The following is a 56,401-nucleotide window of genomic DNA, read 5'->3' on the forward strand; positions in this document are numbered from 1 at the left end:
GGTGGCGGCAATCCGGCCACGGATTGCCGCCACCGCCCCGCCCACAGCTCACGACGGAGGTGTCAGAGGCCGGGGAACCAGAGGGCGATCTCGCGGGCCGCGGACTCCGGGGAGTCCGAGCCGTGCACGAGGTTCTGCTGGACCCGCAGGCCCCAGTCGCGGCCGAGGTCACCACGGATCGTGCCGGGGGCGGCGGACGTGGGGTTGGTCGCGCCGGCCAACGACCGGAAACCCTCGATGACGCCCTGGCCCTCGGCGACGACGCCGAGCACCGGCCCCGAGAGCATGAAGTCGACGAGCGGGTCGTAGAAGGGCTTGCCCTCGTGCTCGGCGTAGTGCGCGGCGAGCAGCTCGGGGGTCGCGTCCATGAGCCGGACGGCGGCCAGGGTGTAGCCCTTGGCCTCCACGCGGCGCAGGATCTCGCCCGACAGGCCCCGGCGCACGCCGTCGGGCTTGACGACGATGAGGGTTCGTTCGATGGTCTCTTCGAGTGCGGGTGCTACGACGTCGGTCATGGCGCGCACTCTACCGGCACGAGCCTCGGCCCTCCCCGGACGCCCGGCGTCTCAGCCCACGTTCGGCGCGGTCTCCGGGTGCGAGCGGTCGTACTCCGCGCGCTCCCGGTCGATGCGGCCCCCGAGCCGGAGCGAGACGATCCACAGGACGACGAAGAGCCCACCGACGACGAACATCATCGGGACGACGATCCCGCTCGCCAGCACCGGCACCTGCACGATCGACCCGGCCAGGTAGCCGCCCGGGGCCGACACGGCGCGACTGAGCACGACCAGCACCAGCGCGAGCGTTCCGCCCGCGACCCAGATCGCGGTCGTCGACGGCACCCCGGCCCACCCGGCCCAGGCGTCCCGCGTTCCCGGGACCTGCCGCAGGCCGTACGCCACCAGCGTGGCGAAGAGGACGACGAACGCCTCGAGCAGCAGGGTGGTGGAGGCGAAGAGTGCCTTGGCCGGCTTCTTCCGCCTGATCCGCGGCGCGCGAGGACCGTCAGGCACGGCGGACGGGTCGGTCGTGGAGCTCACCGCTTCAGGATACCGGCGCTCCCTGGTCCTCGGAGTCGGCCAGCGCCTCGCCGCGCGCGACCATCCCGGCCTCGTTCGACAGCTTGACCTCCCGCAGGAACAGGGCGAGGACGAAGCCGACGACCACGAGCGGGACCAGGTACCAGAACGCGGGCGCCAGGGCATCGGCGAAGGCGTCGACGACGCCGGTGCGCAGCGGCTCGGGCAGCGCGTCCACGAGGGCGGGGGTCAGGCTCGTCGCCTCGGCACCGCCCGAGGCGCCCGCGCCCGGCGGCAGGACCTGCGAGAGGTTGTCCGTGAGCCTGCTGGTGAAGATCGTGCTGAACATCGCGACGCCGACCGCGGCGCCGATCTCGCGGAAGAAGTTGTTCGCGCTGGTGGCGGTCCCGATCTCGTGCGGGTCGACAGCGTTCTGCACCGCGAGCACGACCGTCTGCATGACCAGGCCCATGCCGGCACCGAGGACGAAGATCATCGTGCCGAACAGCACGAGAGACATCCCGCCGGTGATGGTCGTCAGCCAGACCAGGCCGCCGGCCGTGAGCGCGAGGCCGACCACGGGGAAGACCTTGTACCGGCCCGTCCTCGTGATCGCGATCCCCGAGCCGATCGCGGTGAGCATGACGCCGGCCATCATCGGCAGCAGCAGGAAGCCGGACTCCGTGACCCCCGCGCCGGTCGACATCTGCAGGAACGTGGGCAGGAACGCGAGCGCGGAGAACATCCCCATCCCGAGCACGAGCCCGATGAGCGTCGCGATCGTGAACGTCCGGTTCTTGAACAGCCGCAGCGGCAGCAGCGGCTCCTCGGCGCGGTTCTCGACGACGACGAACGCGGCGACCGACCCGACGGTCGCCAGGACGAGCGTGAGGAGCAGGGGGTCGGACCAGTCGTAGCCCTCACCGGGACGCAGCGACTCCCAGCTCGTCACGAGCACGATCCCGGAGGTCGCGAGGACCATGAAGAAGATCCCGGCGACGTCGACCTTGCGGTCCGAGCGCCGGCTGGGGAGCTTGAGCGTCTTCCAGGCGACCACGACGGCCGCGATCCCGATGGGGATGTTGATCCAGAACGCCCAGCGCCAGCCCGGGCCCTCGGTGAACCAGCCGCCGAGCAGCGGGCCGACGACGGCCGCGATCCCGAAGAGCGCGCCCATCGGGCCCATGTACTTGCCGCGCTCCCGCGCGGGCACGATGTCGGCGATGATCGCCTGCGACAGGATCATCAGGCCGCCGCCGCCCAGGCCCTGCACGAACCGCCACGCCACGAGCTCGCCGAAGGTCCCGGCGAAGCCCGCGCCGGCCGACGCCACCGTGAACAGCACGATCGCGACGAGGAACGGCCAGCGCCGGCCCCACATGTCGCCGAACTTGCCGTACAGCGGCATGACGATCGCGATCGCGAGGATGTACGCCGTGACGATCCAGCCCTGGTGGGCGACGCCGTCGAGCTCACCGACGATGGTCGGCATCGCGGTGCCCACGATCGACTGGTCGAGCGACGACAGGAACATCGAGGCCATGAGGGCGCCGAAGATCAGCCACACCGTCCGCTTCGTCAGGACGACGAGCGGCTGGTCGGCGGGCAGGGGTGGAGAGCCTGGAGGCAGAGCGGTGGTGGGCACGGGAGTCCTTCGATCAGGGCGAGGGGCGCCGCGTCGATGGGCGCGACGGTTCCGGGTGGTCGGGACGGAGGGAGGGGTCAGGACGAGCGACGGGCGATCGGCGTCACGGTGAGTGACCGGGCGGGGTGGCCAGCGCCCGGAGCTGCTGCACGACCGACGGGAGGTGGTCGACCGGCGAACCGACGTGGCCCGCGCGCTCCCACTCGTGGGCCGCGCCGCGCACGAGGGTCATGACCACGAACCCGAGCAGCTCGGCGGTCGGCTCGAACGGGTGCGCGGCCCGACGCGCGGCGAACAGCGCCTCGAGGTCGGCCCGGTGCCCTTCGATCCAGGACAGGTGCCGCACGAGCAGCCGCGGTTCGGCGTGCACCAGCTCAAGGGTCGCCGCCATGCGTTCGGGTGTCATGAACGGGCCGGACAGGAAGTGCGCGACGAGCACCTCGACGTCGGCGAGGAGGTCACCGCTCGGGCCGCCCGCGAGGAACGTCGCGGTGATCTCGGGGTCCACGTCGACCGGGCTGAGGCCGAGCACCGCGTCGTCCTTGGAGGCGAAGTAGTTGAAGAACGTCCGGGGAGACACCCCGACGCTCGCGCACACGTCCTCGACGGTCACCGCGTCCAGCCCGCGCTCCCGGACGAGCCGCTGGGCCTCGTCGACCAGCGCCTCCCGGCGCTCGCGCTTCTTGCGCTCGCGCAGCCCGGAGGCGGGCGGGGGCGACGGAGGCACGGTCGGGTCGGCGGGCGGCACATCAACTATTGTTGCACTGCCCGCAATATTTCATCTACTGCAAAGTTGTGTGTCGCGCCTCACGTGCCGCGCCTCACCCTCAGACCTCGCCGAAACCGCCGTCGATCGCCTCGACGACGGCGGCCAGCGCCTCGGACCCCTGCGGACCCTGCGCGGCGACGGTGAGCTCCTGACCGCCGGTGGCACCGAGCTTCATGAGCTCCAGGACGCTCGCCCCGTTGACGCCGTCGATCGTCACGGAGGCGTCGAAGCCGGCGATCATCCGGGCGAGCAGCGCCGCCGGGCGGGCGTGCAGCCCGAGCGGGTTGCGCAGCACGACCGTCCGCGACAGGTCTCCCGGCTCCGGCGCGAGGGCATCGCGCTCTTGCCCCGCCTGCTCGACCGCCGCGTCCAACGACGCGAACGTCCCCCCGGCATGCTCTGCGGACATCAGGACCTCCTCCAGCGAACCGCCACCGTGCGCCGTCACCGCTGCCGCGACCGCCCCCTCGACGAACGGGGCGTCGGCGAGGCGGACCCTGCCGTCCAGCTCGTCGTCGAGCTCGATCACCGACTCGACCGTCATCACCGCCGAACCGAGGTCGGCGATCACCACCACACCGTCGGCGTCGGCCGCAGCCTCGCCCACCGCGGCCGAGACGCGGTCGTAGCTCGTCCCCAGACCACCGTCGTCCCGCCCGCCGGCCGCGAGCAGCACGACCCCGGGCGCCATCTGGGCGGCGAGCTCGACAGCACCCTGCGCGAGACGCTCGGAGTGCGAGACGAGCACGAGCGCGATCCTGGCCCGCGCGCCCTGCCCGGCGGTGCCCGCCGGCCTGTGCACGGTGGCCTGCGACGACTCACTCATCGGGCGTCGCGGCGACCGGGTCGGCGGTCTCCACCGCGGCGAGCGCGGCTGCGAGGATCAACGCCGTGGACGTGGCGCCGGGGTCCTGGTGACCTGCGCTGCGCTCGCCCAGGTAGGACGCCCGGCCCTTGGTCGCGACGAGCGGGATCGTCGCTTCCGCCCCCTCCCGCGCTGCCGCGACGGCCGCGGCCAGGACCTGCGTGGTGCCCGCTCCCTGGCCGGCCGCGGCCTCCGCGGCGTCGACGGCGGGATGCCAGGCGTCCACCATCGTCTTCTCCCCCGGCGACGCCTTGCCGCGCGCGGTGATGCCCTCGAGCGCGCCCTCGAGCAGCGCGACCACACCGTGCGGGTCGAGCTCAGCGAGGCCCGTGACCTTCGCCGCGCGCAGGTACGCCGTCCCGTAGAGCGGCCCCGCCGCACCACCGACGGAGGACATGAGCGTCGTGGCGACCAGCTTGAGGACGTCGCCGATCTGCTCCGGCGGGTCGACGGTGTCGAGCTTCGCGAGCACGGCCTGGAACCCTCGGTTGAGGTTCTCGCCGTGGTCGCCGTCACCGATCTGACGGTCCAGCTCGGTCAGCTCAGCCTTGGACCGTGCGATCTCCTGCGCCGTCAAGCGCGTCCATCGCAGTGCCCACGCCACGTCCAACGTCATACCCCACCCTCTCCTCGCGCGGTGGACCCACCCTGGTCGGGCAGGTCGCCACGCACGGCCGACCGGCCGTCGGTCGGCCGGCCACGGACGTCACCATCGCAGAGCAGCGGTGTGCACCGGCGCGTCCCAGAGGGTCTCGAGCTCGTCGTCCAACCGCAGCACGGTGATCGACGCGCCCTGCATCTCCAGGGACGTCACGTAGTTGCCCACGAGCGACCGCGACACGACGACGCCGCGCTCCTCGAGGAGCGTCCTCGCTCGACGATAGACGACGTACAGCTCCGAGGAGGGCGTACCGCCCATTCCGTTAACGAACAGCAACACACGTTCGCCGGTCCCCAGGGAGAGGTCCTCGGCCACCGGGTCGAGGAGCATCTGGGTGATCTCGTCCGCGGTCGCGAGCGGGGCACGGTGGCGGCCGGGCTCCCCGTGGATGCCGATCCCGATCTCCACCTCGTCGTCCCCGAGGTCGAAGCTGGACTTGCCGACGTGCGGGACCGTGCAGGCCGTCAGCGCGACGCCCATGCTGCGGACGTTCGCCACGACCTTCCCGGCGATCTCGGTGACAGCACCCAGGTCGTCGCCGCGCTCGGCGGCCGCCCCGGCGATCTTCTCGACGGCGACCGTCCCCGCCACACCACGACGTCCGGCCGTGTAGAGGGAGTCCTCCACGGCGACGTCGTCGTTGACGAGGATGCTCGTGGCCTGCGACCCCTCGGCCTCGACGAGCTCGAGCGCGGTCTCGAAGTTCAGCACGTCGCCCGTGTAGTTCTTGACGATCGCGAGGACGCCGGCCCCCGAGTCGGCCGCCAGCAGCGCCGGCGCGATCTGGTCGGGCGTGGGTGAGGTGAACACCGCACCCGGCACCGCGGCGTCGAGCATCCCGACGCCGACGAAACCGGCGTGCAGGGGCTCGTGCCCGGATCCGCCGCCCGAGACCAGGCCGACCTTCCCGGGCACGGCGCCGCCGACGCGCGAGACGTAGTGCGGGGAGAGGTGGACCTGGACGAGGTCGGCGTGCGCGAGCCCGAAGCCCTCGAGGGTCTCGGTGACCGCGTCCTGCGGGTCGTTCAGCAGCTTCTTCACAGCGCATCCCTTCGTCGGACTGCCGCGCGCTCGTTCGCCCGGCCGGCGGCGTCCTCGGTGGCGCACCGGCGGGCACGGAACGCTGATGCCTCCATCAAACACCCCTGGCGGCGCGCGCGCACCGGTTCGCTCACACGTAGTAGGCGGCGAGCGGTGCGCCCGCGACGTCGTGCACCGCGATGTCCATGTCGTAGACCGCGTGGAGGGCCTCGGGCGTCATGATCTGCGCGGGCGTCCCCTGCACCACCACGGCACCGTCCCGCATCGCGACGACCCGGTCGGAGTACGCGGCGGCGAAGTTGATGTCGTGCAGGACGACCACGACGGTGCGCCCCAGCTCGTCGGCCGCCCGGCGCATCATCCGCATCATCTGGCGCGCGTGCTTCATGTCCAGGTTGTTGAGCGGCTCGTCGAGGAGGACGTACTCGGTGTCCTGGGCGAGGACCATCGCCACGTGGGCGCGCTGACGCTGACCGCCGGAGAGCTGGTCGAGGAACCTCCCGGCGAGGTCGGTGAGGCCGAGGTGCTCCAGCGCGGCGTCGACGTGCGCCTCGTCGGTGGTCGTCAGCCGCCCCCGCGAGTGCGGGTAGCGCCCGAACGCCACGAGGTCGCGCACCGTGAGCCGGACCGTGAGGTGGTTCTCCTGGCGCAGCACCGCGAGCCGGCGGGCGAGCACGTCACCGGGGGTGCTCGCCACGTCGTGGCCGTCCACGAGCACGCTGCCCGCGTCGGCCGGCAGGAGGCGCGCGACGATCGACAGGAGCGTCGACTTCCCGGCGCCGTTGGGCCCGATGATCGAGACGAGACCACCCGCCGGCAGGGTGAGCTCGACGTCGTCGACCACGACCGTGCGCCCGTAGCGCTTGGTGACGGACCGGACCTCGATCATCGGCCACGACCTCCGGCCACGAGCAGGGCGATGAACACGATGCCTCCCAGGAACTCGACGACGACGCTGAGGACGGTCCCCGCGTCGAGCAGGTGCTCGAGGACCGCCTGGCCACCCACCAGGACCACGACGGCCAGGAGCACGGCGACCGGCAGGGTCACCGCGTGCCGGTGGGAACCGGCCACCAGGTAGGCGAGGTTCGCCACGAGCAGGCCGAAGAAGGTGATGGGCCCCACCAGGGCCGTGGACACCGAGACGAGCAGCCCGACCGCGAGCAGGAGCGACAGGACCGCCCGCCGGTGGTCGACACCCAGCGCGACGGCGTGCGCGCGCCCCAGCAGCAGGACGTCCAGCTCGCGGCGCCTGCTCCACAACCAGGCGCACGTGACGGCCACGACGACGGCCGAGATCGCCAGGAGCTGCGGGTCGACCGCGCCGAAGCTCGCGAACAGTCGCGACTGGAGCACCGCGAACTCGTTCGGGTCGATGAGCCGCTGCACGAGGGCGGACAAGCTGCGGAAGAGCACGCCGAAGACCACACCGACCAGGACCAGCAGGTGCAGGCTGCGCCGTGCGCCCCCGAAGAGCCAGAAGAACAGGGCGGTGGACGCCCCGAGCATCACGACCACCTCGACACCGAACTGCAGCGGGACGGGGACCTGGTTCAGGGCGATCGAGCCGAGGCCGAGCACCGCGAGCGACTGGATGAGGACGAACAGGGCGTCGAAGCCCATGATCGACGGCGTGAGGATGCGGTTCTCCGTGAGGGTCTGGAAGACCACGGTGGAGACCGCCACGGCTGCGCCCACGACCGCCAGCGCCGCGAGGCGCCTCCCCCGGAAGGGCAGGACGAAGTCCCAGCTGCCGCGGGCCTCCAGCACGAGGTAGGCGGCGCACGCGCCGAGCGCGAGCAGCACGAGGCCGACGAGGACGAGCGTCGTGCGGCGCGACGGGGCGGCGCCGGTGCGGGCCTGTGGCGCGGCGGACGTCGCGGCGGTCGAGGTGAGCCCACGCACCGACGGGTCAGCCGACATCCGTGGACCTCCGCAGGAGCAGGTAGAGGAAGGCCGCGGCTCCGACGACCCCCATGACGACGCCGATGGGGACCTCGTACGGGTAGCGGACGACGCGCCCGACGACGTCGCACACGAGCACCAGGCCCGCGCCGAGGAGCGCGACCCACGGCAGCGAACGGCGCAGGTTGTCCCCCGCGAGCAGGCTGACGACGTTGGGCACGACGAGCCCGAGGAACGGCAGGGCGCCGACGACCACCACGACGATCGCGCTGGCCACCGACACGATCCCGAGGCCGAGGGCCATGACGGTCCGGTAGCTCAGCCCGAGGCCGGTCGCGACGTCGCGACCCATGCCGACCACGGTGAACCGGTCGGCGGTGACGTACACGACGAGCGTGAGCACGGCGACGGCCCACAGCAGCTCGTACCGGCCGGCCACGATGCCCGAGAAGTCGCCGGTCATCCAGCTCGACAGCGTCTGCAGGAGGTCGGCGCGGTAGGCGATGAAGGTGGACACCGCGCCGATGACGCCGGAGAGCATGAGCCCCAGCAGGGGGACGGTGACGACCGAGCGCACGGGGACCGACCGCAGCACGCCGAGGAACAGCAGGGTGCCGGCGAGCGCGGCGACGGCAGCGACGGCCAGCTTGCCGGGCAGCGCCATGCCCGGCGCGAGGAGGGTCACGACGAGCAGGCCGAGGCCGGCGGACTCGGTCGTGCCGATGGTCGAGGGCTCGACGAAGCGGTTCCGCACGAGCATCTGGATGACGACGCCGGTCACGGCCATGGTCGACCCCGCGAGGAGGATCGCGGCGGTGCGGGGCAGCCGCGAGAGCAGCAGGACGTCGCGCGCGGTGCCCTCGTCGGCGAGCAGCGAGCCGAGCCGGACGTCGCTGACGCCGACGAAGGTGCTGAGGACGGCGAGGACCGCGAGCAGGACGCACGTGGCGGTCAGCCAGAGGCGTCGTCGCCCGGCGCGCGGCGCCCGCGCAGGGGTCTGCGCGGGCGCCACGTCCTGCGTGGCGAGCGGTGGTGCGGTCGTCACGGTCGGCGAGGGGTGGGGTGCACGGGGGACGTGTGCCGGACGGCGGTCAGGAGGTCCCGAGCGCGCCGGCGACCTCGTCGGTCATCTGCTGCAGCGTCGGCAGCCCGCCGTTGACGATGTACCAGCTCACCGGGTCGACGTAGACGACCTGGCCGGACTCCCAGGCGGAGGTGCGGTGGATGATCTCGTTGTCGAGCACGGCCTCGGCGCTCTGCGTGCCCTCCCCCGTGGCGGCGTCGCGGTCGACGACGAACAGCCAGTCGGGGTCGACGTCCAGGACGAACTCGAACGAGACGGCCTCGCCGTGGGTGGCCTCCTCGACGTCCTCGACGGCCGGCGTGACGCCGAGGTCGTCGTGCAGGAACCCGAACCGGGAGCCGGGTCCGTAGGCGGTGATCTCGCCCGCCGAGGTCAGCAGGATGAGCGCGTTCCCTGCGTCCGGAGCCGCCGCGGCGACCTCCTCGATCGACGTGTCGAGCGTCGCGACCATGTCCGCGATCTCATCCTCCTTGTCGAAGATCTCCCCGAGGGTGCTCGCGCCCTCGACGACGCTCGTGCGGAAGTCGGTCCAGTCGTTGGAGAGGTCGATCGTCGGCGCGATCCGGCTCAGCTCGGGCAGGGCCTCGGACGAGCGCCCGGCGACGATGATGAGGTCCGGCTCGGCCGCGTTGACGACCTCGTAGTCGGGCTCGAAGAGGGTGCCGATGTCGAGGACGTCGTCGGCCGCGTAGTGGGCGTACTGCTCGGGCAGGTTGGACTTGGGCACACCCGCGACCTCGACGCCGAACGCGTCGAGCACCGTGAGCGACGCGATGTCGAACGTCAGCACCGTCTGGGGCTCGAGCGGCACCTCGGTGCTGCCCTGTGCGTGCTCGACCGTGATGGTCCGTGCGGCGGGCTGCTCGTCCGTCGTGCTCTCGGCGGACGACCCGCCGTCGGTCGCGCTGCCGCACGCGCCGGCGATCAGCGCGACGACGGCGATCGTCGTCGCGGTACGAAGGGTTCGTGCGGTGCTGGTCACGGAGGTCTCCCAGGTCCGGTCGACCCGAGATCGGTCGACTCGCGAATAAGCCTCCCCTAACCTAGGGAAGCCTTACCTTCCTCGCAAACCTCAGACCCCGAATGTGACGCGAACCTCACCCGCCGGGGCGCAGCAGCGCGCGGGCGTCGGCCGCCGTGATGACCGACCCCGTCACGAGGACCCCCGTGCCGGTGCCCACACCCACCGCGTCGTCCCGCTCGGCGAGGTCGACCGCGATCGCGAGCGCCTCGTCGAGCCGCTCCGCGCTGCGCACCCGGTCCTCGCCGAAGACCTCCGACGCGAGCTCGGCCAGGTCCGTGACGTCGGCGGAGCGCTCGGCGCTGTTGCGCGTGACGACGATCTCCGCGAGCACCGGCTCGAGCACCGTCAGCAGGTGCTCGGCGTCCTTGTCCGCCATAATCGCCACCACCCCGACGAGGCGGTGGAAGTCGAAGGCCTCGTCGAGCGCCGCGACGAGCGCGTGCGCCCCGGCGGGGTTGTGCGCCGCGTCGACCAGGACCGTCGGGCTGGAGCGCACCACCTCGAGACGACCGGGCGACGTCGCGTCCCCGAACGCCGCCTCGACGATCGGGCCCGCGAGCGCGCCGCCGCCGGTCAGGAGCGCCTCGGTCGCGGCGAGCGCGAGCAGCGCGTTGTGCGCCTGGTGCGCGCCGTGCAGCGGCAGGAAGATCTCCGTGTAGAGCCCGCCGGGGGTCCGCAGGTCGACCAGCTGTCCGCCGACCGCCACGCGCCGGGCGGCCACGGCGAGCTCCAGGCCCTCCCGCAGGACGCGGGCGCCCCGCGCGGCGCTGCGCTCGAGCACCACGGACTCGACCTCGGGCTCCTGCTCGGCGAGCACGACCGTCGCGCCGTCCTTGACGATCCCCGCCTTGACGGTCGCGATCTCGCCCAGCGTGTGGCCCAGCCAGCGCTCGTGGTCCATCGCCACCGGCGTGACGACCGCGACCTCGCCGTCCACGACGTTGGTGGAGTCCCACTCCCCGCCGAGGCCGACCTCGATGATCGCCACGTCGATCGGCGCGTCAGCGAACGTCGCGAACGCGAGGACCGTCAGCACCTCGAAGAAGCTCAGGCGGGACTGGCCGTCGGCGACGAGCTCGTCGTCGACGATCTGGACGTAGGGGTAGACGTCCTCCCACATCTCGAGGAACCGGCGGGCGCTGATCGGCTCGCCGTCGATCGCGATGCGCTCCGTGACGCTCTTCAGGTGCGGGCTCGTGAACAGGCCCGTGCGCAGACCGTGCTCGCGCACGAGCCGCTCGGTCATCCGCGCCGTGCTCGTCTTGCCGTTGGTCCCGGTGATGTGGATCGAGCGGAACGCGTGCTGCGGGTCGCCGAGGATGTCGACGACGCGGCGCACCCTGTCGAGCGTGGGCTCGATGTCGTGCTCGGGTGCGCGCGCCATGATGTGCGCGTACACGCGGGCGAGGTCCTCGGTGGCCTGCTCGTCCTCGGCGCGCTCGCGTGCGGACCGCTGCGGGTTCCCCGACGGGCTCATGCGCCGGCCCCGGTCGGCTCGGCCTGGGTGCGGTCGGTCACCGTGGACCGCTCGACGGACCGCTCGACCCGCACCGACCGCGCGTCGGTGGGCGACGTGTCGACCTCGACGTCCACCGCGAGCGTCTCGCGGGCGATGAGCTCGCGATGGGCCTCGACCGCCGCCGTCCACGGCGCCGGCACCGACAGCGACAGCGTGATGCGGTCCGAGACGTCCAGCCCGGCCGCCTTGCGCGCGTCCTGGACGTCGCGCACGACGTCGCGCGCGTAGCCCTCCGCGAGGAGCGCGTCCGTCAGGGCGAGGTCCAGCACGACGAACCCGCCCGTGGGCAGGACCGCCGCGGCGACGTCCTCGCCCCCGGCCCCGGCGCCGCCGTCGACCACCGTGGCGAGCTCGTACTCGCTGCCCAGCAGCGGCACGTCGCCGTCCGCGGTGCGCACCACGACGAACCCGTCCTCACCGGTGCGCCACGCGCCGGCCTTGGCGGCCTGGATGACCGCCTGCACACCGCGCCCGAGCCGTGGACCGGCCGCGCGCGCGTTCACGGTCAGTCGCTGCGCGACGCCGAACTCCTCCGCCGCGCCGGAGTCGAGGCCGACGACCTGGACCTCCTTGACGTTGAGCTCGCGCGCGAGCAGGTCCGTGTACGGGCCGAGCCCGTCGGGCTCGGCCACGACGACGGTCAGGCGCGCCAGCGGCTGGCGCACCCGCAGCGAACGGGCCTTGCGCAGGCCGTGCGCGAGCGAGCTCACCGTCCGCACCTGGTCCATCGCGGCGACCAGCGCGTCGTCGGCCACGAGGTAGGCACCCTCGGGACCCGCGACGTCCGGGAAGTCCTCGAGGTGCACCGAGCGACCGCCCGTCAGACCGCGCCACACCTCTTCCGTGAGCAGCGGGGCGAGGGGCGCCATGACCCGCGTCAGCACCTCGAGCGCGGTCCAGAGCGTGTTGAACGCGTCGGCGTCCTCGGCCCAGAAGCGGTCGCGCTGCGTGCGCACGTACCAGTTGGTGAGGATGTCGAGGTGCTCGCGCACGGCCTCGCACGCGCCCGGGACGTCGTACGCGTCGAGCTGGGCGGTGACCGTCACGACGAGGTCGTGCGTGCGCGCCAGCAGGTAGCGGTCGAGCGCCGGCAGCCCGGCGACCTCGTCGGCCGCCACGCGTCGCGCGGTGTACCCCGCGCCGTCGCCCACCGCACCCGCGTACAGCGTGAAGAAGTAGTACGTGCTCCACAGCGGCAGCAGCACCTGGCGGACCGCGTCGCGGATGCCGTCCTCGGTGACGACGAGGTTCCCGCCGCGCAGGATCGGCGAGCTCATGAGGAACCAGCGCATCGCGTCGGACCCGTCGCGGTCGAGGACCTCGTTGACGTCCGGGTAGTTGCGCAGCGACTTGCTCATCTTGCGCCCGTCGGAGCCGAGCACGATCCCGTGCGAGACCGCGCTGCGGAACGCGGGGCGGTCGAAGATCGCGGTGGCGAGGACGTGCAGCGTGTAGAACCACCCGCGCGTCTGGCCGATGTACTCGACGATGAAGTCGCCGGGGTGGTGCTGGGCGAACCAGTCGGCGTTCTCGAACGGGTAGTGCACCTGGGCGAACGGCATCGACCCCGAGTCGAACCACACGTCGAGGACGTCCGGGATGCGGCGCATGGTCGCCCGGCCCGTCGGGTCGTCCGGGTTGGGCCGCGTCAGCTCGTCGATGTACGGGCGGTGCAGGTCGGTCACCGGCACGCCGAAGTCGGCCTCGAGCTCGGCGATCGAGCCGTAGACGTCGGTGCGCGGGTAGGCGGGGTCGTCGCTCACCCACACCGGGATGGGCGTGCCCCAGTAGCGGTTGCGGGAGATCGACCAGTCACGGGCGCCGGCCAGCCACTTGCCGAACTGGCCCTGCTGGATGTGGTCCGGCGTCCACGCGATCTGCTCGTTGAGCTCGACCATGCGGTCGCGGAACTCGGTCACGCGCACGAACCAGCTCGAGACGGCCTTGTAGATGAGCGGGTTGCGGCACCGCCAGCAGTGCGGGTAGGAGTGCTGGTAGGTCTCGTGGCGCACCACCTGCGTGCGCAGGCGCTCGTCGACGCGCGCGAGCGGACCGGTCCCGCCCTTGAGGTCGCGGATGATGTGCGGGTTCGCGTCGAAGACCTGCTGACCGGCGTAGTCGCCGACCTCGACCGTGAAGCGACCGCGGGCGTCCACCGGCACGACGGGGACGATGCCCGCGGCGTCGCACACCGCCATGTCGTCCTCACCGAAGGCGGGTGCCAGGTGGACGACGCCCGTGCCGTCCTCGGTCGTGACGAAGTCCCCGGCGAGGACGACGTGCGCGTTCTCGCGACCGGCGAAGTAGTCGAACGGCGGTGTGTAGGTCAGGCCGACGAGGTCCGACCCGGCGAGCGTCGCCACGACGGTGGCGTCCTCCCCCAGCTCCTTCGCGTAGGCGCCCAGGCGCGCCGCGCCGAGCACGACCCGCTCGCCCGCGAGCGCCGACCCCGGCCCGGGCTGCACGACGACGTAGTCCACGTCCGGCCCGACGGCGACCGCCAGGTTCGACGGCAGCGTCCAGGGGGTGGTGGTCCACACGAGCAGGAGCGCCCCCGCGGCGGGCGAGCCCGCGCCGTCCGGCCCCTCGCCCGCAGGCCCGTCGCCGGCGAGGCGCAGGCCGACCGTGAGGGCGGGGTCCTGACGGGAGGCGTAGACGTCGTCGTCCATGCGCAGCTCGTGGTTGGACAGCGGCGTCTCGTCGCGCCAGCAGTAGGGCAGGACGCGGTAGCCCTCGTACGCCAGGCCCTTGTCGTACAGCTGCTTGAACGCCCAGACGACCGACTCCATGAAGGACACGTCGAGCGTCTTGTAGTCGTGCTCGAAGTCGACCCAGCGTGCCTGGCGGGTGACGTACTCGCGCCACTCGTCGGTGTAGCGCAGCACGGACTCGCGGCACGCCTTGTTGAACTCGGCGATCCCCATCGCCTCGATCTGCGACTTGTCGGTGATGCCGAGGATGCGCTCGGCCTCGAGCTCGGCCGGCAGCCCGTGCGTGTCCCACCCGAACCGGCGCTCGACGCGCTTGCCCCGCATCGTCATGTAGCGCGGGACGACGTCCTTGACGTAGCCGGTGAGCAGGTGGCCGTAGTGGGGCAGACCGTTGGCGAACGGCGGGCCGTCGTAGAAGACGAACTCGTTGCTGCCGTCCTCGCCCGCGGGTCGGGCCGCGACCGACGCGGCGAAGGTGTCGTCCTGCGCCCAGTAGGCGAGGACGTCGCGCTCCATCGCGGGCAGGTCCGGCGAGGCGGGGATCGCGGACGTGGTGCGGTCCGTGGGCGCGGTGGGGTCGGCGGAGGCACCCTGGGGTGCTCGGTGCAGCGGGTAAGCCATGGGTCGAGGCTCCATCGGTGTGGTGGTTCCGGTCCTGCGCATGCTGTGCGAGGACGACCACCTCCGGCCGGGCCGACGGTGAGCCGCGGTACCACCCCGCTTGCCGGTGCGTGCACCGACCGCTCGACACGGCTGTGACGGGCCTACCCGTCCGGTTCTACTGAGGCCGCGTGCGCGGACCCGTTCTTCCGGAGGCTCGCCGGTGATGGCCGGGTCGATGCCTGTGCCCCCATCGTAGCCGGAACGTCCGGCTGCCGACGAGCGCTTTCGTCGAGCGGCACGCAGGTCGCCGCCGTCGGCCGCGTCGGGGCGGGGCTAGCGGCGCCGGCGGGAGTAGGCGTCGATGTCCCGGGCGACGAGCCACTCGATCGTCAGGGGCGGGTTCGCCGCGCCCGCGACCCGGGCAGCGCCGGGTGCCGCAGGTGGGGCCGCGAGCCGGCGCGCGGGCTGCGCGGCGCCGGTGACGGAAGGCGCGCCGGCGGGGGTGGCGGGGGTCGCGGCCCGGGAGGAGCCGCGCACGAGGTGCGGGGTGAGCAATGCGGTCATGTCGTGTCCTGGTGTCGGTCGAGCTGCTGACGAGGGTTCCAGGGGTGCAGACCGGTCACGACGGGAGAAGTGATCGGTGACCTCCGCGCCCCCTACTGACGAGGGAGGGACGCGATGCTGCTCGCTGACACCAGGTCTCGCGCTGCGTGCGCGTCAGCGAGCCCTCAACAACAGCTGACGACGGCGCGGGCCGCGACGGTGCGGCGGAGCGCCGGGGGCACGACGGCAGACGAGCGCTCGCTCGCTGCGGGTGCTGCCCAGGACGTCACCCGCATACTGTGGCAGCGCGGGACGGCGCGACGCAAGCCGGCGACCCGCTCCCGTGGCGCTCGTCGGCCGCGTCAGGCGTGCGCCTGCGCCGGCAGCGCGTCGGCGAGGGAACGCCCCCAGGCCCGCGCGCGCTCCACCTCGCCCGGGGCCAGCGGGCCCTCGACGTCCGTGACGAAGAACGACGTGGGCCGGTCCACGAGGGTGCAGCCCCGGTGCCGCAGTGCCCGCGCCGCGGCCCGGGCGGCCGACCCGGGGACCCGGCGCACCACGGTCGCGCGGGTGTCGAACGTCGCGACCCGCTGCCCGTCGGGCAGCTCGGCCGACTCCACCCACTCCCGCAGACCGGTCGAGGGCGGTTCGGTGCCGGCCCGGGCGGCGGCGTCCGCCCGCGTCGACGGCCGGCTCATGCCGAACGCGTGTGTCGGCCCGCCCACGACCAGCAGGTCGGCCGGGCCCTCGCCCGGGGGCGCCCCGTCACTGAACGGTGCGCACCGCACGTCCAGGACCTCACCGATCCCGTCGGCGACGGACCGCGCGATCACGGCGGTGTTGCCGAAGGCGGACTCGTACAGCACGACGACGTCCATGATGGCCCCGCTCTCCTCACCCCCAGCACACCACGTCCCGCAGGCCGGCGGTAGGGCGGATGGTCCCGAGGGTCACACGCCCGTGCGGGCCACCTTGGTGTTGTGCGCCTGGGCGCGAGGCCGCACGACCATGAGGTCGACGTTGACGTGGGCCGGCCGGCTCAGCGTCCACCAGATCGCGTCGGCCACGTCCTCGGCCACCAGCGGCTGGTACCCGTCGTAGACCGCCGCCGCGCGGTCGGCGTCCCCGCCGAAGCGCACGAGGGAGAACTCCTCGGTCGCGACGTTGCCCGGCGAGATCTCGATGACCCGCACGGGCTCGCCCACGATCTCCCACCGCAGGGTCGTGGTGAGCATCCGCTCGGCGTGCTTGACGCCCGTGTACCCCGCGCCGCCCTCGTAGGCGCCGTGCGCGGCGGTCGACGTCACGTTGAGCACGTCTCCCCCGCCGGCCTCGCGCAGCAACGGCAGGACACCCTGCGTGACCCGGAGCGTGCCGAGGACGTTGAGCTCGTACATGTGCCGCCACCCGTCGACGTCCGCGGCCTCGACCGTGTCCAGGCCGAGCGCCCCGCCGGCGTTGTTGACGACCGCGTCCAGGCCGCCGGTCGCGCGCAGGTGCTCCACCAGGTGCTCGACCGCCGCGTCGTCGGTCACGTCGAGCGCGAACGCCTCGGCGCCGGTCTCCTCGGCGAGCGCCTCGAGACGGTCCTTGCGCCGCGCGGCGGCGACGACCCGCCACCCCTCGGCACGCAGCCGCCGCACCGTCGCCGCACCGATGCCCGACGACGCCCCCGTGACGAGCACCCGACGCGCAGCCGAGGACATGGCCGGGGACGTGACCGGCGAGGTGGCCGGTGAGGTGGCCGGTGACGTGGCCGGGCTCTGCGGTCCGGACTGCGGGCTGGTGCTCTGCGGCTCGGTCATGGGTGCGGTTCTCCTCGACGGTGCGGTGCTGGTGGGGGTGCTGGCGGGGGTGCTGGCGGCGGTGCGGGGACGGGCAGCATTCAGCCCGGGGACGCCGGGTGCGAGGCGACGTCGTGCAGCACGCCCGTGAGGATATCGAGACCTTCCTGCGCCTCGGCGGCCGTGACCACGCACGGAGGCACGACGTGGACCCGGTTCTCGGCGACGAACGGCAGCAGGCCGCGCTCGATACACAACCGCCGCACGCGCGCCATCTCCTCCGCCGGCAGCGGTGTCCGTGCGGCGGCGTCGGCGACGAGCTCGACCGCCCAGAACACCCCGGTCCCCCGCACCTCTCCCACGAGCGGGTTCGTCGCGGCGAGCGCGGCGAGCGCGGGGCCGATGACGTCGGCGCCCACGCGCGCGGCGTTCTCGACGACGCCCTCGGCAGCCATCGTGTCGAGCGTCGCCACGATCGCCGCCATGGCCAGGGGGTGGCCCGAGTACGTCAGCCCGCCGGGGAAGACGCGCTCGTCGAACGTCGCGGCGATCTCCGCCCGCACGAGCACTCCCCCGGCCGGCACGTACCCCGAGTTGACGCCCTTGGCGAAGGTCACGAGGTCGGGGACGACGTCGTGCTGGTCGAACGCGAACCACGAGCCGGTCCGGCCGAAGCCCGCCATCACCTCGTCGAGGACGAGGACGATCCCGTACCGGTCGGCGATCTCCCGCACCCCCGCGAGGTAACCGGGCGGCGGGACGAGCACCCCGGCAGTGCCGGGCACGGTCTCCAGGAGGATCGCCGCGATCGTCGCCGGCCCCTCGCACTGCACGACGCGCTCGAGGTGCGCCAGCGCCCGCTTGCACTCCTCGGCCGGGCTGGTGGCCCAGAACTCCGAGCGGTACAGGTACGGGCCGAACACGTGCACGTGCCCGCGGGCGTACTCGTTCGGCAGGCGCCGCCAGTCGCCGGTCGCGACCACCGCCGAGCCGGTGTTGCCGTGGTAGGACCGGTAGGCGGAGATCACCTTGTCGCGACCGGTGTGCAGCCGTGCCATCCGCAACGCGTTCTCGTTCGCCTCCGCGCCGGCGTTCGTGAAGAAGACCTTCGAGAACACCTCGGGCGCTCGGGCGAGGATGCGCTCGGCAGCCCGCGCGCGGGTCGCGTTGGCGGTCGAGGGCGCGATCGTCGTGAGGATCCCCGCCTGTTCCCGGATCGCGGCGACCACGGCGGGGTGCTGGTGGCCGATGTTCGTGTTGACGAGCTGGCTGGAGAAGTCGAGCCAGCTCGTCCCGGCGTGGTCCCACACCCGGCACCCCTGCGCGCCGGCGACGACGAACGACGGCAGGTGCGCCTGCGCCGACCACGAGTGCATGACCCGTGCGTGGTCGGCCGCGAGGACGGCGGCGTCGAGCGCCGCGCCGGTCGGCTCAGGGATGTCGGGCATGGTCGGTCCTTCCGTCGGGACGAGCGGTGGCGTCGGAGGTGGTCAGGCGCCGCCCTCGTTGAGGGTGACCTCGATCGGTGCGAAGTCCGTGCCGAGGACGTCGACGCCCTCGTCCTCGAGCTCGGCGATGGCCTGCTCGACGTAGTCGTTGCTGTAGGCGGTGGTAGGCGGCTCGGTCGTGATGATGGTGGCGCCCGTCTCGTTCGCGGTGCTCATGGCGATGTCGACGGTCTGCTCCCACTGGTCGGCGTTGATCGTGCCGATCCCGCTCGTCGACGGCCAGACGAGCTTGTTCACCTCGTTCGTCTGCCACAGCTGGTGGCTGGTGCCGAGCGTGGAGCCCGAGGCGGTGACGACGTCCGCGGCCTCCTGCGCGTTGTCGCGGGCGTACACCCATCCCTTGAGGGACGCCTTGACGAACCGCACGGTCGTCTCGGCGTACTCCTCGTCGTCGGCGAGGCGCGCCGCGTCGGCCCACACGGCGTCCTGCAGCATGGCGGTCCCGACGTCGTTCCAGTCGATGACCGTGAGGTCCTCGGGCTGGTACAGCTCACCCGTGTCCGGGTTCACCGTCTCGAGCACCTGCGCGTACTCGTTGTACGTCATGGCCTGCGCCGCGTCGATGTCGCCGGCGAGGAAGCCGTTCATGTCGAACGCCTGCTGGACGAGCGAGACGTCGCCCGTGGGGTCGACGCCGGCGGACTGCATGCCCGCGAACAGCTCCCACTCGTTGCCGTAGCCCCAGCTGCCGACGTTCTTCCCGGCCAGGTCCTCGGGTCCGTCGATGCCGGCGTCGGCGAACGCGATCTGCAGGGTGCCCGACCGCTCGAAGATCTGCGCGACGTTCGTCACCTCGGTGCCCTGCTCGATCGAGCCCAGGACCTTCGGGACCCAGGAGATCGCGTAGTCGGCCTCCCCCGCGGCGAGGACGTCGATCGGGACGGTGTCCGTCCCGGCCTCCTGGATCGTGACGTCCAGCCCTTCCTCCTCGTAGTACCCCTGGTCCAGGGCCGCGTAGTAGCCGGCGAACTGCGCCTGCGCCACCCACTGGAGCTGGAGCGTGACGGGCGTCAGGTCGCCGTCCGCGCCGTCTGTGCCGGTCGACGGGTCCTCGCTCCCGCACGCGCTGAGGACGAGCGCGGCGGTCGTGGCCAGCACCGCGACGGTCGCGGGGCGGGTGTGCCTCGTGTGCTTCATGGTCGGTTCCTCTCGGTGGTCGTGCCGGTGGTCGTGCCGATGATCTGCCGGTGGTGCGGTGGAGCGGTCTAGGGGCGGCGGCCCAGCACTCCGCGCTCGAGCGCGGACGTCGCGCAGTAGAAGACGAGACCGGTGAGGACGGACCCCACGACGTACGCCCAGGCGAGGGCGTAGCTGCTGGAGGACACCGCCGAGGTGATGGCCTTGCCCAGCCCGTCGACGGGCCCGCCGAAGTACTCGGCGACGAGCGCCGAGATCACCGCGAGCGAGGACGCCACGCGCAGCCCGGTGAAGAAGAAGGGCAGCGCCCCGGGCAGGGTCACCGCGACGACGGCCTGTCGGCGGGTCGCCGCGTAGACGTGCAGGAGGTCCCGGTGGACGGGTGCGACGGTCCGCAGCCCGCGCAGCGTGTTCACGTAGACCGGCACGAACGCGACGATCGCGGCCACGATGACGCGGGCCGTCTGCGCCCCGGCGCCGAACATCGTGTAGAGCACCGGGGCGAGGGCCACGATCGGCACGACGGCGGCGGCGGTGACGAGCGGCGCGCTCGCCTCGTCGATCAGGCGCGCACCCGAGGAGAGCGCCGCGCCGGCGACCGCGACCAGGACGCCGACGACCAGCCCGACGAACGCGTTGCGCGCGGTGGCCAGGCTCGCCGTCGCGATGAGGTCGGCGTGCTCGACGAGCTCCCCCGCGATGGCCGTGGGGCTGGGCACCACGAACGGCCGCAGCTCGAGGACCACGACGGCGGCCTGCCACGCGGCGAGCGCGAGCAGCCCGAGGAGGACCGGCGCGAGGAGGATCCGGGCGCGGTCGACGGACCTCATCGGGCGTCCGCTCCCCGACCCGCGCCCGTCGCAGCACCCGTGCTCGTCCCCGTGCCGGCGCCCGTGCCGTTGCCCGTGCCGTTGCCCGTGCCGTGCAACGACTCGCGCACGGCGCGGACGCGGTCGAAGAACGCCACGTCCTCGCGCAGGTCCTCGGACCGGTCCGCCGCGTCGCCGAGGGCGACGGAGACGATCTCCCGCACACGACCGGGGCGCGCGGACATCACGACGACGCGGTCCGAGAGGTACACGGCCTCGGGGATGGAGTGCGTCACGAAGACCACGGCGGCTCCCGTCTCGGCCCGCAGGCGCAGCAGCTCGGTCTGCATGTGCTCGCGCGTCATCTCGTCGAGAGCTCCGAAGGGCTCGTCCATGAGGAGCAGGCTCGGGCTCTCGGCCAGCGCGCGGGCGATCGCCACCCGCTGCTGCATCCCGCCCGAGAGCTGGTGCGGGTGGTGCTCCGCGAACTCCGCGAGACCGACCAGGTCGAGCAGCTCGCGCGCCCGGGCGCCGCGCGCCGCGCGGCCGGTCCCGTGCAGCTCGAGCGGGAGCTCGACGTTGGCCCGGACCGTCCGCCACGGCAGCAGGCCCGCCTGCTGGAAGGCGATGCCGTAGTCCTGGTTCTGACGCGCCGCGCGCGGGGTGCGCCCGAAGACCGTCAGCTCGCCCGCCGTCGGCTGGTCGAGGTCGGCGATCAGGCGCAGGAGCGTCGACTTGCCGCACCCGGACGGACCGATGAGGGCGACGAACTCCCCGGCGCGGACGGTCAGGTCGACTCCGGTGAGCGCGACGACCTCGCCGGAGCGCGAGTCGAACGTGCGGCTGACGCCGCGGGCCTCGACGGCCGGGGCCGCCGAGGCGCCCGGGCCGGTCGGTGGGTGGGTGGTGCTCATGAGACCTCCGAGACGCGGTAGCGGGCCAGGGCGAGGCCCACGAGGGCGCAGGCGCCGGCCGCGACGAGGCCGACGAGGACGGCGCCGGCGATGGGCGACCACTGCTTGGCGGGGTCGGCGCTCGCGCTCGCGCCGAACTCGACGATCATGCGGCCGACGCCGCCGCGCAGGCCGATGGAGACCTCGGCGACGACGGTGCCGACGACGGCGTTCGCGGCCGCCAGGCGCAGCGCGGGCAGCAGGTACGGCACGGCGGCGGGGGCCCGCAGCCGCCCGAAGGTGCGCCACCAGCCCACGCCGTAGGAGCGCATGAGGTCGAGGTGCACCGCGTCGGGCGACGAGAACCCGCGCAGCGCACCGACCGAGACCGGGAAGAACGCGAGGTAGGAGGCGATCACGGCGACCGACATCCAGTCCTGCCAGTCGAGCGCGCCGGTCTCCAGCTGCGACCCCCAGCGCCGCACGAGGGGTGCGAGGGCGATGAGCGGGACGGTCTGGCTGAGGACCACCCAGGGAAGGAGGGCCGAGGCGGCCGTGCGGAACCGTTGCATGACGGTCGCGACGAGCAGACCCACGACGACACCGACGACCCACCCGACGGCGGCCACGCCCAGCGTGAACGCCGAGGCCTGCAGGACGGCGAGCCACAGCGGCGGCGCACCGGTCGCCGAGCTCACCGGTTCGAACGCCCGCGCGACCATGTCCCACAGGTGCGGCATCGCGACGTCGTTCGCGCGGGGCAGCACCGTGACGTCGCCGACGACCACGCCGTCGTCGGGCGCGAGCAGCTTGTAGCCCTCCCACAGGAGGGCGAGCGCGAGCACCCCCGCGGCGCCCACGACGGCTCGTCTCATGCGCTCGCCACCACCGGGGCCCGCATCGCAGGGATGACCCGCTCGCCGTAGGTGCGCAGCGTGCCCTCCTTGTTGTCGTGCTGGAGGTAGGCGGCGAACTGGGTGACGCCGAGCTCGCGCAGCGCCTCGAGCTTGGCGACGTGCTCGCGCGGGGACCCGAGCACGCAGAACCGCTCGACGATCTCGTCGGGCACGAAGGCGGTGTGGGAGTTCCCGGCCCGGCCGTGCTCGTTGTAGTCGTAGCCCTCGCGGCCCGCGACGTAGTCGGTCAGCGCCTTGGGGATCGCGGAGTCCGAGCCGTAGCGCGCCACGATGTCCGCGACGTGGTTGCCGACCATGCCCCCGAACCAGCGGCACTGCTCGCGCATGTGCGCGCGCTCGGCCGGGGAGTCGCCGTCGCCCGTGTAGGCGGGCGCCGCCACGCAGAACGAGATGGCGTCCGGGTCCCTGCCGGCCTGCTCGGCGGAGTCCCGCACGGCCCGGATCATCCACGCGGCGATGTCCGGGTCGGCGAGCTGGAGGATGAACCCGTCCCCGACCTCGCCGGTCAGCGCGAGCGCCCGCGGACCGTACGCCGCGACCCACACCTCGAGGGCCGAGCCCACGCTCCACGGGAACTGCACCGTGCGGTCGTTGACCTCCACCGACCGGGAGTTCGCCAGCTCACGGATGACGTGCACCGCGTCGCGCAGCGTCGCGAGGTTCGACGGACGCCCGTTGAGGGTGCGCACCGCCGAGTCCCCCCGCCCGATCCCGCAGACCGTGCGGTTGCCGAACATCTCGTTGAGCGTCGCGAACAACGACGCGAGGACGGTCCAGTCGCGCGTGGCCGGGTTGGTCACCATCGGGCCCACGACGATCTTGCGGGTCGCCGCCAGCATGGCGGAGTAGACGACGAACGGCTCCTCCCACAGCAGGTGGGAGTCGAACGTCCAGGCGTAGTCGAAGCCGTGGTTCTCGGCCTGCCGGGCGAGGTCGACGACGCGGGAGGCGGGCGGGTCGGTCTGCAGGACGACGCCGAAGTCCATGGGTGCTCCTTGAGGCGGGCGGACGAGGTACCGGGGTCAGACGAGGTACTGGGTCAGGTCGCGCTTGACGTAGCGCCCGTGGCCGACCCTGCCGACGAACTCGCCGCCGGTGACGAGGACGGTCCCGCGCGAGAGCACCGTGTCGACGTGCCCGTCGATCTCGAAGCCCTCCCAGGCGGAGTAGTCCATGTTCATGTGGTGGGTCTTGCCGAGGCCGATGCTCGTGTGCCCGGCCGGGTCGTAGATCACGATGTCGGCGTCGGCCCCCGGGGCGACGACCCCCTTGCGGCCGTACATGCCGAACATCCGGGCGGGCGTGACGGAGCAGATCTCGACCCAGCGCTCGAGACTGATCCGACCGCTGACGACGCCCTGGTACATGAGGTCCATCCGGTGCTCGACGGACCCGATCCCGTTGGGGATCTTCGAGAAGTCCCCGACGCCCATCTCCTTCTGGTCCTTCATGCAGAAGGGGCAGTGGTCGGTCGAGACGAGCTGCAGGTCGTTGGTCCGCAGCGCCTGCCACATGTGGTCCTGGTGGCCCTCCGCCCGCGAGCGCAACGGCGTCGAGCACACCCACTTGGCGCCCTCGAACCCGGGCGCCCCGAGCTGCTCCTCGAGCGAGAGGTACAGGTACTGCGGGCACGTCTCGCCGAAGACGTTCTGCCCCCGGTCGCGGGCGAGCGCGATCTGCTCGACCGCCTGCTTGGCGGACACGTGCACGACGTACAGGGGCGCGCCCGTGAGGTCGGCGAGCATGATCGCCCGCGACGTCGCCTCGGCCTCGGCCTGCCACGGGCGGGTGAGCCCGTGGAAGACCGGCGCGGTGTTCCCGGCGGCGAGCGCCTGCTGGACGAGGACGTCGATGACGGCGCCGTTCTCCGCGTGCATCATCATCAGCGCGCCGTTGTCGGCCGCCTTCTGCATCGCCCGCAGGATCTGCCCGTCGTCGGAGAGGAAGACCCCCTTGTAGGCCATGAAGAGCTTGAAGCTGGTCACGCCCTCGGCGATGAGCTCGTCCATCGCGTGCAGGGAGGAGTCCTGCACGTCGGACAGGATCTGGTGGAAGCCGTAGTCGACGGCGCAGCTGCCCGCGGCCTTCTCGTGCCAGGCCGCGTACTGGTCGAGGACGTTCTGCTCGGGGTACTGCACGACGAAGTCGACGATCGTCGTCGTCCCGCCCCAGGCCGCGGCCGTCGTGCCGGTGGCGAAGGTGTCGGAGGCGGACGTGCCCCCGAACGGCATCTCCATGTGGGTGTGCGCGTCGACGCCACCCGGGACGACGTACTTGCCGGTCGCGTCGATGACCTGGTCGACGTGCGCGGCCAGGTCGACGCCGAGCGCGGTCGAGCCGGGCGCGAGGACCGCGGCCACCGTCTCGCCGTCGACGAGGACGTCGGCCGGCGCGCGGCCCGTGGCGTTGACGACGGTGCCGCCGCTGATGAGGGTCTTCACGGGGGACCTCCGGGAGGGTGGCGGGTCAGGGGGCGACGACGGGGCCGTAGGCGTCCGGGCGGCGGTCACGGAAGAACTGCCAGCGCTCGCGCACCTCACGGATCTGGCCGAGGTCGAGGTCCCGCAGGACGAGCTCGTCCTCGCTCGACGACGCGACCTCGCCGACGTGGTTGCCGTCGGGTCCCACCGCGTAGGAGCTGCCGTAGAAGCTCACGGCCTCGTCCCCGTACTCGTTGTCCTCGCGCCCGACACGGTTGTTCGCGACGACGAAGTAGCCGTTGGCCGCGGCGGCGGCGGGCTGCTCGATCTCCCACAGCCGGTTGGAGACGCCGGGCGCGGTGGCGTTGGGGTTGAAGACGATCTCGGCCCCGTTCAGGGCGAGCACGCGCCAGCCCTCGGGGAAGTGCCGGTCGTAGCAGATGTTGACCCCGATGCGCCCGACGGCGGTCTCGAAGACCGGGTACCCGAGGTTGCCGGGACGGAAGTAGAACTTCTCCCAGAACTTCGGCAGGTGCGGGATGTGGTGCTTGCGGTACTTGCCGAGGTAGGTGCCGTCCGCGTCCACGACCGCCGCCGTGTTGTAGAGCACCCCGGGCTGGTCCTCCTCGTAGACGGGCAGGACGAGCACGACCCCGAGCTCCTTGGCGAGCGCGGCGAAGCGCTCGACCGTCGGGCCGGGGACCGACTCGGCGTAGTCGTAGTAGGCGGTGTCCTGCGTGATGCCGAAGTACGGGCCGTAGAACAGCTCCTGGAACGCGACGACCTGTGCGCCGCGGGACGCGGCCTCGCGGGTCCAGCGCTCGTGGAGCGCGATCATCGACTCCTTGTCACCTGTCCAGCGTGCCTGGGTGAATGCAACGCGAACGACGCTCATGGGGCCTCCGGCGGATCTCGACGGGCAGGACCCGTCGGTGCGACTGACGACTGTGCCGGCTCGACCGCCGACGAATGTGACTCTGCTGCGTGAACATTTCTGCGGCGTAACCGGGGGTTTCGGTCTCGGGTCCGTGCGTGTCGGCGGCGTAAACACTCCGGGACGGGGCCCTGCGAGGGGGCACCATGAACCCCATGGAGCCCGTCGCAGCCACGTCCTCCCTCGCCTCGCAGGTGGTCGACCGCAGCCCGCGGGGCATCGCCGCGACCGTCGCGCGGCTGGTGCGGACCGGTGTCCTGGCGCCCGGCGACCGGTTGCCGACCGTGCGGGTGCTCGCGCACGAGCTCGGGGTGAGCCCGGCGACGGTGAGCGGCGCGTTCCAGGCGCTGTCCGCCGTCGGGCTGGTGGTCTCGCGCGGGCGGGCGGGGACGTACGTCCTCCCCGAGCCCTCGAGCTGGCTCCCGCCGCGCTACCGCTCGATGGCCCACCCGGCGCACGACGTTCCACGGCTCGACCTGTCCAGCGGCACGCCGGACCCCCAGCTCCTGCCGGTGCTGGGCCCCGCCCTCGCCCGGGCCGCGCAGCACGCGCCCGCGGCCCAGACGGGCAGCTACCTGGCGGCGCCGGTGCTCGACGCCCTCGAGGCCCTCCTGCGCGCGTCGTGGCCGTTCGCCCCGCAACGCGTCACCGTGGTCGACGGCGCGCTCGACGCGATGGGCCGCGCGCTCGACCAGGTGACGGGCTTCGGCGACCGGGTAGCGGTCGAGGACCCCGGGTTCCCGCCCGTGTTCGACCTCCTCGAGCAGATGGGTCTCGAGCGCGTCCCCGTCGAGCTCGACGAGCACGGCGTGCGGCCCACCGCGCTGGCCGCCGCCCTCGCCCAGGGGGTGCGCGCCGTCGTCCTGCAGCCGCGCGCGCACAACCCGACGGGCCGCAGCCTGTCCCCCACACGAGCACGCGAGCTCGCCGCGCTGCTGCGCCGGCACGGGCCCGGGGTGGTCGTGATCGAGGACGACCACTCGGGGGAGATCGCCTCCGCGCGGGACGTGAGCCTCGGGACGTACCTGCCCGACCGCGTCGTGCACGTGCGCTCGTACTCCAAGTCGCACGGGCCGGACCTGCGCATCGCTGCGGTCGGGGGTCCCGCGACCGTGCTCGACCCGATGGTCGCCCGCCGGATGCTCGGCCCCGGCTGGACGAGCCGGCTCCTGCAGCGGGTGCTCGCCGACCTGCTCACCGACTCCGCCGCGATCGCCGCCGTCGCGCACGCCCGCCGCCTGTACTTCGCGCGGCAGCGCACCCTCGTCGAGGCCCTCGCCGCCCACGGCGTGCAGGTGCGCGCCGGTGACGGGGTGAACCTGTGGCTGCCGGTGCACGACGAGCGCACCGCCCTGGTCCGCCTGGAGGCGGCCGGCATCCGCGTCGCCCCCGGCGCACCGTTCCGGGCGCGGCGCACGGACAGCGCCGGGCACGTGCGGGTCACGGTCGGCCTGCTGCGCGACGACGCCGAGACCGTCGCCCGGGCGCTCGCCCTCGCGTCGGTCGCCTGAGATGCACCCCGCCGGTCGGCGGCGGGCTCAGCCCACGCGCACCTCGACCGCGTGCCAGCCCGACGCCCCGTCGGGTGCGGGCGCGGCGACCTCGGAGGTCTGGACGGTGCCCTCGGCATCCGTCGCGCGGACGGTCAGCCGGTGCGTCCCCGGCGCCGCGTCCCAGCGGTAGAGCCACTGCCGCCACGTGTCGGCCGAGACGGTCTCGGCGAGCTCGGCCTGCGCCCAGTCACCGTCGTCGACGCGGACCTCGACACCCGCGACCCCGGTGTGCTGCGCCCACGCGACGCCGGCGACCACCACCTGCCCCGCCTGCACGTCGGTCCGAGGGGTGTCGATGCGGGACGCGAGCTTGATCGGCCCCCGCTCCGACCACCCGCGGGTCGACCAGTACGCGACGTCGTCGGCGAAGCGCGTGACCTTGAGCTCGGTGACCCACTTCGTGGCCGAGACGTACCCGTAGAGGCCCGGGACCACCAGGCGCGCCGGGAAGCCGTGCGCCAACGGCAGCGGCTCGCCGTTCATCCCCACGGCCAGCAGGCACTGGCGGTCGGGGTCGGTGAGCACCTCGAGCGGGGTGCTCGCGGTCCAGCCGTCGGCGCTCGTCGAGAGCACCATGTCGGCGCCCTCGCGCACGCCCGCACGCGCCAGGAGCTCACGCACCGGGTATCCCAGCCACAGGGCGTTGCCCACGAGGTCGCCCCCGACCGCGTTCGACACGCACGTCAGGGTCACGTGGTACTCCACCAGCGGCAGGTCCAGCAGCTCGTCGAACGTGATCTCGAGCGGCTGGTCCACCATCCCGGTGATCTGCAACGTCCAGGTCTCGGGGTCGACCTGCGGCACCCGCAGCGCGGTGTCGATGCGGTAGAACTCGCCGTTCGGGGTGACGTACGGCGCCAGGCCCGGCACCCCGGTCTCCGCCCCCGCCGGCACCGCCGGCGCGGGGCTCGCGGCCCGGGGCAGGCGCAGCAGGTCGCGGGCGGACGTCGCCGCCCGCGCGCCCGCCGAGACCATCCGGGCGCCGGCGGCCACCAGCACGGCGGCGGCCGCCGACACCCCCGTCAGGGCCAGGAACCGGCGCCGGTCGACGAGCTCGCGCTCGCGCGCGGCGTCCAGGGGTGACTCCGCGGGTGCCGACGCCGGGAACCCCGTCGCTTCCACCCGCTCCCTCGCGCGCGCCTCGTCCCGCCACGCCCGCAGCCGCAGCACGACGAGGCGCAGGACCAGCGCCGCCACGACGACGCCGACGACGGTCGGCAGCGCCCACACCGGGCTCGCGCCGGGCCGGGTCGCGGCGACCAGCGCACCGACGGCGCCCACACCGAGCAGGAGCAGCGCGCCCGCCGGCGGCCGGCGCAGCTGGAGGGCACCGGCCAGGGCGGCACCCAGCGCGAGGACGACGACCATCGTGCCGAGGAGGACGGCCTTGTCCGCGGTGCCGAAGGTCGCGATCGCCCAGTCCTTGAGCCAGCCGGGAACCTGGTCGACGACGCCGGCCCCCGCCGCGAACAGCGGGCTGGCCGCCGGGGCGACGAGCGCGGCGACGACCTCGGCGACCGCGAACCCCACGAGCGCGGCCACGACGCCGGCACCGGCCGCCCACCCCGTGAAGGTGCGGCCGACGGTGCCCTGCCGGGCCGCGGTCCGGTCGGTCTGCGGCACCGGGCCGGGGTCCGCCGTCGGGCGGGGACTGTCGCTCATGCCCCTAGCGTGCGCCGTCGGCGCGTGGTTTGTCGCGTCCGGTACCGGACCGAGACGTGCCGGTCCGCGGGCCGCAGCCGGGGTGCCGCTACGGCGCGACGATCGGCCCGTAGGCGTCCGGGCGCCGGTCGCGGTAGAACTGCCAGCGCTCGCGGACCTCACGGATCTGCTCGAGGTCGACGTCGCGGACGATGAACCCGGGCTCCGACCCGCTCGCCATGTCGCCGACGAGGTTGCCGTCGGGTCCGACGACGTACGAGCTGCCGTAGAAGGTCACGGCCTCGTCCCCGTACTCGTTGTCCTCGCGCCCCACTCGGTTGTTCGCCGCGACGAAGTACCCGTTGGCGGCGGCCGCGGCGGGCTGCTCGATCTCCCACAGCCGGTTGGAGATCCCGGGCGCGGTCGCGTTGGGGTTGAAGACGATCTCGGCGCCGTTGAGCCCCAGCGTCCGCCAGCCCTCGGGGAAGTGCCGGTCGTAGCAGATGTTCACCCCGACCCTCCCGATCGCGGTGTCCCACACCGGCCAGCCGAGGTTGCCCGGACGGAAGTAGAACTTCTCCCAGAACTTCGGCAGGTGCGGCAGGTGGTGCTTGCGGTACTTGCCGAGGTACGTGCCGTCGGCGTCGACCACGGCGGCCGTGTTGTAGAGGATCCCGGGCGACTCCTCCTCGTACACCGGGAGCACCAGCACCACGCCGAGCTCGCGGGCGAGCGCGGCGAACCGTTCGACGGTCGGGCCGGGGACCGGCTCCGCGTAGGCGTAGTAGGCCGGGTCCTGCGTGATCCCGAAGTACGGCCCGTAGAACAGCTCCTGGAACGCGACGACCTGCGCGCCGTCGGCCGCGGCCTCACGGGTCCAGCGCTCGTGGAGCGCGATCATCGACTCCTTGTCACCCGTCCACGTCGCCTGGGTGATCGCCACTCGCACCATCGCACGTCCTCCTCCTCGAGTCCCGCCTGCTGCGCCCGGCAGCCCCACGTCCTGCTGCGCACTGCCACCATCTCGCGGATGCTCCCGCGCAGCACCCCGGGAGCCGAGGTCGGACGCTGCCGACGCCACGACCCAGGGATCGTGCTCAGAAGCCGCGCAGCTTCTCCGGGGCGATCCGCAGGATCACGGAGTACTCCTCGTGGAACTGCGCGGGGGTCATCCCGATGCCGCGCATGGGTTCGGAGTACTTGGCGTCGTAGGCGTCCCGCTCGGCCTCCGTCAGGCCGGCGTCGTCGATGGCGGCCGCACCCACGAGGACGATCACGTCGTCGCCCGTGCGGGTGCTGTTGAGATGCAGCGCCACGCGCGGGTTCGCCCGCACGTTGCGGAGCTTGGCCGTGGCGGGCTGGCTCGCGACGACCAGCCCGTCACCCGTCCGAACGAACCACACCGGGGTGGGCTGCGGGGTGCCGTGAGGATCCACGGTGACGAGCCAGGCGACCGGCTCCTCCGCAAGACGCCCCGCCGCCCGCGCACCGAGGTCGGTCGAGGTGTCGATGACGCTCACGCCGCACCCTCCGCCCTGGTGCCGCCCGACGACCGCGCCGGTGCTCCCGGACCGAGTCGCGGCCATTCGATGGCCGGGCACCGGTCCACGACCATGTCGGCGCCTGCCGCCCGGACCCGTGCGGCAGCGTCCGCGTCGATCACGCCGAGCTGGAACCACACCGCCTTCGCACCGACCGCGAGCGCCTCGTCCGCGACAGCCCCGGCGAGCTCGGAGCGGACGAAGACGTCGACGACGTCGACCGGGAACGGCACGTCCGCGAGCGATGCGTACCCCTGCTCGCCGTGCACCGTCTCGGCCCTCGGGTGCACGGGCACGATCCGCTTGCCCTGCTGCTGCAGGAGGCGCGCGACGCCGTAGGCCGCACGGGAGGTGTTGTTCGACAGCCCGACGACCGCCCAGGTCGTCGAGCCGTCGAGCACCCGCCGGATCGTCTCGTCGGAGGTGAGCGGCTGTGCGTCCGTGCCCGGTGTCGGGAGCGTGTCGTAGCTCATACCGGGCGCAACCTGACAGGCGACCCGCGTATTCCGCCGGGTCAGGGGGCGAGGGCGATCGCGAACGCGGCTGCCGCGAACGTGCAGACGACGGTCCGCACGTGGTTCCAGGGGAGCCACCGCGCGAGGAAGGCCGGCCAGAACGTGGCGAGCGCCGCCGTCGGCCCCTCCTCCTGAGCGGTCCCGGTCTGCGTGACGCCCCGCGCAGCGACCTCGAGGCGGTCGTTGAGCGGGACGTTCGCCGCGCCGGTCACGAGCACGGCACCGAGGAGGTAGGACGCTGCGCCGACCACCGTCCACACCGCGCCCGGTCGCCCGCTCGCCAGGGCGACGACGGCGCTGGCGATGCTCACGAGGGCCGTCCCGCCGAGCAGCAGCATGAGGGGTGGACGCATCGCCGTGCGGTTGATCATGGCCATGGTCCACGCACCGTGCGTGGGCCCGGCCGCGCGCAGCCCCGCACCGACGAACGTCGAGAAGGCGAAGAGCACGCCTGCGCTCAGCCCCGACCCGACGCACGCCACGAGGACCAGCCACCCGTCGGCGTCGACGGCGCTCACCCTCGCTCACCCGCCCAGGCCGCGGCCTCGCGCCGCGCGAACTCGCCGAAGGCGCGCGGCGCGCGACCGAGCGCCTGCCGCACGCCGTCGGTCACGTGGGCGCCGCGCCCGTCGAGCACCTCGGTGAACAGGTACCGCATGAGGTCCACGACGTCGTCCGGGAGCCCGTCGGCACGCAGCCCGGCGGAGAACTCGTCGAGGGTGATCGGCACGAACGTCACCTCGCGGCCGCTCGCGGCCCCGATCTCGGCGACGACCTCGGTGAAGGTGAGCAGGTGCGGGCCCGTCAGCTCGTAGACCTGTCCGGCGTGGCCGTCGTCCGTGAGGGCGGCGACCGCGACGTCGGCGATGTCCTCCACGTCGACGAACGGCTCGGTGACGTCGCCCACGGGGAGCGCCAGGACGCCGTCGAGCACGGGGCCGAGGAGGAAGCTCTCGCTGAAGTTCTGGGCGAAGAACGCGCACCGCACGACCGTGCGCTCCGGGAAGACGACGGCGACGCTCGCCTCGGCACGCTGCGCCTCCGTCTCGCCGCGCCCCGAGAGCAGGACGAGCCGGCGCACGCCCGCCTCGCGCGCCGCCGCGGCGAACCGGGTGACGGTCTCAGGAGCGCCGGGGATCGCGAGGTCGGGTGCGTACGCGACGTACGCCGCGACCGCGCCGTCGAGCGCGGGAGCCCAGGTGGACTCGTCGTCCCAGTCGAAGGGCGTCGATCCCGGGCCTGAGACCGAGCGCGAGGCGCGCCGCACGGGGACGCCGAGCGCGTCGAGGCGGTCCGCGACACGGCGTCCCGTCTTGCCCGTCGCGCCGAGGACGAGGACGGTGCCACCGCCCGGGGACGGCGAGGGGGCGACGGTCGTGCCGGTCGTGGGCTGCGAGGTCGGGGTCTGCGAGGTCATCGTCTCTGAGGTCATGGGAGTCTCCTGTCGGGGGGCCGCAGCAGGTGGTCCGGTGCGGCGGTCGTGCGGACACCGTCAGTCAACTGGCAGATCGCGAGACGATCCATGGTCAAGACGCTCGACCGCATGCGTGATCGTCTCGACTGCACCGCGGGCCGGCGCTACCGTGGAGCCATGGACGCCGTCGCCGGGCTGCTCGACGGCCCCCGGGCGCGGGGGGCTTTCCTCCTGCGCAGCCACCTGAGCCCGCCGTGGGGCCTGCGGATCGAGGACGAGGCCCCGCTGACGATCGTGCCGGTCCTGCGCGGCTCGGGCTGGGTCGGTCCGGCAGACGGCGCGCCGGGCCGCGACGCCGACCTGGGGGTGCACGTGGAGCAGGGCGACGTGATCCTCTTCCGTGGCCCCGACCACTACGTCGTCGCCGACTCCCCCACCACGGCGCCCCAGGTCGTCATCGGGCCGACCGAAGTCTGCCGCCCCGTCGACGGCGGGGCCTCGCCGATGACGGTGCTGGGCGTGCGGTCGTGGGGCAACGACCCCGACGGCGAGACCGTCATCATCACCGGGACGTACCCCCTCGACGGCGAGGTCGGGGGCCGCATCCTACGGGTGCTGCCCCAGCGCGTCGTCCTCCGGCGCGGCGAGGTCGACGCGACCCTCGTCGAGATGCTCGCGCGCGAGGTCGTGCAGGACCTGCCGGGCCAGGAGGCGGTCCTCGACCGGCTGCTCGACCTCCTGCTCATCTCGTGCCTGCGCACCTGGCTCGCCCGACCCGACGCACCGGGCTGGTACCGCGCGGACGCCGACCCCGTCGTCGGCGCGGCGCTGCGCCTCATCCACCACGACCCGGCGCGGGCCTGGACCGTCGAGCTGCTGGCCCGCGAGACCGGGCTCTCGCGCGCCGCGTTCGCCCGACGGTTCACCGAGCTCGTCGGCGAACCGCCCATGGCGTACCTCACGGGGTGGCGGCTCGACCTCGCGGCGGACCTGCTGCTCGAGGACGGCGCGACCGTCGGCTCCGTCGCGCGCGCCGTCGGCTACGGGACCCCGTTCGCGCTCAGCGCGGCGTTCAAGCGTGTGCGCGGCGTGAGCCCGGCCGCCCACCGCGAGCGTGCCGGTGCGGCCTGACCTCAGCGCTCGACGGGCACGAGCTCGACGTCGAGCAGCAGGTCGGCGTCGACCGTCGCCGTGAGGTACGTGCCCACCGGCTGACGCCGCCGGTCGCTGGGCGAGCCGGGGTTGAGCAGGCGCATCCCGCCCGGCGAGACCGTGTCCCACGGGATGTGGCTGTGGCCGAAGACCAGCAGGTCCGTGCCCGGGTACGCCGCGTCTGCCCGCCGCTCGCGCCCGTCCTTGCCACCCGTCTCGTGCACGACGACGACCCGCAGGTCCTCGATCGTCGTGCGGGCGACCTCGGGCAGCCTGCCGTGCAGATCGGGGCCGTCGTTGTTCCCCGCCACGCCGACGAGGCGCGCGGCACGCGCCTCGAGAGCATCGAGGAGGTCGACCGTGACCCAGTCGCCGGCGTGCACGACGACGTCCGCGTCGTCGACCGCCCGCCACACCTGCTCGGGCAGCGCTCTGGCGCGGGCAGGCACGTGCGTGTCGCTGAGCAGCAGGATCCGGGTCGTCACCTCGTCACGATAGGCGCAGCCGTCGCGCGGCGACGGGTGGTGCGGGCGAGGATGGGGTGCATGCCGATCCCCCGCTGGGTAGCCCGGACCAACCGGCACGTGCTCAACCCGCTCCTGCGCCGCGCGTTCGGCCGGGTCCCTCCCCTGGCGGTGATCCACCACGTCGGTCGGCGCAGCGGGCGACCGCGCGCCACACCGGTGTTCGCCTTCCGCGCCCCGACGCCACCGCGCTCCCTCGGCGAGGTGCGGTCGCTCGAGGTGCGGGTCGTCGTCGCGCTCACGTACGGCACGGACGTCGACTGGCTGCACAACGTCGAGACCGCCGGGAGCTTCGAGCTCGAGCGTCGCGGCCGCCGGTACGTCGTCGACGACCTCCGGCGTGTCACCGGCGACGCCGGCGCACGCCTCGTCCCGGTGGTCGTGCGCGGCGCGCTGCGGGTGCTGCGGGTCGACGAGTTCCTCGTGGGCCGCGTCCGACCCCTGGGCTGATCCCTGCCCGCTCGCCTGACGTCGCGGCTCCCCTGACGTCGGAGCGGACGCCTGCGATGATGGGCCCATGGCACACGACCTGTGGCTCACCGGCGACCCGGAGGCCGACCAGCTGCTGTCCACCGACGCGTTCGCCCTGCTCGTCGGGATGCTCCTCGACCAGCAGGTGCAGATGGAGGTCGCGTTCGCCGGCCCCGCCAAGATCGCGGACCGGATGGACGGGTGGGACGTGCGGCGCATCGCCGACGCCGACCCGGACGAGTTCACCGCCATGGCCTCCACCCCGCCCTCCATCCACCGCTACCCCGGTTCCATGGCCGGGCGGGTGCAGGCCGTCGCACGGACCGTCGTCGAGGACTACGACGGCGACGTCACCCGGCTCTGGACCGACCCCGGTCCCGACGGCGAGGCCCCCGACGGCGCGCTCGTGCTCAAGCGGCTCAAGGCGCTGCCCGGCTTCGGTGACCAGAAGGCGCGGATCTTCCTCGCCCTGCTCGGCAAGCAGTACGGCGTCGAACCGGCGGGATGGAAAGAGGCGGCCGGGGCGTACGGCGAGGACGGCTCGCACCGGTCCATCGCGGACGTGACCGACCAGGCCTCGCTCGACGAGGTCCGGGCCACGAAGAAGGCCGCCAAGGCGGCGGCGAGGGCCGCGCGCTCCACGTAGGCTCGCCCGATGAGCACGACGCGAGAGTCCGACGAGACCACCACGACCCAGGAACGGCCCGAGCACAGCCAGGGCGGCACCTACTCGGTCCCTGGCAAGGAGTTCGAGCGCGACACCCGGTACATCACGGCCCGGGTCACGGCGGACGGCCGCGACGGCTACCCCGTCGAGGCGGGTCGCTACCGGCTCGTCGCGGCGCGCGCGTGCCCGTGGGCGAACCGGGCGATCATCGTCCGGCGCCTGCTCGGGCTCGAGGACGCGCTCTCGATGGGGCTCGCCGGGCCCGTCCACGACGAACGGTCCTGGACCTTCGACCTCGACCCCGACGGGCGCGACCCGGTCCTGGGGATCGAGCGCCTGCAGGACGCGTACTTCCGTCGTGACCCCGAGTACCCGCGTGGCATCACCGTTCCCGCGATCGTCGACGTCACCACGGGCGCCGTCGTCACCAACGACTTCGCCCAGATGACCCTCGACCTGTCGACCGAGTGGCAGCCGTTCCATCGCGACGGCGCACCCGACCTGCTCCCCGCCGCGCACCGCGACGAGCTGGACGACGTGATGCAGCACGTGTTCACCGAGGTCAACAACGGTGTCTACCGCTGCGGGTTCGCCGGCTCCCAGTCCGCCTACGACAGCGCGTACCAGCGGCTGTGGGCCGCGCTCGACGAGCTCGAGGAGCGGCTCGGCCGGCAGCGGTACCTCGTGGGCGAGACCATCACCGAGGCCGACGTGCGGCTGTTCACCACGCTCGTGCGCTTCGACGCCGTCTACCACGGGCACTTCAAGACCAACCGGAACAAGCTCAGCGAGATGCCCGCGCTGTGGGGCTACGCGCGGGACCTGTTCCAGACCCCCGGGTTCGGCGACACCGTGGACGTCGAGCAGATCAAGCAGCACTACTACGTGGTGCACCGGGACATCAACCCGTCGGGGATCGTGCCCGCCGGCCCGGCCCTCGACGGCTGGCTCACGCCCCACGGGCGCGAGGAGCTGGGCGGACGGCCCTTCGGCGACGGCACACCCCCGGGTCCGGTGCCGGACGGCGAGCGGGTCGCACCCGGCCACTCGCCGCTCGCCCGGGTCGACGACTGACGACGTCCGTCGCGCGGCGCCGCGGGAACGGGTCCGACGAGGGCTAAGGTCGGCGCGTGACCTCGGAACCGGGCGCGTCGGCGCCGCCGCCCACGACCCTCGCCCCGGCGACACGGACCGTGCTGACGCTCGCCGCGGCGGTCGTCCTGCTCGCCGGGCTGCACGCAGCGAACGAGATCGTCGCGCCGATGCTGCTCGCCGCCGTGATCGTCATCATCTGCCACCCCGTGCGGTTCCCGCTGGAGGCGCGGGGCTGGCCGCGCTGGGCCGCGACGACCGTGGTCGTGGTGGTCGCGTACCTCATCCTCGCGGCACTCCTGGCGATGCTCGTCTTCGCGGGGTTCCAGTTCGCCGACCTCGTCCGCGAGTACCTCCCGCAGCTGCGGTCCTCGGTGCTCGACGGGGTCGACGCGCTCTCCGCCCTGGGCATCGACACCGACCTCGCCGCCACGGCGACGGCGTGGCTCGAGCCGTCCCGCGTGCTCGCGCTCGCCGGCGACATCAGCGGCACCGTCCTCGGCATCGCGACGGCCCTGTTCTTCGTCCTCGCCTACGCGATCTTCATGGCCGCCGATGCCGCACGGTACTCGACGGCGTCCCGCGTCTTCGGTTCCTCGCGCGCGGACGAGATCGGCCGGGCGACCCGGTTCAGCAGCGGCGTGCGGCGCTACTTCGTCGTCAACGCGTCGTTCGGCGCGGTCGTCGCGGTCATCGACGGGATCGCGCTGGCGATGCTCGGCGTCCCCGCTCCTGTCGTGTGGGCGATCCTCGCCTTCGTGACGAACTTCGTGCCGAACATCGGCTTCGTGCTCGGACTCGTCCCACCCGCCATCATGGCGTTCGTCGTCGGCGGGTGGCCGCTCGCGCTCGCCGTCGTGGCGATCTACTGCCTGGTCAACGTGGTGCTCCAGGTGCTCGTGCAACCCAAGTTCGTCGCGGACGCGGTGAACCTCAGCCTCACCCTGAGCTTCGTGTCCGTCGTGTTCTGGACGTTCGTCATCGGTCCGCTGGGCGCGATCCTCGCGATCCCCCTCACGCTGCTCGTACGTGCGGTGCTGGTCGAGGGCGACCCGCGTGCGACCTGGCTGCGCTGGCTCTCCGGGGACGCGGTGCCTCCGGCAGCCCGTCCCGCCGCTTCCTCGGGAGACCCGCACGTCGCGGAGCCCGACACAGACGGCGAGAACGTCGGCACGACGAGGGCTGGCGCCGTCGACCGCGCGGACGGCGCCACGCCGGATCCCTGACCCCCGATCCGTCGGCGGACGCAGGACGAGTGCGGGCTGTCCCGCTGATCCCGGCATCGGCCGCCAGGGCATCACGGCGCACGGCGACATCGCCCGCATCGACGTGCCGCGCTAGGGCGGACCCAGGACCCGGCCGTCGGGGTCGCCGGGCCGTCGCGGGCGCAGCATGGCGGGGGCCGGCCACGGCAGCGCGAACCGCTCGACGGGGACGTCGATCGCGCCGAAGTCGTCCGTCTGGACCACGACGCCGTCCGGTGTGACCTCGACGAGGCGCACCCGCAGCGGCTCGCCGCCGTCCTGCTCGAGCATCCACACGTCGGCGAGCCACGCCAGCCCGGTGTCCTCGAGCGCCTCCTCGGCGGTCGTCCAGTCGACCGGGCCCGTCATGTCGTGGCCAAGGATCGAGACCGCGACCCAGTCGTCGGCCTCGGGCCTGATCCACCCGATGGGTTCGCGGTCGTCGTGTCGGCGGTGCGGGATCCAGTCGGCGGGCAGCATCGTGCCAGCCTAGGGACGGCGAAACCTCGATGTCCCGCTCTTTGCCGAGGTAGAACCACTGTCGCCGAGGTAGAACGCCCGAACGTTCTACCTCGCGGACCGGGGTTCTACATCGTGGGTCAGGCCTCGGGTACCGGTTCGCTGCCCTGACCCTCGAGGAGGCCCTCGGCGAACCCTTCCTGGTAGCCGTCGGCGTAGCCCGACTCGGCGCCGTCGTCGTAGCCGCGCTCGTACGCCTCGGTGCTGCCCTCGCGGAACATGTCGTCGTCGGCCGCGCGCACGATCACGCGGGCGCCCGGGCCGTCGTCCGCGGTCACGAATCGGCCGAGCCCGCGCACGACGGCGACCGGCCGCCCGGCGGTCTTGCCCCGCACCAGCTCGCTGGCCGCGGCGATCTCGTCGGCGACCGCCGTCACCGTCACCGACAGCTCACGACCGTGAGAGTCGGTACCCCCGCGCAGGTCCTCCAGCGGCACGACGCCGGCGCACCCGATCGCGAGATCGGTCAGACCCTCGCGCCACGCGCGTCCGGCGGTGTCGCTCACGACGACGCCCACCCGCACGCCGAACCGCTCCTGGAGCGCCGCACGCAGGGCGCGGGCCGAGGCGTCGGGGTCGACCGGCAGGAGCAGCACGGTCCCGTCCGGCGTGTTGGAGGCGTCGACCCCGGCCGCGGCCATGACGAGACCGAGCCGGTTCTCGACGATCCGCAACGTCCCGCCGGGGTGCGTGCGCGAGGCCACGACCCGCACCGTCTCGGCCGTGATCGCGTCCTCGCGGTCGCTCGCCGCGACGACGCGGCCCTCCGCCTTCGACACGACCTTGCTCGTCACGACGACCACGTCGCCGTCGGCCAGCGCACCGCCCGGTCGGGGCGCCGCCTCGAGGGCGTCCGCGATCATCCCGGCGAGGTCGTCGCCCGGCGCGACCTCCCCGATGCCCGACGGCGCCCACACCGCGAAGGAGGCGTCCTCGCCCGGGTGCCCGGCGGCGTCGGGCACGTCGGGGTCGGGCACGTCGGCGTCGGGCACGTCGCCCGCGGCAGGTCCACTCATCGGGTCAGCTTCGGCAGCACGTCGCGGCTGAAGACGTCGATCCACTCGCGCTGGTTGCGCCCGACGTTGTGCAGGTAGATGCGGTCGAAGCCGAGGTCGACGAACTTCTGGATATAGGCGCGGTGCTCGTCCGGGTCGGACGAGATGACCATCCGGCCCTCGAAGTCCTCCGGACGCACGAGCTTGGCCATCTGCTCGAAGTCGTGCGGCGAGCGGATGTCGGCCTTGGGGAACTTCATCCCGCCGTTGGGCCACTCGGTCATGGCGTTCGTCAGCGCCTCGGCGTCGGTGGCCGCCCACGACATGTGCAGCTGAAGGACCTTCGGCATGTGCTCGGGGTCGCGCCCGGACTCGCGCACGCCGTCGTCGAACTTGCCGAACAGCATCGAGATCTTCTCGAGCGGCGCGCCGACCGTGATGAGCCCGTCGGCGTGGCGGCCCGCCCGCTTGGCGGTGACCGGGCCCGCGGTCGCGACGAGGATCTCCGGCGGCACGTCCGGCATGGTCCACAGGCGCGTCGACTCGAGCTTGTAGAACTGCCCGGAGTGCTTGACGTCCTTGCCGGCGAGGGAGGCGGTGAAGAGCTTCTTGATGATCTCGATCGCCTCGAACATCCGGTTGATGCGCTCGGGGGCCTCGGGCCAGTACCCCGCGACGACGTGCTCGTTGAGCGCCTCGCCCGAGCCGAGCCCGAGCCAGTGCCGGCCGGGGTACATCGCCGCGAGCGTCGCGGACGCCTGCGCGACCATCGCCGGGTGCCAGCGGAACGTCGGCGCCGTGACACCGGGGCCGAGGTCGCCGGTCGTGCGCTCGCCGAGCGCGGACAGCACGTTCCAGACGAACGCCGAGTGACCCTGCTGCGGGACCCACGGTTGGAAGTGGTCGGCGGCCATCACCCCGCTGAAGCCACGGCTCTCGGCGTACTCGCTGAGGGCGATCACCTCCGTGGGGTGGAACTGCTCCAGCATGGCGGCGTACCCGATGGTGAGCGCAGAAGACATGGCCAGAGCCTATCCCCGCCGACGGCGGTGGACACGTCCGTGACGCGACGACGGATCTGGGAAGATAGGTGACCATGAGTGCCTTCTCGTCAGCCGACCCCACGCCCAGCTCCCCGGACACCGTCGGGAGCGCCCCCGACGTCGTGCGCGCCGTGGTCTCGGGCGTACCGGACCGGGTGAGCCTCGACGGTCTCGAGGCCACGTACGACGCCCGCTGGAGCGAGCAGGGCACGTACGCCTTCGACCGCACGAAGACCCGCGCCGAGGTGTACTCCATCGACACCCCGCCGCCCACGGTCTCGGGCTCGCTGCACGTGGGTCACGTCTTCTCCTACACGCACACCGACGTCGTCGCGCGCTTCCAGCGCATGCGCGGTCGTGAGGTGTTCTACCCCATGGGCTGGGACGACAACGGCCTGCCGACCGAACGGCGCGTGCAGAACTTCTACGGCGTGCGCTGCGACCCGAGCCTGCCGTACGTCGAAGGCTTCGAGCCTCCGCAGCAGGGCAGCGAGGACGGGTCGGGCAAGGCCCCCAAGCTCTCCGACCAGGTCCCGGTCTCGCGGCGCAACTTCATCGAGCTGTGCGAGCGGCTGACCGGCGAGGACGAGAAGCAGTTCGAGGCGCTGTGGCGCCGGCTCGGGCTGTCGGTCGACTGGTCGCACCACTACCAGACGATCGACGCCAACGCCCGCACGGTGGCGCAGCGCGCGTTCCTGCGCAACCTCGCCCGCGACGAGGCCTACCAGGCCGAGGCCCCGGGCCTGTGGGACGTCACCTTCCAGACCGCGGTCGCGCAGGCCGAGCTTGAGGCCCGCGAGTACCCCGGCCACTTCCACAAGGTCGCGTTCCACCCGAGCGACGGCGGTGCGCCGGTGCACATCGAGACGACACGTCCCGAGCTCCTGCCCGCGTGCGTCGCGCTCGTGGCGCACCCGGACGACGAGCGGTACCAGCACCTGTTCGGCACGACGGTCACCTCGCCGCTGTTCGACGTCGAGGTGCCCGTCCTCGCGCACCCCGCCGCCGAGCCCACCAAGGGCGCCGGCATCGCGATGTGCTGCACCTTCGGCGACCTCACCGACGTGCAGTGGTGGCGCGAGCTGCAGCTGCCGACGCGCTCGATCATCCAGCGCGACGGCCGCATCTCGCGCGAGACCCCCGAGTGGCTCACGAGCGAGCGCTCGCGCGCCCTGTTCGCCGAGATCGAGGGCAAGACGACGTTCTCCGCCCGCACCGCCGTCGTGGACGCCCTGCGCGCGTCGGGCGACCTCGCGGGCGAGCCCGTCGCGACCCAGCGCATGGCGAACTTCTTCGAGAAGGGCGACAAGCCCCTCGAGATCGTCACGTCGCGCCAGTGGTACATCCGCAACGGCGGGCGCGACGCCGCGCTGCGCGACGAGCTGCTCGGCCGCGGCAGGGAGCTCGGCTTCCACCCCGACTTCATGCGCGTGCGCTACGAGAACTGGGTCGGTGGGCTCAACGGCGACTGGCTCGTCTCCCGCCAGCGGTTCTTCGGCGTCGCGATCCCCCTGTGGTACCGGGTCGGCGCGGACGGCACCGTCGAGCACGACGACCCGATCGTGCCGGACGAGGCGTCGCTGCCCGTCGACCCGTCGTCCGACGTGCCGCCCGGGTACAGCGCCGACCAGCGCGGGGTGCCGGGCGGGTTCGTCGGCGAGGCCGACGTCATGGACACGTGGGCGACGTCGTCGCTCACCCCGCAGATCGCGGGCGGCTGGGAGCGCGACCCGGACCTCTTCGAGCGGGTCTTCCCCATGGACCTGCGCCCGCAGGGCCAGGACATCATCCGCACGTGGCTGTTCTCGACCGTGGTGCGCTCGCACCTCGAGTTCGGCTCGCTGCCGTGGGCCAACGCCGCGATCTCCGGCTGGATCCTCGACCCGGACCGCAAGAAGATGTCGAAGTCCAAGGGCAACGTCGTCACCCCGATGGGCCTGCTCGAGGAGCACGGCTCGGACGCGGTGCGCTACTGGGCGGCGTCCGCCCGCCTGGGCACCGACGCCGCCTTCGAGGTCGGCCAGATGAAGATCGGCCGACGCCTCGCGATCAAGGTGCTCAACGCCTCGAAGTTCGCGCTGTCGTTCGGCGTCGACCCGGAGTCCGGCACCGGTGAGATCACCCTCGACCCCGCCCTCGTCACGGCCGAGCTCGACCGGGCGATGCTCGCCGGGCTCGCCGACGTCGTCGACCGGGCCACGGAGGCCTTCGACGCCTACGACCACACGCGGGCCCTCGAGATCAGCGAGACGTTCTTCTGGACGTTCTGCGACGACTACCTCGAGCTCGTGAAGGACCGCGCGTACGGGGCGGGCGCGGGCGCCGCCGACGTGAACGCCGCAACCCGGTCCGCGCGCACCGCCCTCGCGATCGCTCTCGACGTCTTGCTGCGGCTGTTCGCCCCGGTGCTGCCGTTCGCGACCGAGGAGGTCTGGGGCTGGTGGCGGACCGGCTCGGTGCACCGCGCGCCGTGGCCGACGTCCGACGTCGCGCGCGCGGCGTCCGCCGGGGCCGACCCCGCCGTGCTCACCGCCGCGGGCCACGCGCTGGCCGCGCTGCGCAAGGTGAAGTCCGAGGCAAAGGTGTCGATGCGCACGCCGATCCTCGCCGCCGAGCTGGCGGTCCCCGCCGCCGCACGGGCCGGTGTGGAGTCGGCGCTGGTGGACCTGCGCGGCGCAGGCCGGGTCACCGGCACGCTCGACCTCGTCGAGACCACCGAGGGTCAGGGCGACGCGGCCGTGCAGGGCGGGCTCGTCGTCGTCCGCTCCGAGCTCGGCGAGCCCGAGGCGCGCCGCAAGGGCTGAGAACGACCGTCGCCCAAGCGGCGGACGCACCGAGGGCGGGCACCATCTGGTACCCGCCCTCGGTGGTTCGACCGACCGTCAGACGATCTCCCGCATCCGCTGCGGGTCGCCGGACATGCTCGCGGCCTGCTCGCTCGGGGTGCCGTCGTCCCACCAGCGCAGGACCGCGCCGACACCGTCGATGAGCTCGACCGCACCCGCCGGGGCGAAGGTCAGACCGGCGTCCTGGCCCAGCGCGGCCCGGACCAGCCCGACCGTGGCCGGGAGCTCCTCCATCGCGTCGGTGACGCCCAGGTCGGCCAGCTCGGACCTCGTGACCGCGATGTGCAGCGGGTCGGGCCCGATCCAGACGGTGCGACCGTCGAGCTCGGTGTCCGGCCCGTACTCGTCCGAGAGGATGAGCTCGCGCACCTGTCCGCGGCGCAGGACGGCGACCACGTCGCCGAGCTCTGTCGTGCCACCCTCGTCACGTCCTTGCTCCTGACGAAAGTCGGCGAGCACCTTCTCGGTCCGCTGGACGCGGAACCGCTCGACCGCCTCCGCGATCCTCGCCTCGAGGGCCTCCTCGTTGACGCCGGGACCGCGCGCTCCGCCGGGGACGTCCACGACCAGCTCGAGCACCCGCTTCGAGAGCGCGCCCCGCAGCAGGGACACGGCCCGCACGTCACCCGTCAGCAAGATGAGCTCGGGCCGGTGCTCGGTGACCTGACGCTCCAGCTCGGTCGCCACCGTCTCCGCGTTGCGCTCCCAGGAGTCCTCCACGCGAGACTCGATCGTCGCGCGCTTCGTGCTGGTGCTGCTCGCCTTGCTGATGACGTCGTGGCTGCCCTCCACCGACTCCGACTCCTGGTAGGGGACGTGGCCTCCGGCCACCGACCACGTGAGGTCGGCGCCCTGGCGGTCCACGACCACCCGGACGTAGTCGACCGACTCGTCAGCGGCGCGCGCCGCCTGCAGCAGCGCCGGGACGGAGCCCCAGACCCCCTTCGTGAGGTTCGGCGGGTCCTTGAGCACCCTGTCGACGAGGATCCCGCCGTCGTCGGCGATCAGGACACGTCCGTGGGCGCCGGGGGCGCGGGTCGGGACCGACACCGCCTCCTCGAGCTCGTCCAGGACCTCGGCAGGAGCACCGTCGTGCTGCAGGGAACGACGCACACCCCGCCAGCGCTGGACGACCTCCCGGTTCTCTGCCTCGCTCGGTCTCGTCGCATCGATGTACACCGTGGCGAAGGGGCCGGGTCGGCCGAGAAGGGGCTTGAGCCAGTCGATCTTCATGCGAACACCTCATGTCCGTCGACGTGGGGCGCCGGGCGCCCCGGGGACCTCTCCAGGGTGCTGCAGATCGAGACCGCGCGCCACACGGCACGGCACCACGACCGAGGTCGGCAGGTCAGGAGTACGTGTCGAGGACCGGCGGCTGCTCGCCGTGCGCCTGCGCGATCATCCGGTGGTGACGGATGACCTCCTTGACGATGAACTCGCGGAACTCCTCGGCGAACGCGGGGTCGAGCCCCGCCGACTCGGCGATCCCCGTCAGCCGCGCGATCTGCTGCCGGTCGCGGTCCGGGTCGGCGGCGGGCAGTCCGCCGGTCGCCTTCAGCTCGCCCACCCTGCGCGTGAACTTGAACCGCTCGGCGAGCAGGTGCATCAGCGCCGCGTCGATGTTGTCGATGCTGTCGCGCAGCGTGAGGATCTCGGGCGGCAGCTCGTGCGGCGACGTCATGACCCGATCCTAGGCCGCGAACCGGGTAGGGCGTCAGCGGGCGCCACCGGGCGTCACCGAGAAAGGTGAGACCGCGAGTACGGGGTACAGTCGTCCACCGTCCTACTACTCACCGGAGAGTCGAGCATGACCGAGAACGCGTCGCCCAGCCTCGTCGAGGTCTCGGCCGCCGACAGCATCAGCACCCTGCTCACGGACCGCGTCGCCCGCACGGGGGACGCGACGCTGATCGAACGTCGCGAGCGGCCAGGAGCCCCGTGGACCCCGGTGTCGGCGCGGGACTTCGAGGACGAGGTGGTCGACGTCGCGCGCGGCCTGATCGCGCGCGGCATCGCTGCGGGCGACCGGGTCGCCATCATGTCGCGGACCCGCTACGAGTGGACGCTGCTCGACTTCGCGATCTGGGCTGCGGGCGCCGTCCCCGTGCCCGTGTACGAGACGTCCTCGCCGGAGCAGGTGCACTGGATCCTCTCGGACTCCGCCGTCCGGCTCGCGATCGTCGAGACCGCCGAGCACGCCGCGACCGTCCGCGAGGTCCGCGACCGCCTGCCGGAGCTGGGCGAGGTCCTCGTGATCGACGAGGGCGACGTGGACGCCCTGCGGAGGGACCCGACGGTCGGGGCCGAGACCGTTGCACGTCGCCGGGCCGCGACGAGGGCCGACGACCTCGCGACGATCATCTACACCTCGGGCTCGACCGGCCGCCCCAAGGGGGTCGAGCTGACGCACCGCAACTTCGTCCACCTCGCGCGCAACGGGTCCGCCGGGCTCGCCGAGATCATCAACGCCCCGGCCGCCCGCACCCTGCTGTTCCTCCCGCTGGCCCACGTGTTCGCCCGCTACATCCAGGTCGTGTGCGTCACGGCCGACGCCGTGCTCGCGCACAGCGCGGACGTCAAGGACCTCGTCGCGGACCTCGGGTCGTTCCGGCCGACGTTCCTGCTCGCGGTGCCGCGCGTGTTCGAGAAGGTCTACAACTCCGCAGAGCAGCGGGCGGGCACGGGCGCGAAGAGGCGTGTCTTCCACTGGGCCGCCCGCGTCGCCATCGCCAGCTCCCGCGCCCAGGAGGACGGGCGCCGACCCTCGATCGCCCTGCGCGCCCAGCACGCCGTCGCGGACCGCCTCGTCTACTCGACGCTGCGCGAGGCCATGGGCGGGCGGCTCGCCTACTCCATCTCGGGCGGCGCGCCCCTCGGCGAACGGCTCGGGCACTTCTTCCGCGGCGTGGGCCTGCGCATCCTCGAGGGCTACGGGCTCACCGAGACCACCGCACCGACGTCGGTCAACCGGCCCGGCCTGACGAAGATCGGGACCGTCGGCCCCCCGTTCCCGGGCACCCGGCTGCGCCTCGACACCGACGGCGAGCTGCTCGTCGCGGGCGACCACGTCTTCCGCGGGTACCACGGCCAGCCCGAGCTGACCGCGGAGGTCCTGGTCGACGGCTGGTTCCGCACGGGGGACCTCGCTACCCTGGACGACGACGGCTACCTGCGCATCACCGGGCGAAAGAAGGAGATCATCGTGACCGCCGGCGGCAAGAACGTCGCCCCGGCCGTGCTCGAGGACCGGCTGCGCGCCCATCCCGTGGTGAGCCAGGTCGTCGTGGTCGGTGACCAGCGCCCGTTCATCGGCGCGCTCGTCACCCTCGACGCGGAGATGCTCCCCGGCTGGCTCTCGACGCACGGGCTCCCCGCGATGGACGTGCGGGCGGCAGCCGTGCACCCGGCCGTGCTCCAGGCGCTCGACGGCGCGGTCGAGCGCGCCAACGGCGCGGTGTCGCGGGCGGAGTCGATCCGCAAGATCTCCGTGCTGGACACGGACTTCACCGAGTCGAACGGGTACCTGACGCCGTCGCTCAAGGTCAAGCGCGCGCTCGTGCTGCGCGACTTCGCCGGTGCCGTCGACGACCTCTACGGCGCCCCGGTCACGTCCGACGCCTGACGGGTCAGGCGCTCTTCTCCCGCGGCGTGCGCTTGATCGCGCTGCGGGGGACGAGGGTCGGGTTGACGTTGTCGAGGACGACGTCGCGCGTGATGACGACCCGCTCGACGTCGTCACGGCTCGGGATGTCGAACATCACCTGCTGGAGGACCTCCTCCATGATGGCGCGCAGGCCGCGGGCGCCCGTGCCGCGCAGCAGCGCCTGCTCGGCGATCGCCCCGATCGCGTCGTCGGCGAACTCGAGCTCGACGCCGTCGATCTGGAACATCCGCTGATACTGCTTGACGAGCGCGTTGCGGGGTTCCGTGAGGATGCGGACCAGCGCGTCCCGGTCGAGCTGCGCGACCGACGCGATGACGGGCAGACGGCCGATGAACTCGGGGATCAGGCCGTACTTCTGCAGGTCCTCCGGCCGGACCTCGGCGAAGAGGTCCTCGTTGACCGTCGACTCCATCGGCGCACCGAAGCCCACACCTCGCTTGCGGGCGCGTGCCGCGACGATCTCGTCGAGCCCGGCGAACGCGCCGGCCACGATGAACAGGACGTTCGTCGTGTCGATCTGGATGAACTCCTGGTGCGGGTGCTTGCGGCCGCCCTGGGGCGGCACCGAGGCGGTGGTGCCCTCGATGATCTTCAGCAGCGCCTGCTGGACACCCTCGCCCGAGACGTCCCGGGTGATCGACGGGTTCTCCGCCTTGCGGGCCACCTTGTCGACCTCGTCGATGTAGATGATGCCCGTCTCGGCCTTCTTGACGTCGAAGTCGGCCGCCTGGATGAGCTTGAGAAGGATGTTCTCGACGTCCTCGCCGACGTAGCCCGCCTCCGTGAGGGCCGTCGCGTCCGCGATCGCGAACGGGACGTTCAGCATCTTCGCCAACGTCTGCGCGAGGTAGGTCTTGCCGGTGCCCGTGGGGCCGATCAGCAGGATGTTGGACTTCGCGATCTCGATCTGCTGCGGGTCGTCCGCCGACGGCCTCGCCGTCTCCCCCGCCTGGATCCGCTTGTAGTGGTTGTACACCGCGACCGCGAGCGCCCTCTTCGCGGCGTCCTGGCCGATGATGTACTGCTCGAGGAAGTCGAAGATCTCGCGTGGCTTGGGCAGTTCGACCAGGCCGAGCTCAGCTGCCTCGGACAGCTCTTCCTCGATGATCTCGTTGCACAGGTCGATGCACTCGTCGCAGATGTACACGCCGGGTCCTGCAATGAGCTTCTTGACCTGCTTCTGCGACTTCCCGCAGAACGAGCACTTCAGCAGGTCAGCACCGTCACCGATCCGAGCCACTACGCGTCTCCTTGCCTCGACCCTCTACGAGGGCCGACAGTACCCGAGGGGGCCATCCGCTGAACGTCTTCCCCCCATTGGACACCACCGGGGCGCCGTTGTCAGGTGGGCGCCCCGGTGGGTCTGAGGGAATCTCGGAGGAAGGTGCCGGTCAGGGCTTGTTCTGGGAAGCCAGCTTGCGGCTCTCCAGGACGACGTCGACCAGCCCGTAGTCCTTCGCCTGCGCGGCGGTGAGGATCTTGTCGCGCTCGATGTCCTGGCGAACCTCCTCGACCGGCTTGCCCGAGTGCAGCGCGAGGGTGTCCTCGAGCCACTCGCGCATGCGGATGAGCTCGTTCGCGTGGATCTCGATGTCCGACGCCTGGGCGTAGCCACCACCCTCCATCGCGGGCTGGTGGATGAGCACACGCGCGTTCGGCAGGGCGAGACGCTTGCCCGGCTGACCGGCGGCCAGCAGCACGGCGGCGGCCGAGGCGGCCTGCCCGAGGCAGACCGTCTGGATCTGCGGCTTGACGTACTGCATCGTGTCGTAGAGCGCCGTCATGGCCGTGAACGACCCGCCGGGCGAGTTGATGTAGAGGATGATGTCGCGGTCGGTGTCCTGGCTCTCGAGCACCAGGAGCTGGGCCATGACGTCGTCCGCGGACGCGTCGTCGACCTGGACGCCCAGGAAGATGATGCGGTCCTCGAACAGCTTGGTGTAGGGGTCCTGGCGCTTGAAGCCGTACGCCGTCCGCTCCTCGAACTGCGGCAGGACGTACCGCGACGACGGCGCGCCGTGCGGCAGCGCGATGCCGGCGCCGGGTCCACCGGCGAGCCGCTGCGCGGTGGAGATGTACTGGGACTCGATGCTCACGGGGTCTCTCCTCGGGTGATGGTCGAACGCTACGACGGGTGCGGTGGCGTCCGTCAGGAGGCCGTGGTGCCGCCGCCGCCGGTCACCGACGAGGCGTTCGTGACGACGTGGTCGATGAAGCCGTACTCGAGCGCCTCGGGGGCCGTGAACCAGCTGTCGCGGTCGTTGTCCTTGAGGATCTTCTCGTAGGGCTGGCCGGTCTGCTCCGCCGTCAGCTCGGAGAGGACCTTCTTCATGTGCATGATGAGCTGGGCGTTGATGCGCACGTCCGTCGCGGTGCCCCCGATGCCGCCCGAGGGCTGGTGCATCATGACGCGGGCGTGCGGCGTCGCGTAGCGCTTGCCCTTGGTGCCGGAGGAGAGCAGGAACTGCCCCATCGACGCCGCCATGCCCATCGCGATGGTGGCGACGTCCGGCTGGATGTACTGCATGGTGTCGTAGATCGCCATGCCCGCGGTGATCGAACCACCCGGCGAGTTGATGTAGAGCCAGATGTCCTTCTCGGGGTCCTCCGCCGCGAGCAGCATCATCTGCGCGCAGATGGCGTTCGCGTTCTCGTCGCGCACCTCGGAGCCGAGCCAGATGATCCGCTCCTTGAGGAGCCGGTTGTAGATGGAGTCGTTCAGGGCCAGACCGGCACCCTCGGCTCGTGCTGTCGGACCTGCCGTCCCTGCGGGCAAGAAGTGCTCGTTCACGTCCATCTCCTTCGTCGCTCCCTCGTACGTGCTCCCGGGACTCACCGTCCCGGGGCCCGACTCCCTGACGCCCTCGGCGCCGTCGTCGCTGCAGTGACCCTAACGTGCACGGGTGCGCGGAATCGTCCCGACCCCACGGCTTTTCGCTGACGGCGCAGGCACGCACCCCGAGCGCACCGCACGCGCCGCCCGCAGCGTCCTGCCGGGACGACGTCGGCCCCCACCTCGAAGCGAGGTGAGGGCCGACGCCGTGGTCGAGGAGATCAGGCCTTGGCCGACTCCTGCGCGTCCGCTGCCGGCTCGGCGGCATCCGCCGCGTCGACGGTCTCGTCGGCGTCGGCCGCAGCGGCCTCGTCGTCGGCGTCCGAGCCGATGAACTCGGACAGGTCCACGGCGTTGCCCGCCGAGTCCTTGACCTCGACCTGGCGCAGCGCCACGGCGATCGACTTGGAGCGCGCGACCTCACCGACCATGGCCGGGATCTGGCCGCCCTGGTCGAGGGACTGGATGAACTGGTTGGGGTCCATCCCGTACTGGCGCGACGCGTTCACCAGGTAGTCGAGGAGCTCGTTCTGCGCGACCTTGATCTCGAGCTGCTCGGCAAGGGTGTCGAGAAGGATCTGGTTCTTGATCGCGGTGGTGGCCTCGATCTCGACCTCGGCACGGTGCTCGTCGTCCTCGAGCCGGTTCTCGCTCTCGAGGTGGCGCTGGACCTCGGCCGCGACGACGCCGGCCGGGACCGGGATCTCGACGGCCTCGGAGAGGTGCTTGACGAGCTCGTCGCGCGCGGCGACGGCCTGGTCGGACGTCTTGCCCTCGGCGACCTGCGTGCGCAGGTCCTCGAGCAGCTCGGCGATCGTGTCGAACTCGGACGCGAGCTGGGCGAACTCGTCGTCGGCCTCGGGCAGGTCGCGCTGCTTGACCGACGTCGCCGTGACCGTGACCTCGGCGTCCTTGCCCTCGTGGTCACCACCGGCGAGCGGGGCGGTGAAGGTGGTCGTCTCGTCGGCCGACAGGCCTGTGAGGGCCTCGTCGAGGCCCTCGAGCATGTTGCCCGAGCCGATCTGGTAGCTGACGCCGGAGACCGAGTCGATCTCCTCCTCGCCGATGAGCGCCTTGAGGTCGATGACGACGAAGTCGCCCTCGGCGGCCGGGCGGTCGACGCCGACCAGGGTGCCGAAGCGCTCCCGCAGGGCGTCGAGACGCTCGGTGACGTCCTCCTCGGAGACCTCGGCGGCCTCGACGGTCAGCGAGATGCCGTCGAGCGCCGGGATCTCGATCTCGGGACGGACCTCAACCTCGGCCGTGAAGTGCAGGGAACCCTCTGCCTCGAGCGGGACCTCGGTCACCTCGACCTCGGGCTGCCCGAGGGGGCGGATGCCGGACTCGTTCACGGCCTGGCGGTAGAAGCCGGAGAGGCCGTCGTTGACGGCGTGCTCGAGGACGGCGCCCCGACCGACCCGCTGGTCGATGATGCGCGGGGGGACCTTCCCCTTGCGGAAGCCGGGGATGTTCACCTGCTCCGCGATGTGCTTGTAGGCGTGGTCGATGCTCGGCTTGAGCTCGTCGTACTCCACCTCGACGGTCAACTTGACCTTGGTAGGGTCCAGGGTCTCGACGGCGCTCTTCACTTCGATGATCTCCAACTGAGTCGGGGGTGGCCGGCGTGCGGCGGGACGAACTGCGCGCCCGCCGCAGGGCCAGGGAAAGCGGCTCCACAGGCGTACGGGCAACCCATCAATCGTACGCCACTCCTCAGCGGGCACCGTCGCCCGTCGGAGCGGGCCGCCCGCGCGCACCTCGCCCCGGAAGGTCCTCGACAGCCGAGAACACGAAAAATGTCGGGGTGACAGGATTTGAACCTGCGACCTTCCGCTCCCAAAGCGGACGCGCTACCAACCTGCGCCACACCCCGCGGCGCCCGACGTGCCGGGCGCGCTCCGCCGCAAGTGTACTGGCCGATCGGAGGCCGGCCGCACCGCCCGCGCCCGGCACCTCGGGCGGCAGCGGGCGGGAAGTTTGCTAGGGTGACGGCCGCAGGCGGTGCACGGCACGGCCCTGCGCGGATGTAGCTCAATGGTAGAGCCTCAGTCTTCCAAACTGATTACGCGGGTTCGATTCCCGTCATCCGCTCCACCTCCGCTCGACACCACCGGTGAGACAGCGTTGCGAGGCCGCCCGGACGGCCGATACGCTCCACCCAGCACCGGAGCACCCCTGCGCATCGCGGGTGGACCCCGGTCGCCGGACCAGGAGGAGCGAGGCATGGACGCGAGCAGCACTCGTACGTTCTGCCGTGGCGCCTGCCGCACCTCCTGTTGTCCCTGTCGCCGCCCCAGCCGCTGTCGCTGCTGCCGCTAGTCGACCCCGGCGTGCTCACGGCACGCCCCGGCGAGCGACACCCCCGCCGCGTACCGCCCGGCCACCCCCTCCTGCACGAGCTCCGCCGTCCTGCGGGCAGTGCACCCCGACGCTCCACCCAGTGCAGCGCATCCCACCTCGGCCCCGGCCGACAACACGAAGAGGAAGTCATGGCACGCATCTACGACGACGTCACGAAGCTGGTCGGCAACACCCCCCTGGTGCGCCTCAACAAGCTCACCGAGGGGTCCGGCGCCACGGTCGTCGGCAAGCTGGAGTTCTACAACCCGGCGAACTCGGTCAAGGACCGTATCGGCGTGGCGATCATCGACGCCGCCGAGGCGTCGGGTGACCTCGCTCCCGGCGGCACCATCGTCGAGGCGACCTCCGGCAACACCGGCATCGCGCTGGCCATGGTCGGGGCGGCGCGCGGCTACGACGTCGTGCTGACCATGCCGGAGACCATGTCCAAGGAGCGCCGGGCCCTCCTGCGCGCGTTCGGAGCCGAGCTCATCCTCACGCCGGGCTCCGAGGGCATGAAGGGCGCCGTGAACAAGGCCGACGAGGTCGTCGCCGAGCGCGAGGGCGCGATCCTCGCCCGCCAGTTCGCCAACGAGGCCAACCCCGCCATCCACCGCGCCACGACGGCCGAGGAGATCTGGGCGGACACCGACGGCGAGGTCGACATCGTCGTCGCCGGCATCGGCACGGGCGGGACGATCACGGGAGTCGGCCAGGTGCTCAAGGAGCGCAAGCCGGGTATCCAGATCGTCGCGGTCGAGCCCGAGGAGTCGGCGATCCTCAACGGCGGCGCCCCCGGCCCGCACAAGATCCAGGGGATCGGCGCCAACTTCGTCCCGGAGATCCTCGACACCGAGGTCTACGACGAGGTCATCGACGTCAACGCCGAGACCGCCGTCGAGTACGCCCGCCGTGCGGCGAAGGAGGAGGGCCTCCTCGTGGGGATCTCGTCCGGTGCGGCCATCTACGCGGCCCTCCAGCTCGCGCAGCGCCCGGAGAACGCGGGCAAGCTCATCGTGACGATCATCCCGTCGTTCGGGGAGCGCTACCTGTCCTCCATCCTCTACGCGGACCTCCTGGACTGACGTGACCGAGCGCGTAGCACCCCCGCTCCGGACCTCCTCACGGGTCCGGCGGTTCCTGCGCGTCCTCGCCGAGGACCTCGAGGCGGCGCGCCTGCGCGACCCGGCAGCGCGCAGCCGCCTCGAGGTGGCCCTCGCGTACCCGGGCCTGCACGCCGTGTGGGCGTACCGGCTCGCGCACCGCATGTGGCGCGAGCCGGTCCTGCGCCTGCCGGCCCGCCTGCTCTCGCAGGCGGCGCGGGCGTTCACCGGCGTGGAGATCCACCCGGGCGCCCGCATCGGCCGGCGCCTGTTCATCGACCACGGCATGGGCGTCGTCGTCGGGGAGACCGCGGTCGTCGGGGACGACGTCGTGCTGTTCCACACCTCGACCCTCGGTGGCCGGTCGATGAAGCGCGGCAAGCGGCACCCCACGCTCGGCGACCGGGTCGTCGTCGGCGCGGGCGCGAAGATCCTCGGGCCGGTGTGGATCGGCGACGACGTGCAGGTCGGCGCGAACGCCGTGGTCGTCAAGGACGTCCCGCCGGGCGCGGTCGCCGTGGGCGTCCCCGCCACGGTCCGGTTCCCGAAGGCGCCACCGACCGAGCGCACGACGCTCGAGGACCCGTCGGAGCTCATCGAGTACGTGATCTGATCCGCGGGCGCCCGGGTAGGCTGGGCCTCGGCAGTATCCGGAACTCCGCGTACCGGGTACTGCTGCGGTGCACCCGACCCGGGCGCCGCTCCCCCTCGACGACGAGGAGCACCATGCGCATCGGCATCCACACCGGCTACTGGTCCGCCGGCCCACCACCCGGTATCGCCGACGCGATCGTCGCCGCCGACCGCCTCGGCATCGACTCCGTGTGGACCGCGGAGGCGTACGGCTCGGACGCCTTCACCCCGCTCGCCTGGTGGGGGTCGCGCACGTCGAGCATCCGGCTCGGCACCGCCGTCGCGCAGATGTCGGCCCGCACTCCCACCGCGACCGCCATGGCGGCCCTCACCCTCGACCACCTCTCGGGCGGACGCGCGGTCCTGGGGCTCGGCGCCTCGGGACCCCAGGTGGTCGAGGGCTGGTACGGCCAGCCCTACCCCCGCCCGCTCGCCCGCACCCGCGAGTACGTCGACATCGTGCGCGAGGTCCTCGCCCGCGAGCGCCCCGTGACCTACGACGGCGCGTTCTACCAGCTCCCCCGCACCGGCGAGGGGACGACGGGGCTCGGCAAGGCCCTGCGCTCCACCGTGCACCCGCTGCGGGCGGACCTGCCCATCCACCTCGCCGCCGAGGGCCCGAAGAACGTGGCGCTCGCCGCCGAGATCGCCGACGGCTGGCTCCCGCTCTTCTACTCCCCCCGCATGGACGCGCAGTTCCGCGCGCTGCTCGACGAGGGCTTCGCGCGCCGCTCGGCGGAGCGCTCCCCCGTGGACCGCTTCGAGGTCTCGGCCACCGTCCCCGTCGTGGTGCACGACGACGTGGAGCAGGCCGCGGACCAGGTCCGCCCCTTCATCGCGCTCTACGTGGGCGGGATGGGCGCCAAGGGCGCGAACTTCCACCGCGACGCCCTCGACCGGCTGGGCTACGCCGACGCGTGCGACGAGATCCAGGCGCACTACCTCGCGGGCCGCAAGGCCGACGCCGCCGCGGCCGTCCCGACGGCGCTCGTCGAGGACATCGCCCTCGTCGGCCCGGCCGACAAGATCGGCCGCGACGTGCAGGCGTGGCGGGACACCGCGGTGACCACCCTGCTCGTGCAGGGGGACGCCACGGCCGTGCGCACCCTGGCCGGCGCGCTCGCCGGGTAGCGCAGGCGCCGGTGCAGGCAGCCCAGGCCGGGGTCAGGTCCTGCCGGGCGGCCCGTCCTGCTCCGGGAACCACACGGCTCGGCGCAGGTCCACCCGCAGCCCGTCCGCGCGCAACGGGCACCCCTCGGCGCGCAGCCGCGCGAGGGCGCGCTCGGCGTGCTGCGCGGGGGGCGCCCCGGCGGCGTTGACCACGCGCCACCACGGCAGGTCCCCGGTCCCGCGCGCGAGGACCTGGCCCACCTGACGCGGACCGCCGCGGTGCAGGGTCTCCGCGACGATCTCCGCCACCAGCCCGTAGGTCATCGCCCGCCCCGCGGGGATGCGCGCGACGAGGTCGTGCACGGCGGCGTCGTAGGCACGGGCCTGGTCGGGATGCGCGCTGCTCACGCCCGCAACCTACCGGCGCGCGGGGCGTATTGTCCTGGCGCCCGGGTCCGGGGCGCGCGAGGATCGACCCATGTCCCCTGCTGAGCCCACCGCCCCCGCCCGTACCGCGTCAGCCCCCGCCGGGGAGGGCGCGAGGCCCCTGCCGGCCGGCTACCGGTCCGTGCCGCTCTCCGCGGAACGGTACCGCGAGGTCCTCGACCTCGACATGTGGGCGTTCCCGTCGTCCGTCGAGGTCGACGAGGCGCACAAGTCGCCGTCGCCGCTCACGTGGTCGCGGACGTTCGGGGTCGTGGCCGACCACGAGGACGACCGCGCCGTCCCGGTCGACGGCGCGCTCCCGGTCACCACGGAGCTCGCGGCGATGCACGCCTCCTACCCGTTCTCCCGCTTCCCCGTCCCGGGCGGGACGCTGCCGGTCGCCGGTCTGACGTGGGTCGGTGTGCACCCCCAGCACCGTCGCAAGGGTCTGCTCACGGCCATGATCGACGAGCACCTCGCCCGCTGCCGGGAGCTCGGCGAGCCGGTCTCCGCGCTCTTCGCGGCCGAGGCCGCGATCTACGGCCGCTTCGGCTACGGCCAGGCGGCGAACGACCTGCGCCTGACGATCCCGCGCGGCGCGGCGTTGCGTGACGTGCCCGGCGCCGACGCGCACACCGTCCGGATCGAGAAGGCGGACCGGGAACGCCACGGCGAGCTCGTCGCCGCCCTGCACGTCGCCGCCGGAACCGGGGCCCACGTGGCCACGGCCGACGGGTGCCCGGTCAACCGCCCCGGCTGGGCCACGCGCGAGACGCCCGAGCTCCAGGCGGCCTTCTGGTCGGATCCCGTCGCGTTCCGGGGCGGGCGCGAGTCCCGGCGGATCGTCGTCGTGGAGCGCGACGGGGAGCCCCGCGGGTACGCGACGTTCCGGCGCAAGACCACCTGGGAGCAGACCGGGCCGCGCGGCACCGTGAGCACGGGCGAGGTCGTGGCGCTGGACGCCGCGGCGGCCCGTGCGCTGTGGGGGGTGCTGACGGACCTCGACCTGACGAGCGAGGTCGAGCCCTTCGTCCTGCCCGTGGACGACGTCGTCACGCACCTCCTCGTGGACCCGCGGGCCGCGGCCCCGCGCGTCGCCGACAACGTGTGGGTGCGGGTGGTGGACGTGCCGGCCGCGCTCGCGGGGCGTCGCTACGCCGCGGACGTGGACGTCGTCCTGCACGTGACGGACGCGCGCGTCGCGCAGAACGCGGGTCACTGGCGGGTGCGCGCCGAGGGGTTCGGACCGGCGCGGAGCGAGCGGACCGACGACGCCGCGGACCT

General features: G+C 72.7%; 53 protein-coding genes and 2 tRNA genes (1 of these 55 cut by a window edge). 13 read left to right on the plus strand and 42 right to left on the minus strand.

What is annotated here, in order from left to right:
* Positions 1-62: 62 nt before the first annotated feature.
* From ndk to OHL10_RS15175, 24 genes are all read right to left on the minus strand, one after another.
* A complete protein-coding gene (gene ndk, locus OHL10_RS15060) occupies positions 63-515 on the minus strand; it encodes a nucleoside-diphosphate kinase (protein ID WP_265523051.1) in 453 nt (150 codons plus the stop codon).
* 51 nt (positions 516-566) lie between these two features.
* Positions 567-1,040: a DUF4233 domain-containing protein gene (locus OHL10_RS15065; protein WP_322645573.1), complete on the minus strand. Its 474-nt coding sequence runs from the start codon at positions 1,038-1,040 to the stop codon at positions 567-569.
* Between the two features lie 4 nt (positions 1,041-1,044).
* On the minus strand, positions 1,045-2,664 hold the full coding sequence (locus OHL10_RS15070) for an MDR family MFS transporter (protein ID WP_265523052.1): 1,620 nt from the start codon (positions 2,662-2,664) through the stop codon (positions 1,045-1,047).
* Positions 2,665-2,767: 103 nt separating this feature from the next.
* Entirely contained in the window at positions 2,768-3,412 is a 645-nt protein-coding gene (locus OHL10_RS15075; RefSeq protein WP_265523053.1) for a TetR/AcrR family transcriptional regulator, read from the minus strand.
* A 79-nt stretch (positions 3,413-3,491) separates the two neighbouring features.
* The gene (dhaM, locus tag OHL10_RS15080; RefSeq protein ID WP_265523054.1) at positions 3,492-4,259 is read right to left on the minus strand and encodes a dihydroxyacetone kinase phosphoryl donor subunit DhaM; all 768 of its coding nucleotides are present in this window, start codon (positions 4,257-4,259) and stop codon (positions 3,492-3,494) included.
* Positions 4,252-4,914 carry a dihydroxyacetone kinase subunit DhaL gene (gene dhaL / locus OHL10_RS15085; protein ID WP_265523055.1) on the minus strand — a complete coding sequence of 221 codons (663 nt, stop codon included), beginning with the start codon at positions 4,912-4,914 and terminating at the stop codon, positions 4,252-4,254. The genes dhaM and dhaL overlap by 8 nt, the downstream gene beginning before the upstream one ends.
* Positions 4,915-5,004: 90 nt before the next feature.
* On the minus strand, positions 5,005-6,000 hold the full coding sequence (gene dhaK / locus OHL10_RS15090; protein WP_265523056.1) for a dihydroxyacetone kinase subunit DhaK: 996 nt from the start codon (positions 5,998-6,000) through the stop codon (positions 5,005-5,007).
* 130 nt (positions 6,001-6,130) lie between these two features.
* Positions 6,131-6,889, minus strand: coding sequence for an iron ABC transporter ATP-binding protein (locus tag OHL10_RS15095; RefSeq protein WP_265523057.1), 759 nt, complete (start codon positions 6,887-6,889; stop codon positions 6,131-6,133).
* Positions 6,886-7,923 carry an iron chelate uptake ABC transporter family permease subunit gene (locus OHL10_RS15100; RefSeq protein WP_265523058.1) on the minus strand — a complete coding sequence of 346 codons (1,038 nt, stop codon included), beginning with the start codon at positions 7,921-7,923 and terminating at the stop codon, positions 6,886-6,888. The genes OHL10_RS15095 and OHL10_RS15100 overlap by 4 nt, the downstream gene beginning before the upstream one ends.
* Positions 7,913-8,950, minus strand: a complete 1,038-nt coding sequence (locus OHL10_RS15105; RefSeq protein ID WP_265523059.1) for an ABC transporter permease — start codon at positions 8,948-8,950, stop codon at positions 7,913-7,915. Before OHL10_RS15105 ends, OHL10_RS15100 begins: the two co-directional genes overlap by 11 nt.
* 46 nt (positions 8,951-8,996) lie before the next feature.
* Complete coding sequence (locus OHL10_RS15110; protein WP_265523060.1) at positions 8,997-9,971, minus strand: siderophore ABC transporter substrate-binding protein; 975 nt, start codon at positions 9,969-9,971, stop codon at positions 8,997-8,999.
* 115 nt (positions 9,972-10,086) lie between these two features.
* The gene (locus OHL10_RS15115) at positions 10,087-11,490 is read right to left on the minus strand and encodes a bifunctional folylpolyglutamate synthase/dihydrofolate synthase (protein ID WP_265523061.1); all 1,404 of its coding nucleotides are present in this window, start codon (positions 11,488-11,490) and stop codon (positions 10,087-10,089) included.
* Positions 11,487-14,864 (minus strand): isoleucine--tRNA ligase, encoded by a 3,378-nt coding sequence (ileS, locus tag OHL10_RS15120; RefSeq protein ID WP_265523062.1) that lies wholly within the window; start codon positions 14,862-14,864, stop codon positions 11,487-11,489. The genes OHL10_RS15115 and ileS overlap by 4 nt, the downstream gene beginning before the upstream one ends.
* Positions 14,865-15,179: 315 nt before the next feature.
* Complete coding sequence (locus OHL10_RS15125) at positions 15,180-15,410, minus strand: hypothetical protein (RefSeq protein ID WP_265523063.1); 231 nt, start codon at positions 15,408-15,410, stop codon at positions 15,180-15,182.
* A gap of 341 nt (positions 15,411-15,751) precedes the next feature.
* Positions 15,752-16,267 carry a flavodoxin/nitric oxide synthase gene (locus OHL10_RS15130; protein WP_265523064.1) on the minus strand — a complete coding sequence of 172 codons (516 nt, stop codon included), beginning with the start codon at positions 16,265-16,267 and terminating at the stop codon, positions 15,752-15,754.
* A gap of 72 nt (positions 16,268-16,339) precedes the next feature.
* Complete coding sequence (locus tag OHL10_RS15135) at positions 16,340-17,095, minus strand: SDR family oxidoreductase (protein ID WP_265523216.1); 756 nt, start codon at positions 17,093-17,095, stop codon at positions 16,340-16,342.
* 179 nt (positions 17,096-17,274) lie between these two features.
* A complete protein-coding gene (locus OHL10_RS15140; protein WP_265523065.1) occupies positions 17,275-18,621 on the minus strand; it encodes an aspartate aminotransferase family protein in 1,347 nt (448 codons plus the stop codon).
* Positions 18,622-18,663: 42 nt separating this feature from the next.
* Positions 18,664-19,818 carry an ABC transporter substrate-binding protein gene (locus tag OHL10_RS15145; RefSeq protein ID WP_265523066.1) on the minus strand — a complete coding sequence of 385 codons (1,155 nt, stop codon included), beginning with the start codon at positions 19,816-19,818 and terminating at the stop codon, positions 18,664-18,666.
* Between the two features lie 68 nt (positions 19,819-19,886).
* Entirely contained in the window at positions 19,887-20,648 is a 762-nt protein-coding gene (locus tag OHL10_RS15150) for an ABC transporter permease (RefSeq protein WP_265523067.1), read from the minus strand.
* Positions 20,645-21,541, minus strand: coding sequence for an ABC transporter ATP-binding protein (locus tag OHL10_RS15155; protein ID WP_265523068.1), 897 nt, complete (start codon positions 21,539-21,541; stop codon positions 20,645-20,647). Before OHL10_RS15155 ends, OHL10_RS15150 begins: the two co-directional genes overlap by 4 nt.
* Positions 21,538-22,395: an ABC transporter permease gene (locus tag OHL10_RS15160; protein WP_265523069.1), complete on the minus strand. Its 858-nt coding sequence runs from the start codon at positions 22,393-22,395 to the stop codon at positions 21,538-21,540. Before OHL10_RS15160 ends, OHL10_RS15155 begins: the two co-directional genes overlap by 4 nt.
* On the minus strand, positions 22,392-23,423 hold the full coding sequence (locus OHL10_RS15165; RefSeq protein ID WP_265523070.1) for a TIGR03842 family LLM class F420-dependent oxidoreductase: 1,032 nt from the start codon (positions 23,421-23,423) through the stop codon (positions 22,392-22,394). The genes OHL10_RS15160 and OHL10_RS15165 overlap by 4 nt, the downstream gene beginning before the upstream one ends.
* A gap of 36 nt (positions 23,424-23,459) precedes the next feature.
* The gene (gene hydA / locus OHL10_RS15170; RefSeq protein ID WP_265523071.1) at positions 23,460-24,878 is read right to left on the minus strand and encodes a dihydropyrimidinase; all 1,419 of its coding nucleotides are present in this window, start codon (positions 24,876-24,878) and stop codon (positions 23,460-23,462) included.
* Between the two features lie 25 nt (positions 24,879-24,903).
* Positions 24,904-25,752, minus strand: coding sequence for a nitrilase-related carbon-nitrogen hydrolase (locus OHL10_RS15175; protein ID WP_265523072.1), 849 nt, complete (start codon positions 25,750-25,752; stop codon positions 24,904-24,906).
* Positions 25,753-25,946: 194 nt separating this feature from the next.
* On the opposite strand from OHL10_RS15175, the gene OHL10_RS15180 reads away from it, so the two are divergent.
* Positions 25,947-27,302, plus strand: a complete 1,356-nt coding sequence (locus OHL10_RS15180; RefSeq protein WP_265523073.1) for an aminotransferase-like domain-containing protein — start codon at positions 25,947-25,949, stop codon at positions 27,300-27,302.
* Positions 27,303-27,329: 27 nt separating this feature from the next.
* Here OHL10_RS15180 and OHL10_RS15185 read toward each other — a convergent pair whose 3' ends face one another.
* From OHL10_RS15185 to OHL10_RS15210, 6 genes are all read right to left on the minus strand, one after another.
* The gene (locus OHL10_RS15185; protein WP_265523074.1) at positions 27,330-29,006 is read right to left on the minus strand and encodes a molybdopterin-dependent oxidoreductase; all 1,677 of its coding nucleotides are present in this window, start codon (positions 29,004-29,006) and stop codon (positions 27,330-27,332) included.
* An 88-nt stretch (positions 29,007-29,094) separates the two neighbouring features.
* Positions 29,095-29,937 carry a nitrilase-related carbon-nitrogen hydrolase gene (locus tag OHL10_RS15190; protein WP_265523075.1) on the minus strand — a complete coding sequence of 281 codons (843 nt, stop codon included), beginning with the start codon at positions 29,935-29,937 and terminating at the stop codon, positions 29,095-29,097.
* A 145-nt stretch (positions 29,938-30,082) separates the two neighbouring features.
* Positions 30,083-30,505 carry a TIGR03667 family PPOX class F420-dependent oxidoreductase gene (locus OHL10_RS15195; RefSeq protein WP_265523076.1) on the minus strand — a complete coding sequence of 141 codons (423 nt, stop codon included), beginning with the start codon at positions 30,503-30,505 and terminating at the stop codon, positions 30,083-30,085.
* Positions 30,502-30,999, minus strand: a complete 498-nt coding sequence (locus OHL10_RS15200) for a CoA-binding protein (RefSeq protein WP_265523077.1) — start codon at positions 30,997-30,999, stop codon at positions 30,502-30,504. The genes OHL10_RS15195 and OHL10_RS15200 overlap by 4 nt, the downstream gene beginning before the upstream one ends.
* 41 nt (positions 31,000-31,040) lie before the next feature.
* Positions 31,041-31,559, minus strand: coding sequence for an anthrone oxygenase family protein (locus OHL10_RS15205; protein WP_265523078.1), 519 nt, complete (start codon positions 31,557-31,559; stop codon positions 31,041-31,043).
* On the minus strand, positions 31,556-32,473 hold the full coding sequence (locus OHL10_RS15210) for an NmrA family NAD(P)-binding protein (RefSeq protein WP_265523079.1): 918 nt from the start codon (positions 32,471-32,473) through the stop codon (positions 31,556-31,558). Before OHL10_RS15210 ends, OHL10_RS15205 begins: the two co-directional genes overlap by 4 nt.
* A gap of 159 nt (positions 32,474-32,632) precedes the next feature.
* Here OHL10_RS15210 and OHL10_RS15215 point away from each other — a divergent pair, with 159 nt between their 5' ends.
* Positions 32,633-33,586 carry an AraC family transcriptional regulator gene (locus OHL10_RS15215; RefSeq protein WP_265523080.1) on the plus strand — a complete coding sequence of 318 codons (954 nt, stop codon included), beginning with the start codon at positions 32,633-32,635 and terminating at the stop codon, positions 33,584-33,586.
* Between the two features lie 2 nt (positions 33,587-33,588).
* Here the strand turns inward: OHL10_RS15215 and OHL10_RS15220 are convergent, their stop codons facing one another.
* Positions 33,589-34,092, minus strand: a complete 504-nt coding sequence (locus tag OHL10_RS15220; protein WP_265523081.1) for a metallophosphoesterase family protein — start codon at positions 34,090-34,092, stop codon at positions 33,589-33,591.
* A gap of 60 nt (positions 34,093-34,152) precedes the next feature.
* Between OHL10_RS15220 and OHL10_RS15225 the strand changes: the two genes are divergently transcribed.
* From OHL10_RS15225 to OHL10_RS15240, 4 genes are all read left to right on the plus strand, one after another.
* Positions 34,153-34,581, plus strand: coding sequence for a nitroreductase family deazaflavin-dependent oxidoreductase (locus OHL10_RS15225; protein ID WP_265523082.1), 429 nt, complete (start codon positions 34,153-34,155; stop codon positions 34,579-34,581).
* A gap of 67 nt (positions 34,582-34,648) precedes the next feature.
* Positions 34,649-35,248 (plus strand): HhH-GPD-type base excision DNA repair protein, encoded by a 600-nt coding sequence (locus OHL10_RS15230; protein WP_265523083.1) that lies wholly within the window; start codon positions 34,649-34,651, stop codon positions 35,246-35,248.
* 9 nt (positions 35,249-35,257) lie between these two features.
* The gene (locus tag OHL10_RS15235; protein ID WP_265523084.1) at positions 35,258-36,343 is read left to right on the plus strand and encodes a glutathione S-transferase family protein; all 1,086 of its coding nucleotides are present in this window, start codon (positions 35,258-35,260) and stop codon (positions 36,341-36,343) included.
* Positions 36,344-36,399: 56 nt separating this feature from the next.
* Positions 36,400-37,587 carry an AI-2E family transporter gene (locus OHL10_RS15240; RefSeq protein ID WP_265523085.1) on the plus strand — a complete coding sequence of 396 codons (1,188 nt, stop codon included), beginning with the start codon at positions 36,400-36,402 and terminating at the stop codon, positions 37,585-37,587.
* 111 nt (positions 37,588-37,698) lie between these two features.
* Here OHL10_RS15240 and OHL10_RS15245 read toward each other — a convergent pair whose 3' ends face one another.
* The 3 genes from OHL10_RS15245 to OHL10_RS15255 form a co-directional block, all read right to left on the minus strand.
* Positions 37,699-38,085 carry a hypothetical protein gene (locus tag OHL10_RS15245; RefSeq protein ID WP_265523086.1) on the minus strand — a complete coding sequence of 129 codons (387 nt, stop codon included), beginning with the start codon at positions 38,083-38,085 and terminating at the stop codon, positions 37,699-37,701.
* Positions 38,086-38,204: 119 nt separating this feature from the next.
* Complete coding sequence (locus OHL10_RS15250) at positions 38,205-39,140, minus strand: coenzyme F420-0:L-glutamate ligase (protein ID WP_265523087.1); 936 nt, start codon at positions 39,138-39,140, stop codon at positions 38,205-38,207.
* Positions 39,137-40,141: a TIGR03557 family F420-dependent LLM class oxidoreductase gene (locus OHL10_RS15255; protein WP_265523088.1), complete on the minus strand. Its 1,005-nt coding sequence runs from the start codon at positions 40,139-40,141 to the stop codon at positions 39,137-39,139. Before OHL10_RS15255 ends, OHL10_RS15250 begins: the two co-directional genes overlap by 4 nt.
* Positions 40,142-40,215: 74 nt before the next feature.
* Between OHL10_RS15255 and valS the strand changes: the two genes are divergently transcribed.
* The gene (valS, locus tag OHL10_RS15260; RefSeq protein ID WP_265523089.1) at positions 40,216-42,966 is read left to right on the plus strand and encodes a valine--tRNA ligase; all 2,751 of its coding nucleotides are present in this window, start codon (positions 40,216-40,218) and stop codon (positions 42,964-42,966) included.
* A 78-nt stretch (positions 42,967-43,044) separates the two neighbouring features.
* Here the strand turns inward: valS and OHL10_RS15265 are convergent, their stop codons facing one another.
* Both OHL10_RS15265 and OHL10_RS15270 read right to left on the minus strand, forming a co-directional pair.
* Complete coding sequence (locus OHL10_RS15265) at positions 43,045-44,241, minus strand: baeRF2 domain-containing protein (protein ID WP_265523090.1); 1,197 nt, start codon at positions 44,239-44,241, stop codon at positions 43,045-43,047.
* Between the two features lie 115 nt (positions 44,242-44,356).
* Positions 44,357-44,689, minus strand: a complete 333-nt coding sequence (locus OHL10_RS15270) for a chorismate mutase (protein WP_265523091.1) — start codon at positions 44,687-44,689, stop codon at positions 44,357-44,359.
* Between the two features lie 126 nt (positions 44,690-44,815).
* On the opposite strand from OHL10_RS15270, the gene OHL10_RS15275 reads away from it, so the two are divergent.
* On the plus strand, positions 44,816-46,630 hold the full coding sequence (locus tag OHL10_RS15275) for an AMP-dependent synthetase/ligase (protein WP_265523092.1): 1,815 nt from the start codon (positions 44,816-44,818) through the stop codon (positions 46,628-46,630).
* Between the two features lie 4 nt (positions 46,631-46,634).
* Here the strand turns inward: OHL10_RS15275 and clpX are convergent, their stop codons facing one another.
* From clpX to OHL10_RS15300, 5 genes are all read right to left on the minus strand, one after another.
* Positions 46,635-47,912, minus strand: coding sequence for an ATP-dependent Clp protease ATP-binding subunit ClpX (gene clpX / locus OHL10_RS15280; RefSeq protein ID WP_265523093.1), 1,278 nt, complete (start codon positions 47,910-47,912; stop codon positions 46,635-46,637).
* A 151-nt stretch (positions 47,913-48,063) separates the two neighbouring features.
* Positions 48,064-48,768 carry an ATP-dependent Clp protease proteolytic subunit gene (locus OHL10_RS15285; RefSeq protein ID WP_322645574.1) on the minus strand — a complete coding sequence of 235 codons (705 nt, stop codon included), beginning with the start codon at positions 48,766-48,768 and terminating at the stop codon, positions 48,064-48,066.
* A 53-nt stretch (positions 48,769-48,821) separates the two neighbouring features.
* A complete protein-coding gene (locus tag OHL10_RS15290; protein WP_265523094.1) occupies positions 48,822-49,469 on the minus strand; it encodes an ATP-dependent Clp protease proteolytic subunit in 648 nt (215 codons plus the stop codon).
* 257 nt (positions 49,470-49,726) lie between these two features.
* The gene (gene tig, locus OHL10_RS15295) at positions 49,727-51,094 is read right to left on the minus strand and encodes a trigger factor (RefSeq protein WP_265523095.1); all 1,368 of its coding nucleotides are present in this window, start codon (positions 51,092-51,094) and stop codon (positions 49,727-49,729) included.
* A 210-nt stretch (positions 51,095-51,304) separates the two neighbouring features.
* A tRNA-Pro gene (locus tag OHL10_RS15300) sits at positions 51,305-51,378 on the minus strand.
* A gap of 147 nt (positions 51,379-51,525) precedes the next feature.
* Here OHL10_RS15300 and OHL10_RS15305 point away from each other — a divergent pair.
* The 4 genes from OHL10_RS15305 to OHL10_RS15320 all read left to right on the plus strand — a co-directional run bounded on the left by OHL10_RS15305 (position 51,526) and on the right by OHL10_RS15320 (position 54,712).
* A tRNA-Gly gene (locus OHL10_RS15305) sits at positions 51,526-51,599 on the plus strand.
* Positions 51,600-51,994: 395 nt separating this feature from the next.
* Positions 51,995-52,930 (plus strand): cysteine synthase A, encoded by a 936-nt coding sequence (cysK, locus tag OHL10_RS15310; RefSeq protein ID WP_265523096.1) that lies wholly within the window; start codon positions 51,995-51,997, stop codon positions 52,928-52,930.
* A 55-nt stretch (positions 52,931-52,985) separates the two neighbouring features.
* A complete protein-coding gene (epsC, locus tag OHL10_RS15315) occupies positions 52,986-53,561 on the plus strand; it encodes a serine O-acetyltransferase EpsC (RefSeq protein WP_265523218.1) in 576 nt (191 codons plus the stop codon).
* Positions 53,562-53,674: 113 nt separating this feature from the next.
* Positions 53,675-54,712 carry an LLM class F420-dependent oxidoreductase gene (locus OHL10_RS15320; protein ID WP_265523097.1) on the plus strand — a complete coding sequence of 346 codons (1,038 nt, stop codon included), beginning with the start codon at positions 53,675-53,677 and terminating at the stop codon, positions 54,710-54,712.
* 33 nt (positions 54,713-54,745) lie between these two features.
* Here the strand turns inward: OHL10_RS15320 and OHL10_RS15325 are convergent, their stop codons facing one another.
* Positions 54,746-55,099 (minus strand): MGMT family protein, encoded by a 354-nt coding sequence (locus OHL10_RS15325; protein WP_265523098.1) that lies wholly within the window; start codon positions 55,097-55,099, stop codon positions 54,746-54,748.
* Positions 55,100-55,169: 70 nt separating this feature from the next.
* Between OHL10_RS15325 and OHL10_RS15330 the strand changes: the two genes are divergently transcribed.
* On the plus strand, positions 55,170-56,401 hold the 5' portion of the coding sequence (locus OHL10_RS15330) for a GNAT family N-acetyltransferase (RefSeq protein WP_265523099.1). It continues 163 nt past the right edge of the window; 1,232 of the gene's 1,395 nt are visible here — the first part of the coding sequence; it begins with the start codon at positions 55,170-55,172; the stop codon falls past the right edge of the window.

Source organism: Oerskovia flava (genome assembly GCF_026163685.1).
In the GTDB taxonomy this organism is placed as follows: Bacteria; Actinomycetota; Actinomycetes; order Actinomycetales; family Cellulomonadaceae; genus Oerskovia_A; species Oerskovia_A flava.

Excerpts from the sequence above, each read along its gene's own strand:
- ndk (WP_265523051.1), bottom strand. The coding sequence starts at position 515 with ATGACCGACGTCGTAGCACCCGCACTCGAAGAGACCATCGAACGAACC.
- dhaM (WP_265523054.1), bottom strand. The coding sequence starts at position 4,259 with ATGAGTGAGTCGTCGCAGGCCACCGTGCACAGGCCGGCGGGCACCGCC.
- dhaL (WP_265523055.1), bottom strand. The coding sequence starts at position 4,914 with ATGACGTTGGACGTGGCGTGGGCACTGCGATGGACGCGCTTGACGGCG.
- OHL10_RS15095 (WP_265523057.1), bottom strand. The coding sequence starts at position 6,889 with ATGATCGAGGTCCGGTCCGTCACCAAGCGCTACGGGCGCACGGTCGTG.
- OHL10_RS15100 (WP_265523058.1), bottom strand. The coding sequence starts at position 7,923 with ATGTCGGCTGACCCGTCGGTGCGTGGGCTCACCTCGACCGCCGCGACG.
- OHL10_RS15115 (WP_265523061.1), bottom strand. The coding sequence starts at position 11,490 with ATGAGCCCGTCGGGGAACCCGCAGCGGTCCGCACGCGAGCGCGCCGAG.
- ileS (WP_265523062.1), bottom strand. The coding sequence starts at position 14,864 with ATGGCTTACCCGCTGCACCGAGCACCCCAGGGTGCCTCCGCCGACCCC.
- OHL10_RS15125 (WP_265523063.1), bottom strand. The coding sequence starts at position 15,410 with ATGACCGCATTGCTCACCCCGCACCTCGTGCGCGGCTCCTCCCGGGCC.
- OHL10_RS15130 (WP_265523064.1), bottom strand. The coding sequence starts at position 16,267 with ATGGACGTCGTCGTGCTGTACGAGTCCGCCTTCGGCAACACCGCCGTG.
- OHL10_RS15135 (WP_265523216.1), bottom strand. The coding sequence starts at position 17,095 with ATGTCCTCGGCTGCGCGTCGGGTGCTCGTCACGGGGGCGTCGTCGGGC.
- OHL10_RS15140 (WP_265523065.1), bottom strand. The coding sequence starts at position 18,621 with ATGCCCGACATCCCTGAGCCGACCGGCGCGGCGCTCGACGCCGCCGTC.
- OHL10_RS15145 (WP_265523066.1), bottom strand. The coding sequence starts at position 19,818 with ATGAAGCACACGAGGCACACCCGCCCCGCGACCGTCGCGGTGCTGGCC.
- OHL10_RS15150 (WP_265523067.1), bottom strand. The coding sequence starts at position 20,648 with ATGAGGTCCGTCGACCGCGCCCGGATCCTCCTCGCGCCGGTCCTCCTC.
- OHL10_RS15155 (WP_265523068.1), bottom strand. The coding sequence starts at position 21,541 with ATGAGCACCACCCACCCACCGACCGGCCCGGGCGCCTCGGCGGCCCCG.
- OHL10_RS15160 (WP_265523069.1), bottom strand. The coding sequence starts at position 22,395 with ATGAGACGAGCCGTCGTGGGCGCCGCGGGGGTGCTCGCGCTCGCCCTC.
- OHL10_RS15165 (WP_265523070.1), bottom strand. The coding sequence starts at position 23,423 with ATGGACTTCGGCGTCGTCCTGCAGACCGACCCGCCCGCCTCCCGCGTC.
- OHL10_RS15175 (WP_265523072.1), bottom strand. The coding sequence starts at position 25,752 with ATGAGCGTCGTTCGCGTTGCATTCACCCAGGCACGCTGGACAGGTGAC.
- OHL10_RS15180 (WP_265523073.1), top strand. The coding sequence starts at position 25,947 with ATGGAGCCCGTCGCAGCCACGTCCTCCCTCGCCTCGCAGGTGGTCGAC.
- OHL10_RS15185 (WP_265523074.1), bottom strand. The coding sequence starts at position 29,006 with ATGAGCGACAGTCCCCGCCCGACGGCGGACCCCGGCCCGGTGCCGCAG.
- OHL10_RS15190 (WP_265523075.1), bottom strand. The coding sequence starts at position 29,937 with ATGGTGCGAGTGGCGATCACCCAGGCGACGTGGACGGGTGACAAGGAG.
- OHL10_RS15200 (WP_265523077.1), bottom strand. The coding sequence starts at position 30,999 with ATGAGCTACGACACGCTCCCGACACCGGGCACGGACGCACAGCCGCTC.
- OHL10_RS15210 (WP_265523079.1), bottom strand. The coding sequence starts at position 32,473 with ATGACCTCAGAGACGATGACCTCGCAGACCCCGACCTCGCAGCCCACG.
- OHL10_RS15215 (WP_265523080.1), top strand. The coding sequence starts at position 32,633 with ATGGACGCCGTCGCCGGGCTGCTCGACGGCCCCCGGGCGCGGGGGGCT.
- OHL10_RS15225 (WP_265523082.1), top strand. The coding sequence starts at position 34,153 with ATGCCGATCCCCCGCTGGGTAGCCCGGACCAACCGGCACGTGCTCAAC.
- OHL10_RS15230 (WP_265523083.1), top strand. The coding sequence starts at position 34,649 with ATGGCACACGACCTGTGGCTCACCGGCGACCCGGAGGCCGACCAGCTG.
- OHL10_RS15235 (WP_265523084.1), top strand. The coding sequence starts at position 35,258 with ATGAGCACGACGCGAGAGTCCGACGAGACCACCACGACCCAGGAACGG.
- OHL10_RS15245 (WP_265523086.1), bottom strand. The coding sequence starts at position 38,085 with ATGCTGCCCGCCGACTGGATCCCGCACCGCCGACACGACGACCGCGAA.
- OHL10_RS15250 (WP_265523087.1), bottom strand. The coding sequence starts at position 39,140 with ATGAGTGGACCTGCCGCGGGCGACGTGCCCGACGCCGACGTGCCCGAC.
- OHL10_RS15255 (WP_265523088.1), bottom strand. The coding sequence starts at position 40,141 with ATGTCTTCTGCGCTCACCATCGGGTACGCCGCCATGCTGGAGCAGTTC.
- valS (WP_265523089.1), top strand. The coding sequence starts at position 40,216 with ATGAGTGCCTTCTCGTCAGCCGACCCCACGCCCAGCTCCCCGGACACC.
- OHL10_RS15265 (WP_265523090.1), bottom strand. The coding sequence starts at position 44,241 with ATGAAGATCGACTGGCTCAAGCCCCTTCTCGGCCGACCCGGCCCCTTC.
- OHL10_RS15270 (WP_265523091.1), bottom strand. The coding sequence starts at position 44,689 with ATGACGTCGCCGCACGAGCTGCCGCCCGAGATCCTCACGCTGCGCGAC.
- OHL10_RS15275 (WP_265523092.1), top strand. The coding sequence starts at position 44,816 with ATGACCGAGAACGCGTCGCCCAGCCTCGTCGAGGTCTCGGCCGCCGAC.
- OHL10_RS15290 (WP_265523094.1), bottom strand. The coding sequence starts at position 49,469 with ATGGACGTGAACGAGCACTTCTTGCCCGCAGGGACGGCAGGTCCGACA.
- cysK (WP_265523096.1), top strand. The coding sequence starts at position 51,995 with ATGGCACGCATCTACGACGACGTCACGAAGCTGGTCGGCAACACCCCC.
- OHL10_RS15320 (WP_265523097.1), top strand. The coding sequence starts at position 53,675 with ATGCGCATCGGCATCCACACCGGCTACTGGTCCGCCGGCCCACCACCC.